Raw genomic sequence first — 57671 nt, forward strand, 5'->3', positions numbered from 1 at the left:
CAATCCCGGAACAAACAGGAATGAATGAAACATGGATATACAATTTGGCAATTAAAATACAATTTTTTACATATGAAATAGCCATGCACGAACCGTTCACAAACGCTAATGAATATAACATGGCTATCCCGATAAATCGGGATGACAATTAAAAAACAAATTATATACATATGAAATAGCCATGCACGAACCGTTCACAAACAGCAATGAATATAACATGGCGTATTCCATATGACATTTAAAAAAACAATTATATACATATGAAATAGCCCTGCACGAACCGTTCACAAACAGCAATGAATATAACATGGCTATCCCGATAAATCGGGATGACATTTAAAAAACAAATGCTTTAGCATTCTTGAGTTCCTTAAAGGAAAAATTAAAAACGAATAAATTATATACATATTAAAAGTGCCATTTCAGCTAAAAATTTCACTGATCCAAAAAATGGCAAGTTCCATCGAGCTTTAATAATAAAATTTTATGAAGATGAAAAGTCCAATCACAGGTAAAGAAATGATATTGACCAGAGAAAGAAAGTCGATGGATTTCAGAAAAGAAACATTTGATGTTGTTTTTCATTATTTCAAATGCACTGATAGTGGAGAACAATTTACCACCACCACATTAGATGAAGTGAACATGAATCAGGGATATAACCAATACCGCGATAAATTCAATATTCCATTTCCTGATGAAATTGTCCGCATTCGTGAAAAATATGGGTTGCCGGCATCCAGGATGTCAAGCATTTTGGGGTTTGGAACCAATAGCTACCGGCAATATGAAGCAGGTGAAATGCCGAGCGTTTCAAATGCCCGATTGATACAAATGGCAGATGACCCAAAGAAGTTTATTGATATGGTAGAATTGTGCATTCTGCTGGATGATAAAACAAAAGCTAAATACATTCACAAAGCACAGTTGTTAGTGGAGGAAAGAACACGTAATCTTTTTAATTTTAATCTGAAAGATTATTTGCTTGGCGATCATTTGGCTGATATTTATTCAGGATACAGAAATCCCAATTTTGAAAAGTTTTCTGAAATGGTGGTTTATTTCTCAGAGCAGGTACAGCCTTTTAAAGCCAAGATGAACAAATTGTTATTCTATGCTGATTTTTTAATGTTTAAACAAAGTTGCTTTTCCATTAGCGGAGTAAGATATAAAGCCATTGATATGGGCCCTGTTCCCAATAATTTTCAAAGCATTTTTGAATATTTAGCCAACAAAGACGAAATTGATATTAATTATATACAGTTTCCCCAGGGGCAAATAGGAGAACAATTTAAAGCAAGAAAAGACAGGCCCTTTAACCCAGGTTTATTTTCTGAATCAGAATTAGAAGTCTTAAGTAAAGTTTCCACCGTATTTAAGCAAACAAGCACCAATGATATTATAGAATTAAGCCATTTGGAAGGAGCCTGGAAGAAAAACGAAAAAGCTAAAAGTGTGATCAGTTACGCGTATGCATTTGAATTAAATCAGATTTAAGCAAAAACTTCCCTATATGTATTGTAAACGAAGGTTTTGTGAAAGCAATTCATACAACTGAAGCATAAGTTTAAAAAAAAATCTACTGAAAGTTTAATTATCTTAAATAGGATTTCTCCTATTTTAAGGAGCCATAAACAACGCTGAGGCTATGCTAATGCAGAATCCGCTTCTCAAGTAGAAGATTAAATTAAGTTCTATGCTTTAACACTTTTGCTTCAATGTAAAAAATAATTTCCTCGGCAATGTTTTTAGATTGATCGCCCATTCTTTCTATTTTTCTAATTACGGATAAAACGGAAAAGTAATGAAGAGGATCTGGGTGATTGTTTTCAATCAAAGCAAGGGTGGTTTTTATTGCAGCCAAATTAATTTCATCAAGAAAATCGACTTTTATAAATACTTTTCTGGCAAGTTCGGTGTCCTCGTTTATCAAAGCATCTAGGCTATCATCAAGCCTAGAAAGAGTTCGATTTATTCCTCCATATCATATCTCCACTCTTTTTTCAGTTTGTCATACTTTAGCCTGTCGTCCGGCCATTCAATGAATTTCGTATTGTTTAAATAAGCGTTAACATTGCCTTTTTCAATCATTTCTTCAAACAATAGTTTTCCTTTGCTCTTTAAATCCTCCACCGGCATTACAGGGGTATTAAAAAGTTCTTCAAAATCAATTATATTTCCATTTTTATCCATGCTGAATTTTCCTCCAACTCCTCGAGTTATGCCTTGTACTGATCTTGCAGGGCGAATCATGTAATAATAATGGATGTTGCCAGGGGCAATAAAATAATAGCATAATTCAAACTTGTTAATATGCCCGGTGTAATAACTGCGGTATTTGGGCTCAAACTTAGAGATGTAGTCCGCAGACTTGGGTTTTACATAAATATATGTTATTAAATTAGCCATTTGCGTATCTAGCTGATGATTCTGGTAATATGCAGCAGGGGCGTATTTGTTTGTTATTTCACTTTCTTTAGGACTACATGAAAATAAGAACAGGAATAAAAAATAATTAGAGAAAAGAAATAAACGAATCATGCCAAATAAGATTTAAAAGTAATTATACATTAAAAAACCAGGAAGTATGATAGCTTCCTGGTTTTTATTAATCAAAAATTAAAGTCAAAGGTCATTTATAAATTAGTTGTATTCAGTAAGTGCACAGTTCCAATCCACCCATCCTGCTGTCCAGTCTGTTGCGCCAAATGCACCTCTAAAAGTAACATTTTCCATTCCTGAAAGGTTTGCGTTAGTAAAATCAGCTCCAGTAAGTAAAATAGAACCAGCGCCAGGTGTTACTGTAGGTTTTCCAGCATCAAACATGTTTAAGTTGATGCCCGCATCCTGCCATTTGTCTAGCAATTGGTTGCCCCATCCGGCAGTATTGTACCAGGCAATAACATCAAAACCCGCTTCAGTTGTTTTTAAGGCAACTCCTCTAGGGTTGGTTGGGTGTTGATCTCCATTTGCAGGAGAGTTGGTAAATAATGTGCCAGCAGAACCATATCCGCTGCCGCCCCAATGTTCAACCCCTGCAAGTACCACATTTCTTAATTGCAGTTCATCGCCAGTTGCGTGAGCCGCAGTGTTTACCCCATCTATAAACAATCCGTTTGGATATCCTGTTAAGAATGAATTGTATATTTTGATTTTGTTGCTTCTTCTCAAGTGCATTGCATTTTGAAACTGAAGACTAATTGCAGTTTCTCTTGTCTTCTTTGGCCCTATCATAGTTACGTTTGAAAACTTAGCAGATGTGTATGGAGCAACCAAAGCACCCGATCCATTGTTGTCAACCTCAAAACCATTTGATCCTGACTGATCAGCCATTGAAACCCCTCTTATTGCAAGAGCATACTGGATATTTCCGCTAAAACCAAAATCAACATCCATATCATCATCTAAACATTTGTAAGCAACAAGATATTTGCAATTTACTGTTCCGCCAAACCATTCAAAAGCATCATCAAGGCCATAAGCACACTGTACGTGCTCTATAACCGTACCTTTTCCAACGCTGCCCATTGTTAAAGAATTTACTTCCTCATTAGGGTTAATCGGAATACCTGCATAATTGATCTGCACATATCTTACAACTCCTGAATTATCGTTGTCATCATTGCCTCCATGGATTCCTCCGTAGCCACCTTCTAGTTCAACATCAGTTCCCTGGTTGTTTTTTGCTCTACCGCAAATAACAAGTCCACCCCAATCGCCTGGTTCTCTTAATCCCGGAGCTCTTTCTGATGTCATAATAATTGGCTCAGAAGCGGTGCCGTTGGCCAATATTTTTCCACCTCTTTGAATAATTAAAACGCCTTTCGTTTCTCTGTCGCCCATAATAACTGTTCCGGCCTCTATGGTAAGTATTTTACCATCCTGAACCCTGCAATAGCCATTTAATTTGTATATGTTACCTTTTGTCCAGGTAGCTGTTTCAATATCTCCCGATATTTCTATAACCTGCTTTGCTGGAACGGCCGTTACAGTTACCACAAAAGTTTTAGCAGCAGATTGTTCTCCTCTTATATCGGTAGCCTGAAAACTGAAATTTATTGTTGACCCAATAGCTAAGTTTTCTACTATATAAGTAAATTCATGGTCTTTAGTGGTACCATTTAATTCTATAACAGGATAATTAGCATCAGCAAGCCCATTTTTTAATATGTTAAGCGATTTTAAACCAGAGGCAGCGGTGAGTTTAACAGTTGTGCTTACCTGATTTCCTGGTGTATTACCAGCAGTTTCGGAACTTAAAGATAACTGAACAGCCCCATACAGGCAGGATCCATCATCTTTTTTTGCTTTTGGATCATAATTTAAAGAAGTAGGATCTATACACCCTTCTCTTTTACAAGAAGAAAACACCATAACAGATGCCAGTGCGATCATTGATAGAAGTTTCAAATTTTTCATATTTTTCATTTTGGTTTTTACTTGTTTTTTATGATACAAACATATAGCTTGAATTTTACCTGTTCATTAAGTCTAAATGATGCTTTTGTTATCAAGTCGTTTTTTTAATGTTAAGAAGTTCGGTTAAAGAATTTATACCCGTTCAAAATTTAAGTTCAACCCCGGCTGAAATTACCGCCCCTGGCTTAAACCCCTGAATTCGCTGATCTGTTTTTCTATCCCATTTTCCATCTCCATTTCCATCCTGTAACAATATTATTTCCTGGTTCAGCAAGTCTGATATGCCTATCTTTATTTGAGTATATTTTCCAATACTTTTGGAAAGGGTTAAATCAATAAGATTTCGAGGCATTTCGTATATGTCGGGATAATCATCTGTTCCGATAATAAATAACCTGCGGCCAATAACATTGTACATTAAAGTTATCTGCAGGTCATGCTTTGCATTGTTATAGAAAAGGCCGGAATTAATCATGTATGGCGACTGCCCCATCAAAGGCCTGTTTTGAGATTGCCTAAGATCTTCTCCTAAATTTACCCTGCTGTTGATCAAAGAGGTATTAAATAAAATACCCAAATCGTCTAGAAATTTAATGGTAGTTAAACCGATAAATGATTTTCTTGCCTCAATTTCTATTCCTAAGCTTCTTGCTTCCACAGCATTTCCGTAAGTAAACGTTTTAATTCCCCCAGATCCTCCACCGGGAACAAAAAATGTTTCAATGGGGTTTATAAATTTTTTATAAAAACCGGCAACAGAAACAACCTCATTGGCGCTTGGATATAGTTCCCACCTTGCGTCAAAATTATGTATTTGAGCTGTTTGAATATTCTCGTTTCCTTTTTTAACCAGATTAAAATTGAAATCATAAAACCCAAATGGGGCGAGCTCTCTAAATTCCGGCCTGTTCACTGTCATTCCATAAGCCCCTCTTAGAAGCATTTTTTCTGTAAGGTTATAAGAAAGATTTGCAGAAGGAAGAACGCTTACAACAGGATTATAAACAACTACAGGAATGTTGGTAAGCGTTGCACTTCTGAGTTCTTGTATGTTATTCTCTATTCTTACCCCTGCCTTAATTTTAAATTTTCCAAAAGGCACGGCAGCGGTAAAATATGGAGCAATTAAATTATTTGAAGCAGTATATGAATCAGAAGGGTTTGATTGTTCATCAATCCGAATTCCGTAAGAGGCATTAATGTTATTGGGATGAAAAAGAGAATCAATTGATACATCAAGCAGGTTGTTGTCAAAACCAAAAGTACTGGATCTTGTATAGCCGATGTTTCTTGCGGTAAAATAACGTTCTTTATTTTCGAAAAACACACCTGCGCTTATAACAGGAACCAATTCAGGAAAGCACTCAAATCTGAGCTTATGATCAGCATTTAAAGAAGCAGACTTACTGGTTTCTTCCATTTTCGAATAAAACCTTCCAAGAAAAAATGCAGCTGCCGCGCCTGCCGGAACATATAATGTTGCATTTCCTGTTGAGGTATCCCTGTCGGAACGGTACCTTCTGTAATCGGGAGTGTTTAAATAAGATTTTCCATAACCACCCACCCAGTCAATGGTTGTGTTTTCATTGTTAAATTCATGCTTTCCGGTTAACTGACCTGAAAAAATTCCCCTGTAAAGCTGTAAAAAAGAATGATTGCTGGGAAAATAATTGAATTCATAGGCTTGTCCTGTGCGGTGTACATATTCACTCATTGAATTTTGATTGAATAGGGTTTTCATTTCAATAATGTGATGCGGATTAAATCTGAAGGCCCAGTTATGTATTAAACCAACACGAATATTTTGTACAAACCTTTGGTCATTAAATTGAAAAATGGGATCGCTTTTGTTATTTATTTCATCATATACATTGTAATCATGTCTTTGTATTTCATTTATTTGTTTGGTGTTGCTATAATTAAGAGCTGTAATGTTCCCGATCTCTATTTTTCCGGCTTTAAATTTTGTTGATTTTGAAAAAGAAAAACGCTGATCAAGGTTTGCAGTTGTAACTTGTGGAACCCAGTTGTTTTGCAATGACCTTCCTACAGCTGTAAGGGGGCCATTTTCTCCATTTTCGTCAGATATAACTCTTAAATCGTTTGGGAACGAAGCAGGCAAATCATATTTTCCGTTATTGAAACCTGTCCAGTGATTTTCTCCATTTTCTGCACTGTAAAAAGGTTTAAAAGTTGTTCCCTGTCTAAAGGAAGTGGTATAACTTCCACTCGTGCTATTTTCATCAGGTATACTTTTAGTAAAAATTTTAACTATGCCACCTGCAAAATCTCCAGGAAGCTCAGCTGAAGGGGTTTTATAAATGAGCATCCTGTCTATTAAAGAACTTGGTATTATGTCAAACGAAAAGGATTTTACATCCGCCTCCATGCTTGGGGCATAGGTGTTGTGGAGCATTACAGTATTGTATCTTTCCTGTAAGCCTCTTATTAAAATAAACCTGTCATTGATTATTGTCACTCCCGGTATTCTTCTCACCACTTGAGAGGCATCCCTATCCTGTGAACGCCCTATTTGTTCACTTGAAACACCGCTTACAATCTGATCGCTTTTTTTAATTTCCATTAAAACTGCGGCATCTGTTTTAGTTACACGTGTTGCTGTGATGTTTACAGATTGCAACTCCTTTATATTTTTACCGATAGTGAAGTCTAGTTTTTTTGATTCACCGGAATTAATACTCACATTTCTTATGGTATCAGACACATACCCAACATAACTTACCACAAGGGAATGAACCCCGGCCTCAATTGAAATACTGTATTTGCCATCAAAATCTGTAGTAACCCCAATTGTAGTGCCTTTTATAATCACATTTGCAAAAGGAACAGGAATTAACTTTCCATTTTCTTTTTCAGTTACTTGCCCGTGAAATGAACCATTTTGAGCAAACAAAGAAAAAGTGAGAAATAGAGTTGCAAGAGTTAACCAAAACTTAATGCTACTCGCTGAATTAAATAAGCCCCAAAATTTTATTCTAACTGCTTTGTTTTCCATTTGTATTGTTATAATTTTTCAATACAAAATAACAAAGCCCAGTTAACCCCAGTTTTAACTAAAAATCAACCTTAAGTTATGGGACTGGGGTGCTTTGTAAATTAAAGGTTAACAAACAGTAGTTATAATTAAAGATGATATAACCTAGGACCAGGATGATTATAATATTTGGAGGTTTTTTTAGCTGTTGTACTTATGGTATGCTACAATGCAATCAAAAGAAATAAAAGAATTCGGGATTACATTTTTCTATTTAAACTTTCTAAGGTTTCTTTCAATAAATTTCTCTGTAGGCAATAAAGATTGCTGTATTCTTTTGGCATAATGAATACTGTCTAAAACTTCTTTTTGTTTTTCTTCTACAAGATGTTTTTGTTCTTCAATTATTGATTTTTGTTTTTTTGTAATTCGAAGTGAACGAAAAACTATGGCAGCGATTACTGCTACCGCAAGAGCAATTGCTGCAAAAAGGATTAAAAACAATTTTTGTCTTTTGCTCTCTTCCTCAGTAATGGCAAGCTGCCTGGCTTGCTCTTCTTTTAAAAGTACTTCTTTTTTATCATACTCGTATTGCATTTGTTGCTGTACGAGTTGTTTGGTGTTTTCTTCATTTATTAAACTATCCCGGTAGCTAATGTATAATTTAAAGTGTATTAATGAAGACAGGTAATTTCCCATTGCACTGTCTACCATAGATAAGCCATGATAAGAGGACTTAATATCTTCCCTGCTATCATTTTCAATGGAAAGCATAAGCGCATCACCTAAATATGTTTTTGCTGATTTAATGTTATTAAGCTTAAGTTCCAGCATTCCTATATCAATAAAGGAAGAAACTATTCCTGATTTATCTGCTGTTTCTTCAAATATTTTTAAAGCAGTAAAATAACTAGCAAGGGCTTTAGAATAATTTCCCTGGTGTTCATGAATTAAACCTAAATTAAGATAAGATGAGGCAATGCCTTGTTTGTCATCAAAATCTTGCCTTATTTTTAACGAAGACAAATGGTTTTTTAAAGCCTGTTCAAAATCCCCAAGTTCCGAATAAATATTTCCAATGTTGTTGTATGATGAACCCATGCCTTTTTTATCACCTAATTCTTCTCTTATTTTTAATGAGGCAAAATAGTTTTCCTGTGCCTTTTCATAATTCTGCTGATAATAATAAATATTTCCTATATTGTTATAAGAGTCTGAAATTCCTACCTTATCCCTTATATATTCTCTTATTTTTAAAGAAGCGGTGTAATTTTTAAGGGCTTCCGGATAGTTGCCTTTATACATATAAATGGCACCAAGAATGTTGTAAGCATCACCTGCAGCACGTTTAAAATTTATTGATTCAGAAAGCTTAAGTGCTTCATTGGCATAATTTAATGCAGAATCAAAATCGGCAATCCAATAGGAAAGCCTGCTAATTTCATATAAAGTCTTTACCCTTGATGTATCGGCTTGTTCTGTTTTTAATATAGTTTTTAAAGAATCTATTTTATGGTTTTTGCCGTTAACAGTATTAGAAAACCAGGCACAAAGAATGCTAAGAATAAAAAATGAAAAAATGTGATATTTCCATTTACCAGGAAATGTTTGGGTGGAGGTAATTGTTTTCATATTTAAAATTTCAATTTTTTCAGATTTCTCCCAATGTAATTTTCAGTAGGCAATAAGGATTGCTGTATTCTTTTAGCATAATGAATACTGTCTAAAATTTCTTTTTGTTTAACTTCCACAAGATGTTTTTGCTTCTCTATAATGGATTTTTGCATTCGGGTAATTCTTAAAGATCGGAAAACAATTCCTGCTATAACTGCCACAGCAATTCCAATTGAGCCTACCAGTATTAAAAACAATCTTTGTCTTTTACTTTCTTCCTCTGCAATGGCTGTCTGGCGGACTTGTTCTTCTTTCAGTAATGCCTCTTTTTTATCAAACTCATATTGCATTTGCTGCTGAATAGTTGCTCTTGTGTTTTCTTCATTTATCAAACTATCTCTATAGAGAATAAACATTTTATAATTTCCTAAAGCTGATTTATAATTTCCAAGCGCGCTATCATTTTTTGTTAAAGCCTCAAAAGTTGTTTTAATTATTTCATTGCTGCCAATTCCTGTACTCAACAACAAGCTTTTTTCTAACCATTGCTTGCCTTCGCGAGGTTTTTGCATACTTGTATAAAGTGATCCTATTCCATTGTAAGAAGAGGCAATACCCGATTGATCACCTATTTCTTCAATATTTTCAGGGAAATAAAATAGTTTTCGAGCGCTTGCTGATAATTTTTCTGTGCATGATAAACCTGCGCAATGCCATTGTAAGAAATTGCTATACCATATTTATCGCCAAGTTCCTGCTTTATTTTTAGAGCTGCAACATAATTTTCCAAGGCTTTTTGATAATCACCCTGGGCGTTATAAATACAGCTAATACCAATGTAAGAATCGGCCATTTCTCCTTTGCTGCCAATTTCCTTAAATATTTTCAGGGCCGAAAAATAGTTTTCCAGGCCAAGGGCATAATTAACCTGGGAAAAATAATTGCTTCCTATATTAACATAAGTAATTGCGATTGGATATTTATCACCAAGTTCTTCTTTGATTTTAAGGGAAGAAAAAAAATATTCCAGTGCTTTGGGATAATTTCCCTGAGATGAATATACATTTCCAATATTGTTCAACGAGGAAGATATTTCCTTTTTGCCCCCCGTTTGTTTATTTATTTTTAAAGCTGCTAAATAATTTTCCAAGGCGAGCTGAAAGTTTCCCTGGTAATAGTGAATATTTCCAATACCATTATACGAAACAGCAGTTCCTTGTTTATCATCAATTGCTTCCCTTAGTTTTAGAGCAATAAAATGATATTCCAAAGCCTCACTGTAATTTCCCTGAAAATGTAAAATAGTGGCTATATTATAATAAGAAGTTCCTATTCCCTTTTTTACTGCAATCGTTTTTGGGTTGATTTTTTCTGCAAGGTCTCTGGCTGATTTGGCATAAAAATATGCGGTATCAAAATCGCGGCTTTTGCATAATTTGTAACTCAAATCATTTAATAAAGTTACCCTGCTTGTATCTGCCTTTTCTGTTTTTAAAAGTGCTCTAAGCGAATCTATCTCTATGGTTTGGGCCGAACAAGAAAAAACAATGCTTACAAAAAACACAAAGAAAAAGCACACCAGCAAAAAGTGATTCGAAGTTTTGGCTTTGTTTAAAAAGAGTTTGTTTTTTGAAGATAAAATAGTCATTCTTTTTGTTTTCTAACTTGTTCTTTTAATTTTTGATTTAGCAATACAACTACAGAATCCAACATTAAAAATAGTGGGATGCAAAGCAAATTTAGTAAATTGTTAAGGAAAATTGATAACTATTGATGTTTTGATTAAAAAAACAAAAGCAACTGAAAAATTAAAAAAAAGCTAAGTTTGTAGGAATAAAACAGGTATAGAAATGAGCTTTATTACAAGAGAAGCAAATGTTAAAGATTTTTCACCAATTACTGAATTGTCCACACAATTAGGATATGATTCAACCAGTGGAAAAATTAAAAACCGATTAAAAGATATTTTAAGAAATAAGGACCACTGTGTTTTTGTTGTTGAAGATGGTGACAAAATAGTTGGTTGGATTCATGCATTTTATTCTTTAAGAATTGAATCAGATTCTTTTTTAGAAATAGGTGGAATGGTTGTAGATGCTAGTCATAGAGGGAAAGGGCTTGGAAAAATGCTGATTAAAAAAGCGGAAGAATTTTGCAGCCTTAAAAAGCTAAAAAAAATCAGAGTTCGCTGTAATACAATTCGAAAACAAACTCACGGGTTTTATGAAAAGCTTGGTTTTTCAGAAATCAAAGAACAAAAAATATTTGACAAGAATCTGGATTTTGACTTGGATCAATTTTGAAAAAATGTTAACTCCATTACCTTTCAAATACCGAAAAATTTAGCTCTAAAGGAGTGATAAAAATCATTTAGAAATTTCAACATTTTTATCTTTTAAAATTTAAGATTACAATATTAGTGGAAATAAAAACCGTTTTTTATTGATACTAAAAGATTAAAGGCTTATACTTGTTACTTTAAACCTTGTCTATTTATGAGAACATACCTCTACAAAACAATATTATTACTTCCCATTGCATCCATAGTTTTTTCATTTTCTGTATCCGCACAAAAAACAGTTAAAAATGTTTTTTCAGAATTAAAACATACTCCTTTTGTTCAGGGAAAGGAACCGCAAATAAATGCATCTTCTTATAAAGTATTTCAGATAGATACTCAGGTCCTAAAAAACGAATTAGCAGGAACAGGTCACAGAAACACCTTCAATGTGGGAGAACAATCCCACTTTAAAATACCTATGCCTGATGGTACTTTCCATACCTACCGTGTATTGGAAAACAACACGATGCATTATGAACTTGCTGCAAAGTTTCCAGAAATAAAATCCTATGATGCTTATGGAATTTCTCATCCCGGAGAATTTGTTAAGTTCGATATAACTCCCCACGGATTTCATGCTATGGTACTTTCACCATACTCAGGAACAGTTTTCATTGACCCACTATTCAAAGGAAATAGTGATTATTACATGGCTTATGCTAAAAAAGATTATATTTCAACACAAAAGGTAGATTGCCAGGTAAATGGTGATTACATTAATTACGATGTAAAAGATTTAGAAAGATCTGCTCAAACTCCTTTTGCCTCCTGCTCATTACGTACCTATCGTTTGGCAGTAGCAGCAACGGCAGAATATACAACCTTTCATGGAGGAACTATACCTTTGGCTCTAGCCGCCCAGGTAACAACAATGAACAGGGTGAATGGTGTGTATGAAAATCAAATGGGTATAACTATGGAAATTGTTGCCAATAATAATTTGATTGTTTATACAAACGCTTCAACCGATCCTTATACAAATGGAAACGCAAGTACAATGCTTGGGCAAAATCAAACAACCTGCGATAATGTTATAGGCACTTCCAATTATGATATAGGGCATGTGTTTGGAACGAATAGTGGCGGTGTTGCTTATTTGGGAAGTGTTTGCAGTACTACAAACAAAGCAAGAGGGGTAACAGGAAGCAGTTCTCCAAAAAACGATACTTTCGATATTGATTATGTAGCTCATGAAATGGGTCATCAATTTGGAGCCAATCACACCCAAAACAATAGTTGCAACAGGAACGCTTCAACAGCAATGGAACCAGGAAGTGCCAGTACTATTATGGGTTATGCAGGTATCTGTTCTCCAAATGTACAAAACAATAGCGATGATCATTTTCATGGAGTGAGCAAAAGAGAGATTGGATTGTTTGTTTCCAGTTCTTCGCATACTTGCCCCGTGGTTACCTCCGTTGGCAATACCCGCCCCTTGATATCTTCAACTACAGGAAATATTACCGTTCCAGCAGGCACTCCCTTTGCACTTACAGCTGTGGCAAGTGATGGCGATGGTGATGTACTTACTTATTGTTGGGAACAAATGAATAACCAGGTTTCCACACAACCACCCCTTGCAACTTCAACAGGAGGGCCTAACTTCAAAAGTTTTTCACCCACAATAAACCCAACTCGTTATTTTCCCAACCTTACTGCCATTGCAAACAACGGCCCTTTTACATGGGAAAGACTTGCTACTGTTTCCAGAACAATGAATTTCAGGGTTTCTGTTCACGATAATCATCCTGTTGCGGCATGCAATGATTTTGCTGATATAAGTGTAGCAATAGATGCCACTTCAGGTCCTTTTGTTGTTGCTTACCCTTCCGTTACAGGAATATCATGGGCAGGAGGTTCTTTACAAACAGTAACCTGGGATATTGCAAACACCAACAATGCTCCTGTTAATTGTGCAAATGTGGATGTTTTTCTTTCTACGGACGGTGGGCAAACTTATCCTAATGTTTTAGCTACGGGCACTCCAAATGACGGTTCTCATGAGATTTCTGTTCCTATGCTTTCATCAACAACCGCAAGAATTATGGTAATGTCTTCCGCAGGAACTTTCTTTGATATTTCAAACAATAATTTCAGCATTGTTACCAACGGTTATACATTGTCTTCTGCCCAACAATCATCAAGTACATGTACACCCGATGATGTAATTTATACAATTGATGTAAATTCCATTGGAGGCTTTAATAGTCCTGTGGCCTTAAGCATATCCACTCTTCCAACAGGTTTAACTTATTCATTTTCACCTGCAAGCGTTACACCTCCAGGATCAAGCCTTCTTACCATTTCAAATACATCAAATGTTGGCACTGGTAATTTTAACTTCATTGTAAATGGTACCAGCGCTACTGTAAATAGCTATTATTCTCTTGATTTAGCAGCAACCAATATAATTACCAATGTTGTTAATACCAATGGAACATTAACCTCTTCTCAATCCAATGCCTCTTACCAATGGGTGGATTGCAGCAATGGGAATCAACCCATAAGCGGACAAACCTCACAATCATTTACTCCCGTTGCTTTAATGGGAAACTATGCTGTAATGATAAATCTAAACAATTGCAGTGCAATTTCTGACTGTTTTCAAATAGATATTACAGGACAAATTGAGATGAATAGGAATCAATTTAAAATATTCCCGAATCCAACAAAAGAAACCGTTTTTATTAGTGGAATTAATATAAATACAAAAGCAATTAGGATTACAGATTTACAGGGCAAAATGCTAAAGGAAATAAACACCTTTAACAGCGAGATTGTTAGTATTAACATTCCAAACTTTCCTTCGGGAATGTATTTTATTCAAATAGAATCCAGCAAGGGCAGCGAATATTACAAACTTATTCTTGAGTAGTTAAATTCAGAGGGATCAAATTCGCATATTGTTGAGGGTTTGAGGGAATTTCTAAATTATATGAACCTGATTTCTGTTCTTCTTTTAATTGGATGTTTTTCAAATCCAACTAAATTTCATGTTCTTTATGAAGTTGGAAGGCCTGCATCCATAGAATATAACAATGCAAAGCGTACAGTAGGGGAAAAGTGGAATATACTTTGGGTATATGCAGATGATAACAGAGTTGAAACAACAGGTTATGAAAAAATTGGCAGCCATAATGATTCTGTAATGGCTGTTATAGCCAAAAAAAAAGGTGAAAACTGGCAGGAAAAATTTTATTCACAGCTTGATGAGGAACTCATAAAGCAAAATAGAATAAGAGAAAAGCTAAAATCGAATAAAGAATACGAATTAGTAAGCGAGAAATTAATAGAGCCTTATATACTCTTTAAAACAAAAAACAAAAAACAATCCAAATATGAAGTGCATATTGTAGGGCAAAAAAAAGAAGATCCAAGTGAGGGTTTCATCACACTTTGTAAATTTGATTTTAAACCCCTTAAAAGTCCACATTCCTTTGATTGTAAAGAACAGTCCTTAACACTCTTTTTTCCGCAGAACGGCATAAAATGATTTTATAGGCTTTGTTAATCATTGTATTGTTGTGGCTTTTACAATAATATCAAACCAAAATCAGCTCTGGTTTTTTTGCAATTTTTCGATTCGCAGAATATTTTATCTTTGCCAGAAATATTACAGATCATGGCAATTCATAAACTTTTCAAATTTTATTACAAGGAAAAATTTCTACAGGAAGCATCTAAAATTAAATCCATAGACTATTACCTGGACCTTTTATATACCAAGTATTATTACTTTATTTCTCCTTGGCAATCAAGGTCTGAGCTTACACGTTTACTGGAGCTTATCCAGGAGCTAAAACCTTCAACTATTGCCGAAATAGGCACAGCTAATGGAGGAAGTTTATTTTTGTTTTCAAGGCTTGCTGCTCCTGATGCGCGCATAGTAAGTGTTGATTTGCCAAACGTAAAATTTGGTGGAGGATACAAGAGTTGGAGAAAGAATTTTTTTAAAAAAATGGTACTTCCAAAACAAGATTTGCATCTTTTAATCGGAGATTCTCACAGTAGTAAAATGCTTGGCAAGGTACAAATCCTTTTACCTGGAAAAAAAGTAGATTTTCTTTTTATTGATGGAGACCATACTTATAATGGAGTAAAAAAAGATTTTGAAATGTATTCACCCTTTGTACGCAAAGGAGGCATGATTGCTTTTCACGATATCGTAAAAGGAGATCCAGAGCTGGTTGGGGAAGTAAGCAAGTTCTGGAATGAAATTAAAATCCAATACCGGCATTTGGAAATAATCGAAAACCCCGATCAGAAAATTTTTGGAATAGGTGTTGTGTTCGCAAATTAAAACTTTTTCCTGATACAATAAATTCCATTTAACCCTCCCGTTTTTAAACTGAAAATATGAGTTACTTTAATCCTTCATTTTTGAACTTCTTTAAGGAACTTTCAAAAAATAATACTACCGATTGGTTTAATGAAAACCGTAAGACCTATGAAAAAGAAGTTAAAAAACCTTTTTCAGATTTTGTCCAATTAATGATTAATCGAATTCAGGAATATGAACCGGATGTTCAAATTAAACCTGCAGAGGCTATAATGAGAATAAACAAAGATATTCGCTTTTCAAAAGACAAAATCCCATACAATGCATCTGTTTCTGCTAATATATCCAGGTTCGGAAAAAAGGACAAATCATTTCCTGGGTTTTATTTTCAATTATCACCAGAAAAGATAATGATTTATGGAGGCGCTTATGCAATTGAAAAGGAAACATTGCAACAAATTCGAAATCATATTGGGGATAATCTAAAAGAGTTTTCAGCAGTATACAACGATAAATTATTCAAAGAAAATTACGGAAAAATACAAGGAGAGCAAAACAAACGAATACCGCCTGAATTCCAATCCATATTAGAAAAGGAGCCCCTTATTGCTAACAAGCAATTTTATTTCAGTGCAAGTTTAAAGCCCCAACTAATTCTAGATAACTCCTTGCCAGAGGTTTTGATGAAGTATTATGTTGCCGGAATAAAATGCAATACTTTTTTAAGAAAAGCTTTTAATTAAATTTCCAAAGAAAAAACAGATCAAACCATAAGAAAAGGCTGCCTCATTTGGAGGTTTCTGAAAAAGCTAATCCCGGAAGGGATGATATAATCTAATATTTTTATTCTCTGGTAACCCATAGAAGGTGAAATTTTGTGCTACTCCTTCGGGCTTAGCATTTTAAGTTGTCTCCCAATTTGTACTTGGCTTTCTTTATATTTATTTGAGTCCTTCATTTTGAAATAAGTTGACAAAAAAAATCCCGATTACCAAAAGGCAATCGGGATTTTTTTGTCAACTTGTTTTAGATACTACAAGTGAAAGAAAATTAATTTGCAACGGCAAATTTTCCGTTTATTTTTTCTGTATTTGTTTTAACAGAATAAAAGTAAATCCCGTTGTTGTAATTTGATGTATTTACCTCAATAGACTGAGTAGAAGAAACATTGGCAACAGAAAGTGTTTCAACAATTCTTCCGTTAATATCCGTTATTTCCAATGTTACATTTGAAGTAGAAGGAAGGCTGAACATAACGGTAATTTTATCCATGGCTGGATTTGGGCGAACGCCATGAGAAGCTAAGCCATTGTTGTTTTTAATGCCAACAGGAAGAAACTCAACAACAGGATAAATTGCCAATGCAACATCTATTCCCCAAGTATTAGCAGTACCATCATTAAAAGGCATCCAGTCACCTGGTAATGGTCCCCATAATTCGAAAGTATTTGTTACGGCATCAGTAAAATCACCATCCGATGAAGTCCAAACACCAGCATAAGTGCCTACAATGTGATTAAAGGTAAATCCTGCCCAGAAAATCTCATCCATAGGAATTAAAGCACCAGTAGGAAATGCAGCAGAAACATTGTAAGCAGCTCTAGTGCCAATAGGTTGTGCAGCCAGCTGGTTTGTATCCATGTCAGCATGAGTAAAAGGGGTGCCAGTGGCTAATACTGCTCCCGGTATTCCATTATTATCAGCCCAAATGGTTGGTGTAAATGATTGAGCTCCAGTACCCTCTTTTCCACCAAACCAGAATAAAAGTTCACTTATTGTTCCAGCACCAGTTACACCATAAGTAGCATCAAATTTTTGAGCTTTTGCTATATCTCCATAAGAGTTTGATCCACCCACAAAGCCACCATCTCCTGCTGTACCTGAACGAATAAGAGTAGGCGTGCTTGAGTTAAAATCAAGGTGAAGGGTTAGGGTATCGGAAGCGTTTCTGCTTACAGCCCCATTTGAACTGCTAATTTCCAAAGGTAAAACATTAACAGCTTGTGAGGTTGAAATTCTTTTTTGCCCTATCGAAAAAGAGGCAAGTCCCATAAGGACTGAGAAAAAGTAAATTTTTTTCATAGTTAGATTTATTTGTTTTTATTGATTGTACTTGCAATATTAAGGATTTTTACTGATATTTCAAAAGCACAAAGGATTAAATAAATTTTATTGGGCTCATTTAGAGTTTATAAAACCAACAAGCTCATCATAAAGTTCGTTTTCTTGATCCTCTAGTTGCATAATCATTTGCATGTGGGTTTTGCCCGGATAAATTTTATGGATAAAATCTTTTCCAAATTTGGATAGCTTGTCAATGAAAAACCGGTTGTCTGATTTTAGCACCTCATTGGTTTTCACCAGTAAAAATCAGGAAAGGAATTTCACTTTCTTCAAGAAATTCAGAGGGAGAGCCTCTGTGCCAGTTTTCCGGGTTGTTGGTGAAAATCAGCTTTATCTGCTCGAAGTAAATATTTTTATGGGCCTCAATAAAGTCCTTTGAATTGAGGCCAAAAGCATCAATGAGAATGCATCCTTTAATAACACCAGGGGCATTTGATGCAATTAAAAATTCAGGATTCAAGGAAACCAATGCAGCAAGATGTCCACCTGCAGAATGACCGGAGATAAATATTTTTTGATTGTTTCCATTAAAATATTGGATACCTTATGTGTGTGGCCTCTACAGGACTAATGACCTAAGCTCATAAAAACAGTATACTCTAAGAGCTTCAAGCCTCTTTATTTAACCTGCTTTATTAACTGTATGTTCATCTAAAACACAAATAATACCTTTTATTCCCTTTCATTAATTATAGTTATGGGCAGTTTGTAAGTAATACCTGCCTACTACAATTATAGGTTGAGCATATCCGGTTTAACAATTTTTACTTTTTATCGCCCCGCTTTCTGATAGGTTTTTTATACTTGGCAGCGGCCTTTTTTTTATGGGCGCCTCTTACATTTACTTTCTTGTTTTTATCAGACTTTTCATGAAAGCTAAGCCCGGAGGTTTTCTTCTTTATTTCGGGAAGATAATTCTTGACGAAAACCTTGGGCTTTTCCTCAGGAATTAACTCATCAGAGATGGCTACTTCAGAAGGAAAATCAGTAATTGGAATTTGATACGACATCAATGATTCGATTGCTTGCTTTGCTTTTTCTTCCTGCTGTGTATAAAACAAAATAGAATTGCCATGTTGTTCGGCTCTGCCAGTTCTGCCAATGCGGTGCATGTAATTTTCAGGAAACTCAGGAACGTCAAAATTGATCACATGTGATATTTTATCAAAATCTATCCCTCTTGCTATTACTTCCGTTGCTATCAATACTCTTTTAGCCCCACTTTCAAATTCTTCAATTGATCTGATCCTGTAATTTTGCGATTTGTTAGAATGTATAATTCCAACCAAAGAAACATTGGATTTCTCCAGGCAATCAAATAATCTGTCCGCAATCTTTTTTCCTGTAACAAAAACCAATACTTTTTGGTATTCCTTACCTTTTAAAAGGTGCTTTAGCAAATTCACTTTTGTAAGAAAGTTTTTTACCGGGTAACATTGCTGGGAAATATTATTCAGGCGGGCTCCACTGGGGACAATGGAAATTTGGAACGGAGCGATAAAAAAATCCTCGATAATCGCTGCTACATCACTAGTCATAGTGGCAGAAAACATAATGTTTTGCCTTTTTGCCGGAAGCAGCTCAAAGATATTGATGAGTTGGGGACGAAATCCATTGTCCAACATAATATCCACCTCGTCAATTACTAATTTTTTTATTGATTTAAAACTAAGTGACCCGCTAAGTACCAAGTCATACAGTCTGCCAGGGGTAGCTACCAATATATCCAGGCCCTGGGCAATGGCTTTCTTTTGAACATTAATGTTTGTTTCGCCAAATATGCCCAATACACGTACACTTTTGTATTTGGCATAACTGTTAATATTCTCAACCACCTGCATTACCAGTTCCCTGGTTGGTAAAAGAATCAGCACCCTTGGGTTAACTTCTTTGGAATATTTCATTTGATGCAAAATAGGCAGCATGTAGGCAAATGTTTTCCCTGTGCCTGTTTGGGCGATGCCAACAATATCCTTGTTGGAAAGTATAACAGGGTAGGCCTGCTCCTGGATTGGAGTTAGGGTATCAAAGCCCAGGTCTTCAATGGCTTGGTGCAGTTCTTTTGACAGGTTTAAATTTTCGAAGGTTTTCATCACTAGTGTATTTGCATCTAAAGGTAGTGCTTTGATTTTTAAGAATTTTATTTGTACATTAAACACTTGTAGAAAAATGGTTAAAACCATTTCTACGCTCAATTCAACATCCATCTATAACCCACGGTTTAAAACCGTGGGTTATAGAGACGATAATTAGATTACAAACCATTTTAATGGTTTAAAAAACGAACAATTATGCCTCACTCATTCAATAAAATATGGATACATGCCATTTGGGCAACCAAAATGAGAGTTCCGATGATACATTTACCCATTGAGCAAAAAATCTATCAATTTATTTCAGAGCAATTACGTGAACAAGGCTGTCCTGTTAGAATCATTAACGGCATGCCGGATCATATTCATTGTTTATTTCTTTTAAACCCTCAAAAATCCATTGCTGAAGTCATTAAACAAATAAAAGGCAGCAGTTCTCACTTTGTAAATCAATGCGATTTGATTCCTGAAAAATTTTCCTGGCAAACCGGATATGCCTCTTATTCGGTTTCTGAATCGGTTGTTGAAAAGGTTTTTCAATACATCAAAAACCAAAAGCAGCACCATCATAAAAAAACCTATGAAAAGGAATACGGTGAATTTTTGAAACTTTATGGGTTAAATAATGAAAGCGCTATTTAATTTAGTAAACCCAGAGGTTACACACATCAAATCATAAATCTTTATATTCCTGAGCTATACTAGATTGCAGGTTGACACTTGTAAACAAAGGTTAATTATTTTCTGTGAGGGAAAATGGTTAAAACCATTTCAAAAAGCAAATCAACATCCATAACCCCCGGTTTAAACCGGGGGTTATGGAGACGATAATTAAGATTACAAACCATTTTAATGGTTTAAAAAAACGAACAATTATGCCTTACACTTCAATAAAATATAAATATATTCCATTTTGGGCAACCAAAAAGAGGAGTTTCGCTGAATAGCAGGTTTACACTTGTAAACAAAGGTTAATTATTTTCTGTTGGGAAAATGGTTAAAACCATTTCAAAAAGCAAATCAACATCCATAACCCCCGGTTTAAATCGTGGGTTATGGAGACGATAATTAGATTACAAACCATTTTAATGGTTTAAAAAACGAACAATTATGCCTCACTCATTCAATAAAATATGGATACACTCCCTTTGGGCAACCAAAATATTGAAACAACATTGAAAAATGTATTAATTCCGATTAATAACAATTAATCTGTTTGGTATAGGTAAAAATATTTGTTTAAATTCAACCTATGAAAATAATCCTAATTGCATTTTTAACTATTATAGTTTCATGCGCTCCTACTGCAAAAAGCCCTATGTTAGGGAGTACTTCAATATATCATTTTAGTTATGAGCATTTTCATGATGCAGATATTGAAGTGTTTCATCAGTACTACCCATTAGATAAATACAAGGAAGTAGAATCCTTTACAGTTAGCTATATTGCTAATATGCATAATCATGATTCTGACAAAACTGTACCCGAAAACTATATTTTAATTAACAGAGGGAATTCTGTTAACACAATAATTGAAAATAAAAAATATTGCAAAAGTAAAATTGATTCAATTTGTATAGATTACCTTAAAGGAATTAAAGCAGATGGGATTTTAAATTTGAAATATTCAGTTCAAGAATCAGAATACGGAAAGTTAACAGCATCAGGGCTTATAAAAAGCACAGAGTATAATTATAGTGGTATTTTATTGAGGAAGAAATAAAACTTTTCTATTTCAGAAGCCCTGATTCTAACTAAAAAATCAAAATAGCCATTATGAAAACAACGAACAGAGGGTGCTACATCCGCCCCAATCAATTTTTTCATATGGTTCTGTTATTTCTTTTCTCAAGTGTCATCTAATTACTATTAATATTGTTGCCTATTTAAAAGTGCCCTAATAATTCTTTTTTCAATCTAAACCGAGCAAGTTTTGGTAATAAAAAAAGGCCTCAAGATTCTTGAAGCCTTCTTTTTTGTCATTGATTTTGTCAATGTCGTCACTTGACTTGCTGATTATCAGCCTTGTTGGTGGCCTCTACAGGAATCGAACCTGTATCGTGGGCTTCGGAAACCCATGTACTATCCGTTGTACTAAGAGGCCAGAGGTTAATGCATCTCTAAAAACGATTAAAACCGGCCAAAGGTACAAATTATCGAAGCTTTTAAAAGAAGGATTTTGCCTAAATCCAAGATAATTTCATTCAGACAATTTTAAGCATGTGGGTTTGATTCCATTAATGTTCGGATATTTTTATTAAAAAAGTGGCGAGAGTAGCAAAAACAAAGCTGATAAAAAATATTATCCGGGTAATATTGGCCATTTTTAGGTTGTGCAACATTGCCCTTCCGTTTTTTGTCTTAAACCACATTAGGCTTAACAGAACAAGAATAAGGCTTGTAAGAACAAAAATTACCAGGCCAATTAAAATATACCTGTCCATTTTTATATTCATTTAAAAATTTTTCACCGCTAAAAGGGCGTTATGAACAGGATAATTGCAAGGAATATTCCATTAATTGCAAGGAATAGATAAAGTGTTTTTTTCCCCGGAAAAGCATTTCAAACAGATAACAAATGCTTGGCTTAAATTGTTTTTGTTTTAATTCTGGTACTTTAATTTTTAGTTTGTTTAAATTTTTTTGAACAATTAAATATGTAACCATTTAGAAGAAAACCCATATAAGAAGTACTGAAATCGCTTAAAAAGCAAACCATCTTCCTTAAATTTTTTACCTGAATCAGAAGTGAAATAGTACTAACGAAAAACTATGCGCCATGAAAACAAAACTACAAACTCTGCCCTTCGTTTTTATTTTCTTCATTTTAATAGGATGTCACAAAACAGGTCCTGTTGGGGATTGCAACTGCCCCATGGAAACTGGAAAAACCAGGCTAATGTACCAATCCACAAATTGCGATGATCCATGGGGTTATGCAAATTCACGTGAAAATACGGCTGCCCTGGTTGTAAAGTATTTCAATCTCCAGGGAATTAATTTTTCAAGTATAGGATTTGATGAAAAAGGAATTACTAAAAACTGTTATAGCTGCAATTGTGTATCTGAAATAAGAATTTGTGTACAAGTTAATGAAAATGATGTACTTGCAATGATGGAAAACGGTTTTGCTCCTTTTTAAAATCGAATAAGTTTTAAAAAAAGAAGCAGCGTGTGAATTTCAGGCTGCTTCTTTTTTTTATATCACAAAAGGATGAATAATATTAAAATAGGGAATTGGAATTTTAATCTAAAGGCTTTGGCCGCCTTGCTTGCCATATTCGTTTTTATAAATACGAACAAGGAGCAGGAACAAACTCACTAATAAAGGACCAAAAATAAGTCCGATAAAGCCAAACAAAGGAACGCCAACTATCACCCCAAAAAGTGTTATTAAGGGGTGCACATTTGCCAGTTTGCGTTGAATAACAAGTCTGAAAAAATTATCAGATGCTCCCACTACAGCAACCCCATAAATGAGCAGTGCAATTGCCTGCCAGTTTTGACCCATCGAAAACAAAAGGATGCATACGGGTAAAACACCCATGGCAGTACCAACAAAAGGAATCATTGAAGAGATGGCAGTTATTGTGAACCAGAAAATGGGATCAGGAACCCCAAGTATTAAATAGCCTATAAGTGCAATAGTTCCCTGTAACAGGGCAACTATGGGAATCCCAATAGCATTTGATTTTACCAGCTCGTTGCTGTCATTTCCAATTGCCAGGATGTTTTCTTCTTTTAAAGGAAGGTATTCAATAGCAAGTTCTTTAAGTTTTTCCGTGTTTACAAACAAATAATAAAGAATAAAATACATTATTCCAATTGCAATAATAATGGTAAAAGTTCCTCCTGCCAGGCTCTCCAGGGTAGTTGCAACATAACTGCTTGCCTGGGAAGTATCAATGTTTTTTGTAATATCAAATCCCAGATAATTTTCCGCAAATTTTGCCTTGTCTTCTATAAATGCAAGTATTTTTTCCGAATGCTTTATTGCCTTGCTAATTTTGTTTGAAATCATTATAACCACTGCTGTTACAGGCAGTAAAAAACACAGAAATGATGCAATCATTAATGTAACTGCTGCTGTGGAAGGTTTCCACCCCCTCAAAAGCAAATTGGACATCAATTTACGCAGTATAATATAGATTGTAAATGCGCCTAAAATTCCTGAAAGATAAGGGCTTAGCTCAAGGAAAATGAGCCCTCCCAGAAGTAGAATTGAAAACAAGGCAAATAACTGCCTGAACACCTCAGGTTTTATTTTGTCCATCTGATTTTTCGGTTAGATTTACTGCGAATATACTCAAACATTAATAATTATGCTTAGACTATTCTTAAAGATCAATAACTCTAACAGTATTTAATCCTGTTAAGCTGTTTTTGTGTAAATAAAACCTTTTGGGATTTTATCTAATTAAGACGGATTTGAAGGGAATTTTTTGATCTCACTTAATTTTTATACCAATGGATAAAAAGCATCTTCTATATGCTGAATTTTTGGTTCTCCTTTTATTGAAAACAGCACAGTGATTATATCAAAACGCACTTCCAAATCAAGCTTTTTTTGTAGAACATAAGCCTCAGCACCTTTTACCAGTTGTTTTTGTTTTATTCTGGTTACCCAGGCTTCTGGTTCACCAAAATAATTCCCACTTCGTGTTTTAACTTCTGCCACTACTAAGGTTTTGTTTTGTTGAGCAATAATATCTATTTCGAACTTCTTGTAAATCCAGTTCTTTTCAATTATACTAAATCCCTTACTAAGTAAATATTCCAGTGCCATTTCTTCTCCTTTTTTCCCCGTAATATTATGTTCTGCCATAGAATTGGTTTAATTGTTATTGTTTTTTCTTGCACCATTCAATAAAATCACTATTTTCGTAGAACATAATTCACGGTGATGAAAAAGCAGAATATGAAGTTACAAATAATTATTTTGCTGGCATATTTTTCAACCCAAATGTCATTCGCTCAATCTTTTGAGGGATTAATTGAATCTAGAAAAATTTCCCCAATTGATACTGTCCATTTCATCTTTTATATTAAAGAGGATAAGATTAGAATAGATCAAATAGGTTACGATAAAAAAATTGAAGAGATAACTCTTGTTAATTTGAGTGATTTCAAATCCAAATCACTTAACCCAATCCGAATGCTGTTAACTGATATAGAATCCGCACCTACTAAAGAATTTGTAAAGATCCAGAATGTCAGTGTTTCTAAAGGAAAAAAAATAAAAACTATTGCTGGTTACCAATGCCAGGAATGGGTTGTTGTAAAAAAAGAACAAAATATTCAAATAACGTATTTCCTTGCAAAGGATAATTTCTTTTTTTTCGAAAAAATGCTGATTAGCTTAAACAGAAAAGATAAGCTTTCTACTTTTTACCAACAATTACCAGAAACAACAAATGCATTTCCTTTTTATGCTATTGAGGCTGATTTAAAAGGCAAGCCAACCAACATTTTCGAGGTTACCGGCATTACAAAAAAAAGCCTTGATCACTCCCTGTTCCACATTCCTGAAGGTTACAAAAGATTTGGTAAATAAAGCTTTTCACACAATGCGATTAAATCCATATTTCCATCTGGATATAATTTAGTAGCTTTTTAATTATTCCTCTAAGTCTTCCCCCGTTTTATGGGCATAGCCATGTTATATTCATTCCTGTTTGTGGATCAGGACATTACATAAAATCTTTCCCAGAAATTGTATTTTCCCGCTTTGGGAATTTTATTTTCAATCCAGAACAAGATCAAAATTCTTAAGTAGAATCTTTTTGATTATTCTCATTTTTTCCCGTATTTATTGGTGGTTTATTTTTTTTCTTAAAAAAAAGCGAATTGGCAGGAAATTTTTAAGTGTTTAACAACGGATCAATAAATATTAGCTATGAAAACTACAATGAGAACCATACTTATGCAAGGAAGTCCTCCACAGGGAATAGCAGGTTCAAGACAAGCGGCATTAACCACTATGCTTTTGATTTATGTATACAATGAATTATTCTCACAGGAGATGGAAATTGTTGGAAAATTATCGGGCAAAAAATTCAATATAACACTGCAAAATAATGAAGATGAATTTCAAAAGATTAATGACATACTGTTTTTTCACGATGCATTTATTTCCAATGAATGTAAACTGTTTTCTCTGGAAAAGAGTGAATATACAGTGAGTGAAATGGAGGACTCAATTATTTTTGAAACAGAAACTATCAATGATGTTGAAGGTGTTAGAATTTGGAAAGGAGCAGTTAAAAACAAAGAAATTGAAGGAATAATGGTTTGGGCGCAAACAGGTAAGGAAGTGGAAAGTTTTTCTTTTTCAGGATTGTTGGAGGAATAAAGAATTAATTATGCCATTAATTTCCACTTTGGTTTGCCTCCCTATAAACTCCACAATAAACCAGCATGGATAATTGTGTTCAAAATACCAGAAGCAAAAGAAAAATCTTTGAATTTTTTTCGAATAAATGAACATAAACCATTTCATTTATCTGCAAAGCTTCTGCTTATATATAATTCAGACTGCTTTTTTCTGCCCCTACATCTAAAACAACCCGCCCTCCTAAAATTATTGCCTTATTTTCTTTTATATGTCCTGAAGGAAAATTAAAACAAACAGGGTAATTATATTCTTTTACAGCATCCACAACAATCTCTTCAGGACTTTTTCCAAAAGGGACAGCATTGTCCTTCATATCATTCATGCCACCTACAATTAAACCGGATAAATTTTCCAGCATTCCTGTTCTTTTCAGGTTTATCATCATCCTGTCCAAATGGTATAGGTATTCATCCAGGTCTTCAAGAAGTAAAATTTTACCATTTGTGATTGCTTGTGAGCATGTTCCGGATAAGCTATATAAAATAGATAAATTGCCTCCAGTAAGCGTACCTTGGCCTGTTCCAGTTCTATTGAGATAATTGTTTTCTATCAGGTAACTTAAGGGTTCACCAAAAAGTGCTTTCCTTATGGTTTCTACAGCATCGCAAAAGGATCCATCGTTTGGAAAATTAACCGGCATTGCACAATGTAATGTTGCAATGGATAAATTCTGCTGAATATGGGAATGTAAAACAGTAACATCACTAAAACCGGCAATCCATTTTGGGTTTTTAGCAAATTCCGAGAAATCAAGGCGATCTATAATTCTTACTGTTCCATAGCCTCCTCTTGCACAAATTATGGCCTTTACCTTAGGTTCATCAAGCATCTTTTGTAAATCAAGCACACGCTGCTCATCAGTACCTGCAAATTGATGGAAAACATTGAACAGATCTTCACCAAATACAACTTTTAGTCCCCATTTTTCGAATTGTTCAACAGCTGGAGCCACTTCTTGTGGACTTATCTTCCTGGCTGTAGAAACTATGCCAATTGTATCCCCTTTTTTCAGATATGCAGGTATTTTCATTTTTTTTTAATAGTTACACCCGCAAGTTACAAGTTTAAATTAATTTTTTTGTTTGATTTGATTAATTGAATCCATGATTTTTCTATTTTCATTTGTTATTTTAGATCTATGAGGGATTGTAAAATCAGGTGTGAATACTTAAGGTTTCTAAATTTCACAAAGTAGGTTAAATGAATTAACTTTATATTTGCGAAAATTATCGAATAATAAATCATCACATTGAAAAGACATACCATTACAGCAGCCCTGCCTTATACTAATGGCCCAGTTCACATTGGCCATCTTGCCGGAGTTTACATTCCTGCAGATATCTATGCACGTTATTTAAGGCTGCTGAAAAAGGATGTGCTCTTTGTTTGTGGTTCAGATGAACATGGTGTTCCTATAACAATTAAAGCAAAGCAGGAGGGAATAAGTCCTCAAAAAGTAGTGGATAAATACCATAAAATTATTGGAGATTCTTTTAGAGATTTTGGAATAAGTTTTGATATTTATTCGCGCACATCCTCGCCAATGCATCATCAGACTTCTTCTGATTTCTTTAAAAAATTATACGATAAAGGCATTTTTGAAGAAAAAGTCACAAGTCAGTATTATGATCATGAGTTTCAGATGTTTCTTACCGACAGGAACATTACGGGTACTTGTCCAAAATGCGGAAATGAAAATGCATATGGTGATCAGTGTGAAAAATGTGGGAGTTCCCTTGATCCAACTGAATTGATTAATCCGGTTTCTAAATTAAGCGGCAAAAAGCCTGTTTTAAAAGAAACAAAACACTGGTATCTGCCCCTTAATAAATACCAGGAAAGACTCAGCAAATGGATACTTGATGAGCATAAACACGATTGGAAAACAAATGTTTACGGACAGTGTAAATCATGGCTGGATCAGGGATTGCAACCTAGAGCAGTAACAAGGGATTTGGATTGGGGAGTACCTGTTCCCATTGAAGGAGCAGAGGGCAAGGTTTTGTATGTTTGGTTTGATGCACCTATTGGATATATTTCTGCTACAAAAGAATATTTTTCAAAAACGGATAACCCCGATAATTGGGAACTTTATTGGAAAGATAAGGAGACAAGCCTGGTGCATTTTATAGGCAAGGACAATATCGTTTTCCATTGCATTATTTTCCCTGCAATGTTAATGGCCGATGGTGATTATATTCTTCCGGCAAATGTACCTGCCAATGAGTTTTTAAATTTAGAGGGAGATAAAATTTCTACTTCAAGGAATTGGGCGGTATGGTTGCATGAATACCTTATTGATTTCCCCAATAAGCAGGACGTATTAAGGTATGTGCTTTGTTCCAATGCTCCGGAAACCAAAGACAATGATTTTACATGGAAGGATTTTCAAGCTAAAAACAACAATGAACTTGTTGCCATTTTCGGAAATTTCATTAACCGTGCCTTGGTTTTAACGCATAAATATTATGAAGGAAAAGTGCCTGAAATTGGTAAATTGTCTGATTATGACAAGGAGGTTTTAGATGCCCTTTCAAAAATACCAGCTAAAATCAGCCACAGTATTGAATTATACCGTTTTAGGGAAGCCCTTGCAGAAACAATGAACCTTGCCAGGCTTGGAAATAAATACCTTGCTGATACCGAACCATGGAAATTAATAAAAACAGATGAGCAAAGGGTAAAAACAATATTAAATATCAGTTTGCAAATAGCAGCAAGTCTTGCCATTGCCACAGAACCATTCATGCCTTTTACCAGTAAAAAACTTGCCTCAATGCTGAATTTTTCTTTTGATGGATGGGAAAAAGCCGGAAAACAGGATAATTTGCAAGCAGGTACCTTAATAAAAGATGCCGAATTGCTTTTTGAAAAGATTGAAGATCCTGCAATAGAAGCGCAGGTTGAAAAATTAAGCGCAACAAAACAACAAAACCTGGTTATTCCCGCATTTAAGGAGGAAACAACTTTTGAGGATTTCAGTAAACTTGATATTCGTGTTGGAACAATCATAGCTGCGGAGCGAGTGCCCAAAACGCAAAAACTACTTAAACTGCAAGTGGATTTAGGTATAGATAAGCGTACGATTGTTTCAGGGATTGCCGAATTTTTTGAACCGGAAAAAATAATCGGAAAAAAAGTAAGTGTTTTGGTAAATCTTGCCCCAAGAAAAATTAAAGGAATTGAATCAAAAGGAATGATTTTAATGGCCGAAGATTTAAATGGCAGCCTTATATTTATTGGGCCCGACCAGGAAATTTCCAATGGAGGTACAATTCGTTAATCCAGGATTTGTTTTTTATGGAAAGGGATAAAGTTAAATCAGCGCTTAAATAAATTATCCAGGAATTTTCCAATCCTTTTTTTCCATCTGTTTTCTTTGTTTTTTTTAGGTCCAATTAAGTCCCCTAAGGGTTGAAGGTAAGGCACTTGATCGAATATTATTTTGGCCATTCCAAATAAAGGGATGAACAAAATCATTCCTGCAATTCCCCATAATATTCCTCCTGTTACAATAGCCATAATAACGGCTAATGGACTTATGTTTATTTGTCCGCCAATAATATAAGGTTCTATAAAATAATCATCAATTAACTGAATAAAAAAAACCACAGCAAGTACGGATAAAGGATTAGTGGTGCCTGACAAAACAGCGGCACTTGCAGGAATTAGGCCGCCTATAAATGTACCAACATAGGGCACTATTGTTAAAAAAGCAGCGATACTTCCTGTTAATACAGCATGTTTAAGTCCCAATGCTGATAAACCAATTATATACAATGCACTTAAAATTAGAATGGAAATTAATCTCCCTATCAGATATTGAGTGCTAACCTTGCTTATCTTGTGCAACGTGCTGCTTATTTTTTCCGGGTTATTGTTTTTACTTATACGGATTATAAATTCTTCATATTTTTCCCTTTTTAAAAGAAAAAAAATTATGTAAACCAGTATCAGAATTACATCTGTAAGAAAACCTAAAAAGCTGCCCAGGAATCCTGAAACTGTTTTTTCACCTTCCTGTATTATTGAGGAGTTTTTAAAAAAAGATTTTTGTTGTTCTATGGAAATATCCAGTTTTTCTGAAATATACTCCTGAGTTTGTTTCTCCTTAGCTAACAACGAGGATTTGAAGCTGGGAAGGTCATTTTTAAAATTGGCAACCTGGGAAGCCATTACTGTTATGAGTGCAGTTCCAGTTAAAATCAAAATGAAAATGCTTATAATTATGGCAATCATCCTATGAATTCCCCATTTTTCGAGTTTCTGACATACAGGAAGTAATAGCATCGAGAGAATAATGCCAAAAGTTAAAGGGATAAAAAAGGAATAGCCAAAATAAAGAGCGGAAAAAAATCCAAAGCCAAAAACAATAATATTGTTTATTTTCCAAAATGAATTCATAACAATAAATTTTAACTTTTTCTTTATTTAAAGTTAATACAATAACCTCCAAAAACCAAGGTTGAGATATAAACAGGTAAATAAGCGTTTGAAGCAATTTGTAAGGAAAACGTTGTTGTTAATTTGGCAGTAATTTATTGGATGAGCCGAACTCAATCCTATTTTAAAATACAGCAACCTAGCTAAAGTTTGCTAAAGTGTTTAATTAGGAAGTTTTTCTCCTTATTATCTTTATATTTGCAACCTTAATTTTTTAAAATTTAACTGTTGTCAAACAAAAAAAACAGCAGTAATTTTTTTATTGGTCTCGTAGTTCAACGGATAGAATAGAAGTTTCCTAAACTTTAGATACAAGTTCGATTCTTGTCGAGATCACAAGCCAGTTTAACAACTGGCTTTTTATTTTTTGTCTTTTTTTTCTTTTTTATTTGGTCCAAATTTTTCAAAGAAACAGCAAACTTTATTTTGAGTATAAATAAAAGTAATTGATAAGCAAATGAAAGGAGTTAAGCTTTTTTTGCATACCATTTTTACTGCATCCCTACTCGAAGGATTTATATAGATTGTGGAGTACGTATTTTTAGCCGTATTCGGGAGGTTCTTTTAACAAATAAGGATATTATTAAAGATGGAGCAGTTTGAAAAGAAAATCCTTAAACAAGAAGGAAAGACCAAAAATCAGGAAGAAGAAACCCAGCTTATTTTTAAAGCTTTGAAAGAACTTTTAAATCCAAACGTAAGAACCCAGAGAATCCATAGGATTTAAGACGAAACAAAAAAAACAACTCCAATCCCCACATTGCAGAATTTACATCTGTTTAGATTATGCGCTATAAAAATCAAAATACAAATTATTAGTTTTTGAATGTACAAAAGTCTGTCATTTTCTGTTCTTATATCAAAAATAACAAAGGGAGTTTACCGATAATTTTAAAATTGAAATTTAGTGAAGCGTAAGCAAGTCGAAATACATTATTCTGGTTTTATCTTCAACACCTGTTGATAAAAGAAATTCAAAACCATTTTTTGCATAAAAGGATAGCTGTTTAGGTTTATTGTAGGCATCCAATAGTAATAACCTACAAGCAGGTTTAGAATCCATTATTGAGTAACCCTTGATAAAATCCATCAACTGATAAGAAATTCCAGTTCCATGATATTTATTATCAACACCTAACCTACCAACTTTTACAGCAGGGTACTGTCTAATTCTTTTTTCATTAGGAAGTTTTATTTTCCTGTGAAGCTTATTAAAAGCGCTATTATCATAAAGATCATTCAAACAATCATTTGAGATACAGAAAAAAGCTACTACCTTCTCTTTTCCTGTTTCACCTTTTGTAAACACATATGTGTTTGCCATCAATTGTCTTTGGTAGTTTAGGGCGTCATCTCTTAAAAATGCATTTATGTCTGCATCTTTACAGTCAAACTCAGAAATATCAATTTCTGTTGAAAATAATTTGAATTTGAAATCAAAAAGCTCCAAGTATTATTTATTTGATAGAACTTTTTTAACTATACTGCTAATTCTTTCTTTTACTTCCTTGGTTGCTTTCTTATTGGATGCAAGAAGGCGGTTAAATCTTTCAGAAGACTTACCTTTTAGTAAAGGAGTGGGTTTAATTGGAGTTGCCATAATCTTTATTGTTTTTCAAATTTAATAATTTACTGGAACTTCCCCTTCTTTTACTTCCTTTTAAACGTAGTTATTACTTTAAATGTTTTAGTTTACATGTATTTACCACTAATTTCCTTCAAAAACGATGCCTTATCTTAAGGGAAAGTAATTGTTCATTAGTTCCCCGTGGATGGGACTGTGGAAGTTACTACTTGTTTTTTTTATATCCAATCTGTGGCTGGGGCTTAGGTTTTTTTTTCTTGTCCAGTAATTCATCAAGATTCTGATTATCCTCCTGCAGCACTGTTCATTGTGCTTATCCTTAATTGGATTAGGGGGTTACTAAACCTTGTAGTAAAAAGCCTGATAATACAGCATTTTTAAAAATTGCAGATAAAAAACATTTGTTTATCGTAATTATAATTTAATTTAGCAGTAAAAATTATAAAATCATGAGAAACAAACTACTTATCATTACTTTTTTTATTGCATACGGATTTATTCAAAATCCTTTATCTGCACAAATTGTATTTCTTGTAAATTCACCTGCAAGTGTGGCTGGGACTTATCCCATTACTTTTGTCGATAACACATGGGGAATTGATATGGCCACAGCACCTATGGTTTGTGGCACATTGGTAGTTGTAAGAGATAATACAACAGGAGATTCCTTAGGATGCAACCCTTTGATTAATTCAGCACAAGTCAACGGAAAAATAGCGGTTGTTTACCGTGGCTCATGCCAATTTGGAAAGAAAGCTTATCAAGCTCAATTAGCTGGTGCAATTGCGGTTATTATTGTAAATAATGTAACTGGAGGACCTATAGGCATGGCAGCTGGAGATGATGGGCCATTTGTAACCATACCTACAATTATGATAGGTATGGAGGATGGAGCCTTGTTAAGGCCTCATATTAATGCAGGAACTGTTAATGCGTGTATTGGAACCCAGTTTGGACTTTATCCAAATGACATTGGTATTTCCAGTAAAGATGTATTAAAAGCCAAGAGTTTTTCCATTCCCAGTTTATTGGCTCAGACTAGTGCCGACTTTTCTATTCCCTTAGGCGCCTGGGTAGTTAATTATGGTACAAATAATCAAACAGGTGTATCCCTATCCTCTTTAGTGAGGTTAGGAGCAAATGTATTATACAACCAAACATCCTCTGCCTATTCAATTAATTCCGGAGACAGTGTTTTTATTCCTTTACCCGCTTTTTCTCAACCTTCTTATAACCCTGGGTACTATACCCATACCTATTCTGTTACCTCCAGTGTGACAGATGATTTTCCCAACAATAATAATGATCTGAAATTTAACTTTTGGATCAACAATTCCATTTATTCAAAAACCAGGATAGATTCTGTTAGTTTACAGCCTATTTCAACAACCCATACTAAGGCTAATTCTTCAAGTAATTGGAGATGGTGCATTTATATGGATGATAATAATTTAAACAGGGTTCAGGTAGATTCAATTTCTTTTAGCAGTACCACTCCTGCTGGTATTTCACTTCTTGGTAAAACTGTAATTACAGAATTATACCAATGGAATCAGTCTTTTAATGATATTTTTTTAGTTGATCAGGAATATTATGATTATACCCAGGATTTACAGGGGCAGTTTGTAACTTCAAATTTTGCCTCCCCTGTAATATTGAACAGTAACACTAAATATATGGCTTGTTTGAATCTATATGATCAGGATATAAATGTAGGTTATGACAATCAGTCAAACTATGCTTTAAATGCTGCAACCAATAATGATTTGAATTCAAATTTTCCTGTATATGCGAATAATACCTGGTATACCGGATTTGCAGGAAATCCGGTTCCCTCAATAATAGTTCATACTTCCTCCTCGTTGCCGAATGCTGATTTTACTGCCAATCAAACCAGTGTTTGTACTGGAAACCAGGTAGCATTTACCAGTACATCAACAGGATCAATTACTTCCTATTCCTGGAATTTTGGTGCCGGAGCCTTCCCTGCCTCAGCAACAGGTGTGGGACCCCATAATGTTAGTTATTCTACAGCAGGAAATAAAACAATAAGCCTTACAATAAATGGGTCCTCTGGTTCAGACGTAGAAACTAAGAACAATTACATTTCGGTATTGCCAACCCCAGCTCAGCCAGGTGCCATTTCCGGAAGTATAAATGTATGCGAAGGGAATACTGAGAGTTATTCCATAGCACCGGTTGCTGGAGCCATTAATTATACCTGGAACCTGCCTTCGGGATGGAATGGTTCTTCTTCTACTTCATCTATTTCTACCACAACAGGTAGTGCAAGCGGCACAATTCAAGTTACTGCTAATAATTCTTGTGGAAGCAGTGCTGCTCAAACTTTAAATGTTTCTTCAAATCCCACAGTAAATGCAGGTATTTCGATTGCTGCCAACAATACAATAATATGTGCAGGGGAAATGGTTACATTTACTGCTACCCCCATTAATGGAGGTACAGCACCTATCTATCAATGGAAGTTAAACGGAGCAAATGCAGGAACAAACAGCAATGTTTTTTCTTCCCCATCCTTTAATAATGGAGATGTTGTAAGTTGTGAAATGACCTCTAATGCACCCTGTGTAATGGGATCGCCAGCAATGTCTGCTGCATTAACCATCAGTGTGGTTTCTTCAATAACTCCAACACTGGGTATATCAACAGATGCAAACCCTGCATGCGTTGGTTCTCTGGTTACTTTCACATCTTCTCAAACAGGTGGAGGAACAACTCCTGCATACCAATGGAAACTTAATGGAAGCAATGTTGGGACAAACAGTAACACTTACTCCAGTTCTGCCCTGAATAATGGTGACGAAATTGAATGTACAATGACTTCTTCTTCAAGCTGTGCCACTGTTTCTACTGTTAATTCAAATACCATCGTTATGAGTATGTTGTCTTCTGCTGCCACAAGTGTAAGTATTAGTGCAAGTGCTAATTCTGCCTGTGCGGGAAGTACTATTATTTTTACTGCTACTCCTGTGAACGGGGGAACAAGCCCAGCTTATCAGTGGAAATTAAATGGAAGTAATGTGGGAGCAAATAGCAATACGTATTCAAATAGTGCTTTGGTTAATAATGATAATGTAACTTGTGAAATCACTTCTTCTCTTAGTTGTGCTTCAAATCCAACAGCTGTTTCAAATACAGTTACTATGAGCATTGACCAGGTTGTTGCAGCAAGTGTTGCTATTGCAGCGGATGTTAACCCGGTTTGTCCGGCAGCACCTGTGGTTTTTACAGCCACTCCTAATAATGGTGGTTCCTCTCCGGCATATCAATGGATGGTAAATGGAAGTAGTGTTGTTGGAAATGGTGCTACTTATTCCAATTCAACCCTGGCAAATGGGAACAATATCACCTGCTCAATGCTGTCCAATGCTAATTGTGTTACAAATTCTCCTGCTATCTCAAACAATGTAAGCATGAGCATTCATCCCAACCCTGCAATACCCGCTATTACCCCAAGCAATAATATTCTTGTTTCATCTACAGGAAATTCTTATCAATGGTCTTGGAACGGAATTGTAATAAGTGGTTCAAACTCACAATTATACACGGCAACCTTAGATGGAGATTATACTGTTACCATTACCGATGCTAATGGTTGTAGTGCAACCTCCGGTATTTACACCCTAAATACAAGTAGCATTGAGAAAATAAACCAGAATAGTAAGGTTGAGATCTATCCAAATCCTAGCAGCGGGCTATTTACTCTTTTATCTGAAGATTTAAATGGCAAAACCGAATTAAAGGTTTATAATTTATTGGGAGAATGTGTTAAGTCCGAACAAATAGAAGTTTCAGGAAAATTAGAATATAGTTTGGATATCTCTGAAATGGCCCCTGGTGTTTATAATCTTACTATTCAAAACAACAACACCCTTATAAACAATAAAATAATTAAGAATTAGTACGTTTTTTTTAAAATACAATGGGTACAAAAATAAAATTTTCATGATTTTATTTTTGTACCCATTTAAATTTATGAAAGATACAGGGGGAGCTTGTTGGAAAATAAATCGGTAAGGAATTGTTTTCCAACAAGCATAGTAATATTAAATAAGTCGAAACAGATTTAAAGAAAACCCCTTGAACATTATGTTTAAAGGCTAGAAATAAAGTAATTTTCTTATTATTTCTTTAAGTTATGCTACTTCCAATATGAATTGAGCATCAATATTTAGTTTTGCATGTAATTTCTTGGCCAGTTCAATTGTAAGTTTTCTTTTGCCAGAAAGTAATTCTGATAGACGTGTTTCACTCACTTCTAAAAGCTTTGCAAGTTGCTTTTGTTTCAGATTCATCTCAAACATTTTATACCTAATCATCTCAATAATATTTGTTGGCTTCTTTATTGGCATCAAAGGAATACTATCTTCATATTCTTCGGCCATTAGGGAAAGTTCCTTTAGGGTCTTCACAGCCTTTGATGGTAATTTATCTATTCCGCCAAGCTGGGTAATTTTCTGAAGTGATTTTTCTATTCTTTTCATCACTTCGTCATATTCTTCCCTATTCTTGATTTGTGAGGTTTTCATAGGTATATAATTTATTCATTTTTAATTATTCCATTAAGGAACTCATGAATGCTAAAGCATTTGTTTTTTAATTGTCACGCGATTTATCGGGAGCCATGTTATATTCGATTAGTGTATGTGACCTTGGTTGTATTCCAATTTCATATTAACGATTTTTAGTTTTACAATTATATGTTTGAGCAATCTATCTTATCATAATCAGCATGTGTGCCAATAAAGCGGATATACATAGTTCTGATATTAAAAAACAACAATATCACTAATCTGTATTTATTTCCTCCGATATTGAATACATACCTGTCATTCCCGACAAAATCAACGCTTTTACTGAATGAAGCTTTAACATCGTTAAGGTTGTTCCAATCAGATTTTTTGCATAATTAATACCACCTGTTCAAAGCAGTTAGACAAAGGCTTTATTTTTTCTCTTTCCAAATCTGATTAAAAGACTTAGGAGCAATTTTAGGCAAGTCCCTTTTTTCTCCCCAGGCTTTTTTGAAGAGGCGTTTTAGCATGAAATTTTTTAAGTTTGCTCCTCCTTTTTCCATGGTGCTTCTCTTTAGCATGGCTGCTTTCCAAAAAAACATGGACCAGTTTTCCGACTTTGTGCTTAAGCTTTGTTTCACAGAATCCTTTCTGTTGTATAAAAGCATTTTATGCAATTCTATTTTAACAGGGCACACTTCAGTGCATTTTCCGCATAATGAGGAGGCAAAGCTAAGGTGCTTATTCTTTTCCATTCCTTCAAGATGAGGCATAATAACCGCACCAATTGGGCCACTGTAAGTAGTTCCATAGGAATGTCCGCCAATGTTTTTATATACAGGGCATGCATTCAGGCAAGCTCCACAACGAATACAAGACAAGGCCCTGCGCTGTTCGGGTTGGGCAAGTAAGTTTGTTCTTCCATTATCAAGTAAAATAACATACATTTCCTCAGGCCCGTCTGTTTCTCCTGCTTGGCGTGGACCATTAATAATGGTATTATAAACGGTGAGATTTTGTCCCGTTCCATGCGTGGCTAAAAGAGGCCAGAAAAGGTCAAGGTCTTTGGTTGAGGGAATTAATTTTTCAATACCGGCAATGGCAATATGAACTTTTGGAAAAGCCATTGACATCAAAGCATTTCCTTCGTTTTCTGTTATGGCTATGGCGCCAGAATCAGCAATTAAAAAATTTGCACCGGTTATGCCTGCTTGGGCAGTTCTGAATTTATCCCTTAGCTTTTCTCTCACATAAGCTGTTATATCAGCCGGGGAACTGTCTAATGGTAAATTGAATTTTTCATGAAACAACTTTGCCACATCCTCCTTTGATTTATGCATGGCAGGGGTAACAATATGATAGGGTGGCTCGCCATCCAATTGTTGAATGTATTCGCCCAAATCTGTTTCCACTGTTTCTATTTGCCTTTTTTCTAAAGCTTTATTCAAACCGATTTCCTCGGTAACCATTGATTTTGACTTAACCACAATCTTTGTGTTGTGTTTCTCCAGTATCTGAAATACTTCTTTTAGTGCCTCCTCTGTATCTTGTGCCCAAATTACTTTTCCGCCCTTTTTGGTAAAATTGGCTTCAAATTCAATAAGGTACTTTTCCAGGTTATCAATTACTTTGTTTTTTAAATGGGCAGCCCTGGTCTTGGCCAGGTCCAGGTTGCTGTATTGTTCTTTTCCAAGAACTACTGAATGATCGTATTTGGAAATGTTGAAATTTAATTTTTTCCTGTGATCCAGGTCAAATGCCTTTTTTGAAGCAATTAAAAACGAATCTAAATGTGGAGCCATAGCTTGATTATTGCAGTATCATTACTGGAAAGACAAATTTAAGTTAAATTATATGCTAATTAATAGGAATTTACAGTTTTAATGAACTTAAAATTGTTAATTGAGGAAAATGATTGTCTAAAAATTATTTTTTGGTCTTTTGGATGGGTAAAATGTAGACTAAACGGGGCCTAAATATTGCATTAATGGTGAAATTTAATCCTGCGGGATCATTTTATATGCAGATTTAATTTTACTATTTTAATAGCCATAAATTTATTTCCCTCCATGATTCCCCTAAAAAGTAAATTTATAATTTCTATCTTTATATAATTAAATGGAAAAGTTCATTTTCCGATGCGCAGTGCTACAAAAAGGTGAATTGCCAAAACCCATTTGAACGGATATCAAATTACAGCAATGAAAAAAAAACACAAATCCAAAGATCCTATAAAGTCTATATTAACAAAAGATATTACTTCTATTCTTGAAAAGAATCCTAAAAAAGCATTTAATTACAAGCAAATTGCCGGAATTCTTCGCATGGATGATCCTGCGACAAGAACACTGATAAATGAAATTTTAGTTGAATTAAAGGATAGGAATGTGTTGGAAGAAGCGCAAAGAGGATGCTTTAAAATGAATGTTTCCAATCCCTACATTACAGGTGTTGTAGATTTAAAGGGAAATGGAGCTGCCTATGTAATTACAGATGATTTGGAAGAAGATGTATATGTAGCCCCAAAATTCGTAAGAACGGCCATGCATGGAGACACTGTAAAGGTGTATATAATCAGTAACAAGAAAACGGGTTCAACAGATGGTGAAATAGTTGAAATTATAAAAAGAGCACGAACTGAATTCGTTGGAAGAGTTCAACTTTCTGCACGTTTTGCTTTCCTTATTCCGGATAGCACAAAAATGAATGTTGATTTGTTTATTCCCCTGGAACATTTAAAAGGCGCAAAGGATGGACAAAAAGCAATTGGAAGAATTACAGAATGGCCCAGAGGAGGTAAAAACCCGGTAGGTGAAATAATTGATGTATTAGGTGAACCGGGCGATAACGATGTAGAAATGCATGCAATTTTAGCAGAATTTGGTTTGCCTTATTCATTTCCCAGAGATGTGGAAATACTGGCGGATAAAATTCCTATAGAAATTTCACAACAAGAAATTGAGAAAAGAAGGGATTTTCGCAAAATCACAACCTTTACCATTGACCCGGTTGATGCTAAAGATTTTGATGATGCTTTATCCATTCGTAAACTTGAAAATGGCAATTGGGAAATAGGAGTACACATTGCCGATGTTTCACATTATGTGAAGGAAGGCTCAGGGATTGACAAAGAAGCTTTTAACAGGGCTACTTCTATTTACCTTGTTGACAGGGTAGTGCCAATGCTCCCGGAGGTTTTGTCTAACAACGTTTGTTCCTTAAGGCCAAACGAAGAAAAGCTTTGCTTTTCTGCAGTTTTTGAAATGGATGATGATGCAAGGCTAATTAAAGAATGGTTCGGAAGAACCATAATAAATTCCGATAGAAGGTTTACATACGAAGAGGCCCAGGAAGTAATTGAAACAGGTAAAGGAGATTTTCAAGATGAAGTGCTGACACTTGACCGACTGGCAAAAATTTTAAGGGCCGATCGTTTTAAAATAGGCTCTATCGATTTCCATACCATTGAAGTTAAGTTCAAAATGGATGAAAAAGGAAACCCAATAGGTGTTTATATTAAGGAGCAAAAGGATTCTAATGAATTAGTGGAGGACTTTATGCTCTTAGCAAACAGAAGAGTTGCCACATTTGTTGGAATGAAGCATACAGATAATTCTGATGGCAAAGAGAAAGAAGAATCAGCAAATGGTAAGCAAGGCAAGCTTAACCATAAAAACATAAAGGATAAAAACAAGGACGAACAGTTAACTGAAATTAAACTTGATCCTTTAAGGCCCTTTGTTTACCGCATTCATCCCACACCTAATGAGGATAAACTGAGAACCTTTGTGCAGTTTGTAAATAAGATAGGATTTAAAATGACGCTAAAATCAAATGCGGATGCATCCTTTGCATTAAATAAGTTGATTAAGGAGGTAGAAGGAAAAAAAGAAGAAAACATGATTAGCCAGCTTGCCATTCGCACTATGGCAAAGGCAATTTATACCACAAAAAACATTGGCCATTATGGATTAGGCTTTAAATACTATTCTCATTTTACCTCACCCATTCGTAGATATCCTGATTTAATGGTTCACCGCTTGCTGGCTCAATACCTGGAAGGAAAAACAGTTAAAGCAGAAGGCCTGGAAGAGCAATGCAAACACTCCTCAGATATGGAAAAACTTGCTTCTGAAGCAGAAAGAGCATCTATAAAATACAAGCAAGCCCAGTATCTTGAAGAAAGAATAGGGGAAGCATTTGATGGCGTTATTTCTGGAGTTACAGAATGGGGCTTGTATGTTGAGATAATTGAAAATAAATGCGAGGGAATGATCCGTATAAAAGACATTGAAGGTGATTTTTATATTTACGATGAGGAGTCATATTGCCTTATCGGGAAAAAACACGGAAAAAAGTATCAAATAGGGGATAAATTAAAAATAGAAGTAAAAAAGGTTGATTTGATGAAAAAACAAATCGATTTTATGCTTGCCGAAGAGGATTGAATTCAATTTAAAACCCACCATTTTCAATTATAAAAAGCGAAACAAAGCACAGAAGAAATGATAAAAGTAGCAATTGTTACAGGAGGCAGTAAGGGCATTGGCAAGGCATTGGTTAAAACATATTCAGAAAATGGATATACAGTTTATTCCATAGCAAGAACAAAAAACACTGAACTGAAAAATAAAAACATAAAGCATATTCTCTTTGATCTTAGCAATACCATTGAATTGGAAGAAATGGTTGCTAAAATGTTTAAAAAAATTAAATTGAAAGAACTTGATTCCATTACACTTATTAACAATGCAGGGAGTCTTGGTAAAATTAAAAGTATTGAAAAAGTGGATGTAGAAACAGTTCAAAAAACCATTGCATTAAATACAACAGCTCCAATGGTTTTAAGTGCCTTATTTATACGAAACACTTCCAAATTATCCTGCATTAAAAAAATTATAAATATTTCTTCCGGGGCAGCTAAAAATCCTTATGCCGGATGGACCATGTACTGCTCAACAAAAGCAGCTTTGGACATGATGACAAAAACAATAGCACTTGAGCAGCAGGAACTTCCATTGGGAGTGAAAATCATATCGCTTTATCCTGGAGTTGTGGAAACAGCAATGCAGGAAAAAATAAGGAAAACTCCGATAAAAGATTTTAAGAGTGTTGGAAAATTCATTGACCTAAAAGAACAAAATCTTTTGGCGGACCCTATTGATGTTGCATCTGCTATTTTTTCACTGGATGAAAAAAATCAATTTGCCAATGGGGAGGTTGTTAGTTTGAAATAAAAAAGGCCTAAAAGAAGAATGAACTAATTATTTAATATTCATTACAACTTTTTGCTTTCCGGCCATTTTTCTTGCTGCAGCAGCTATATTCTCGGCACTGTAACCACATTCTTCATGAAGCTCAGCTTGTTCTCCATGTTCAATAATAACATCGGGAATTCCAAGGCGGATTACTCTTGATGAATAATTGTTATCAGCCATAAACTCAAGAATTGCACTTCCCATTCCACCCATAATACAACCGTCTTCAACAGTAATTACTTTTTCAAACTTTTGAAAAACTTCATGCAATAGCATTTCATCCAGGGGTTTTGCAAAACGCATATCATAATGCGCTACTGATATTCCTTCATTCTCCAAAACATTACAAGCATTTACAGCATAATTCCCAATATGGCCAATAGTTAAAATAGCAATTTCTTCACCTGTTTTTATCCTGCGTCCGGTTCCAGGAATTATTTTTTTGAATTGGGTTTTCCAATCGGTCATTACTCCGTTTCCCCGAGGATAACGGATTACAAAAGGCCCCATGTCTTCCAGTTGGGCAGTATACATAAGGTTGCGTAATTCTTCCTCATTCATTGGAGCAGACACAATTAAATTGGGAATACACCGCATAAAAGCAATATCATAAGCACCATGATGAGTTGAACCATCTGCACCAGCAATGCCTGCCCTGTCAAGACACAAAACTACATTGAGGTTTTGAAGGGCCACATCATGAATAACCTGGTCATAAGCCCTTTGCATAAAGGAGGAATAAATATTGCAAAAAGGAACCATTCCCTGTGAAGCCAAACCTGCTGAAAAAGTTACAGCATGTTGCTCAGCAATGCCTACATCAAATGCCCTGTCTGGCATTGCTTTCATCATAATATTCAAGGAACAGCCCGAGGGCATGGCTGGCGTAATTCCCATTATTCTGGAATTTTTTTCTGCAAGCTCAACAATAGTATGTCCAAATACATCCTGGTATTTTGGGGGCTGGGGTGATTTTGGTGATATTTTTATTATCTCTCCCGTTTCCTTATTGAAAAAGCCGGGGGCATGCCATACAGTTTGATTTCCCTCTTCGGAATATTTGTAACCCTTGCCTTTTTTAGTTACACAATGTAAAATTTTAGGCCCTGGAATATCTTTCAAATCACGCAACACTTTTTCCAGATGCAAAACATCATGCCCATCAATAGGACCAAAATACCTGAAGTTAAGAGACTCAAACATATTGCTTTTATTTAAAACAGCTGTTTTAATAGAGTTCTCGATTTTTTGTGCAATTACCTGAGCATTCGGACCAAATTTGCTGATTTTACCCAGCAAGTTCCATACCTCGTCCTTTACCTTGTTGTATGTATGGGAAGTGGTGATATCAGTTAAATAATGTTTCAATGCCCCTACATTGGGATCAATGGACATGCAATTATCATTTAAAATTACAAGAAGGTTTGTGTTTTCAACACCTCCATGATTTAAACCTTCAAAAGCAAGTCCTGCTGTCATTGCCCCGTCTCCTATTACTGCAATGTGCTGCTTGTCTTTTTCTTTCTTGTAGTGAGATGCTACGGCCATTCCAAGGGCAGCAGAAATGGAAGTGGATGAATGTCCTACTCCAAAGGTATCAAAAGGACTTTCTGATCTTTTTGGAAATCCACTTATACCTTTATAAATTCTGTTTGTTGGAAAAGATTCTCTTCTGCCAGTTAAAATTTTGTGACCATAAGCCTGATGGCCAACATCCCATACCAATTGGTCAAAAGGAGTGTTAAAAACATAATGAAGTGCAACAGTAAGTTCAACCACTCCAAGGCTTGCCCCGAAATGACCTCCTTTTACTGAAACAACATCTATAATATACTGCCTCAACTCCATGCACAATTGAGGGAGTTGTTCGGTTTTTATTTTTCTTAAATCAGCCGGATCTTCTATTTGCTTTAGAAGAGGCCCTGCAGCATTTTTCATGGCTTCAATTTATTTTTTAAAAAAACAAAGATATAAAGAAAATCTTTGAATAGATTTTTGATGTACTAATTACTGTCCGCCACGGGTTATTGGGTAATTTAATACAATTTAAATTATCGATTAGTCTGATTTTAATTTTCTTGTTTTTTCCTAATTATAGATGATTAGGTTCCAATATATAGTAAACGCATTAAATAAAATTAATTGTCCCTAAAACCGACATCCTTGTTTATTAAAAAACGGAAATATTTCTAATTTAATTCAAAAAAAACACACTAAAAGTAAAGCTCTTTTAGTGTGTTTGCCCATTTAGTTTTGTGTTACCAGAATTTACTTTAAATCTTCAGCAAATTCAAATTTAATTTTTTCTGCCATAAACTCTCTCTTTAAGAGCGTTCATCAAGTAATACATTCCTGGAACGATAATCAATGTTAGAAAAGTTGCGAAAAACAAACCAAAAATCACTGTAGATGACATTGGGCCCCAAAAAAGCGCATTGTCTCCGCCAAAATATATTTGTGGATCAAAATCGGACAAAAGGGTGAAAAAATTAATATTCATTCCTAAAGCAAGCGGCAATAATCCCAGTATGGTGGTAATGGCAGTAAGCAACACCGGGCGTAATCTTTTTTGCCCGGCCTCCACGATAATGTTTTTAATTTCATCTATTGGTAACATTTCACCCATGGGCATATCAAGCTCCTGTTTGCGCCGGTCCATAAGTAAGTTGCTGTAATCAATTAGTACAATGGCATTGTTTACTACAATCCCTGCCAATGAAATAATTCCAATCATAGTCATGATTACAATAAAGTCCATTTGGAAAATAACCAATCCTAACAATACTCCAATTAAACTGAATACTACAGAAGCAACAATGATAAAGGGTGTTCCTGAGGAGTTAAATTGTGCTACCAAAATTAAAAAGATAAGAAAAACGGCCATAAGCAAAGCCTTGCTCAAAAAGCTCATTTCTTTTGCTTGTTCCTCCTGCTCTCCGGTAAACTTAACCTGGTATCCCTCCGGAAGATTAAAGTCCTTCATCGCATTTTTAATTTCCTGAACAGTTTCATTGGGATTAACACCTTCCTTTACGTTGGAGGTAATAGTAATAACCCGGTTTTGATTTTTTCGCTTCACAGCACTAAAGGTGGTGCTTTTTACAGGAGTTGCAATGGATGAAATGGGTACTTGTCTCATCTTTCCGCTAACCATATCCCTGAAGGTAATGCGTTGGTTTAACAAGCTTTCGGTATTGTATCTGTACTCGTCTTTAAAGCGAATATTAATTGGATAATCATCCTTTCCCTGTTTAAACCTGGAAATCTCTTTACCAAACAAAGCCGTTCTTATGGCCGAACCAACCTGGCCTGTTGAAATTCCAAACCTTCGGGATTTATCTCTGTCTATTTCTACTAGTAATTCAGGTTTGCCAAGTTCCACATCAGGCTTTAGTTCCTCAATGCCATTTACATTTAAATCATTAATATACGCCCGTATATTCTCTGCATAAATCACCAGTGAATCATAATCTTCGCCACTTATTTCTATGTTTATCGGCTTTCCACGCGGTGGCCCTGCCTGGTTTTTATCTACTGTAACCTGTACACCCGGAATTGCTTTTATATTATTCCTTATTTTCTCCATTACCTCAGCCGTACTAACTCCCCTGCGGTGTTGGAATTCTACAAAATTTACAGTTATTCTCCCTTTATGCGGAGTGTTACCCATAACAGGACCTTGAGAGGGATCACTTGTTCCATCTCCAACTTGTGCAATAACAGATTCCACAAGGAAGTTTTTTCTAGCTAACATGCTTCCTTCTTCTACAGGCTCTTCAAATTCAGCTAAAGTGTTTACAAGAATGTTTTCAACTCTAGAGGTTGCTGCATTCGTAGCCTCTATATCTGTTCCAATAGGTTTTTCAATAAAAATATTTACATAATTCGGTTGGTTTACCGGGAAAAATTCAACCTTTGGAGTAAAAAGAATCAATAAAACGAAAGATAAAATTAGCAGTACAAAGGTTCCAAAAAAGAACACGAGTGGGTTTTTCTTTTTTAATGTAAAGGTTAAAAAACGACTGTATTTTGATTCGATTTTTGGAAGAAATACATTCTGAAATCGTGCCGTTGCCGGCCCTAAAATATACAAGTTCAGCACCAGAAGAAAACCGGCAATAATTAACAGGTTTCCAAAAGTATTAAACTTTAAAAATAAGGAAATAAGCCCCAAAACAGTAACGATTGAAAAGGCAATTAAAACTTTCTTTTTACTAGGGATGGTTTCCCCCGATTTCATAAATGCTGCTGTTAAAACCGGATTAATTACCAAGGCCACAAACAGTGAGGAGCCAAGTACAATAATCAGAGTAATTGGTAAGTATTTCATGAATTCCCCCATCATTCCCGGCCAAAAGGCAAGAGGAAGAAAAGCAGCCAGTGTTGTTGCAGTAGATGTAATAATTGGAATTGCAACCTCACCAACACCTTGTTTTGCAGCCTGTACTGCATTCAGGCCTTCATCCATTAAGCGATAAATGTTTTCAACAACCACAATGCCATTGTCAACCAACATGCCTAATGCTAGAATCAGGGCAAACAACACCATAAGATTTAAAGTAACACCCATAGCACCTAAAATCATAAAGGCCATGAACATGGAAAGAGGAATGGCTACACCAACAAATAATGCGTTGCGAAGCCCAAGGAAAAAAAGAAGTACCAAAACTACTAGGATAATACCTGAAATAATACTGTTTTCAAGATTGTCAACCTGGTTACGGGTCATATTTGATTGATCGTTCGTAACTGAAATTTGCAGGCTTTTCGGAAATTTTTCACTTTTTGCAGAGGCAATAATCTCATTGATTCGTCTGGAAGCCTCCAATAAATTTTGACCAGAGCGTTTTACAACATCAAGCATTACCACAGGTTTTCCAAATTCCCTGGCATAGCTTCTGCTTTCCTCATCCTTAAAGGAAACAGTTGCAATATCCACCAAATGAACAATGTTATATTTCTCATCCTTTACTATAATGCTTTTAATTTCATTCAGGGTAACAAATTCACCTACAATCCTAACAGATCTGCGTAAATCACCATTCAATAAATCTCCGCCAGAAATAGTTACATTTTCCCTTTGAATGGCCTCCTCAATGTTTTGAAAATTAATTTGTAAGGCATCCATTTTATGCATATCCAGAGCTATTTCAACTTCTTTTTGTTGCACACCTCTAATGTCAACCTTTGATATTTCCGTTAGGCTTTCTATACGATCTTCAAGATATTCAGCATAAGCACTTAATTGTTCGATTGAAAAATCCCCGGAAAGATTAATATTCATAATTGGGAATTCAGAAAAATTCATTTCAAATACATTGGGTTCTGCAGGAAGATCTTTTGGAAAGTCGTTGCCGCTTTTTGTCCTGTCAACAGCATCTTTCACTTTACGTAATGCCTCTGAAGGATCGGTTTCAAAATTAAATTCCACCAATACAGTTGAAAATCCCTGGATTGAAGTTGAGGTAACTTTTTCCACCCCGCTAATTGATTTTATTTCTTTCTCCAGTGGCCTGCTTACCATTTTTTCAATATCCAGGGCTGAATTTCCAGGGTAAGCCGTCCCAATAAAAATTTGGGGTATCACCAGTTCTGGAAAATTCTCTTTTGGCATATTGGAATAGGATATTATGCCTGCAAAAAATATAATGATGGTTAAAACAAATATTGTGGTTTTATTATCAACCGCAAAGGAGGAAAGTTTGAACTCCCTGGTAATTTTCATAAGTGAATATTTTGAATTGTTTTTTTTGTGGAAACCCCTCTTAATAATTATTGGCTCACGTTTATTTTATCGTTTTCCTTAAGTCCTCTGGCCCCTTCTATAATTATTTGCTCATTCCCGGAGAGTCCCTCGAAAATAAAGGTCTTATTGTTATAGGATTGTCCGCTTTTAATATCTGATCTTTTGGCAAAGTACCCCAAACCATCTTTCTGCACTACAAAAACAAACTCTTTCCCTTTTGCATCATATTGAATAGCAGCAGAAGAAACTACTGCGGCAGAATCCTTTTCGAATGTTTTTATCAACATAATAGCGAGTAGATTTGGCTTTAATACTTCATTTGATTTATCTAAATTTATCTGAACCTTGAATGTTCTGTTGGCAGGATTAATAAATTGTCCCACGCGGCCTATTTTGCTTGCCATTTCTATGTCAAGAGAAGGAAATTTTATCATTACCTGGTTGCCTTCCTTAATTGTTTTAAGATAGTTTTCAGGTAAATCTGCAGTTATGTACATCTCATCAAGGTTCATTAATCTAATTAGTGGGGCCATTGGGCTTGCCATTTCTCCTTCTTTTGGAAATATCTCATCAACTATTCCACTAAATGGAGCTTTAACAATAGTCATTTCTCGCTGAGACTTTAATGTTTTAAGTTTTTGTTCCATGGATTCTTTCCTGTTTTTTGCCTCCAGGTACTGCATTTCAGAACCTATGTTTTGCTTCCAGAGTTTTTCTTGACGCTGAAAAACAGTGTTTGCATATTCAAAAGCAGTTTCCACTTCATTTATATTCTTTTGAATAATTTCCTGATCAAGTACAACAAGCACTTGTCCCTTTGTTACTTTCTCCCCTTCAAAAACTTTAATGGTTCGTATAACACTGTTGATCTCCGCATTTAGTGTTATGTTTTTCCTTGTTTCCACAATACCATGAACTTCAAGATAATGTTCGAATTTTTCAGGTTTAAGTACAACAGTTGACACAAGCACTGATTTTATTTGAATGGTAGTGTCTTTTAAATTAATTTGTTTCTTTACCTCATTCAATTGTTGGGATACCTTTGAAATCAATTCCTGCATAGAATCCCTTTGGTGTAATAAGTTTCCCAATTCCTTGTCAACTTCTTCTGGTTGGCCACAGGAGGCAATAAAAACAGTTGCCAATGCAACAACAATAATTCTTTTCATATTTCTAATCATTTTATTGATCACTTATTTTATTGGTTTATTTTTTGTTGTAATCATTTTTTTGAAAATCAATTGGTTGATTGGTTGAAATTCATTGCCTTATCAAACCTGGATTTTGCATTAAGCAGGTCAAATACAGTGTTAATGTAATTTCCTTGTGTAGATAAAAGTTGATTTTGTACCTGGTTCAGGTCAAGGCTAGATGCAAGCCCTTCCTGATATTTAATGAGTGTTTTGTTTTGAATTTTTTCAGCAAGTAACAGATTTTGTTTTTCTGTTAAAAGCCTCTCATAGGAACTAATTAAATCTGCTTTTGATGTTTGTGCCTGAAGTTTCAGACTTTGTTCTACCTGGGTCGTAGAAATTATTGTTTTCTCATATTCCATTTTAGCCTGTTTTATTTTTGCATACTTCATACCACTGTCAAAAATTGGAACCTTTATACTCACTCCCCATACTGTTGTTGGATACCAGGGACCATTTTCAAAAAAAGTAAATTCATTGCGCAATGCATTTTCCTGGTGACTTAAAAAGGCTCCAATAGAAGGTAAATAAGCATACTTTTCTTTTTTCAGGTTTAATTGCATCAGGTTTTGCTGGTTGAGCATAAGTTGATAATCAATGTGTTTACTGGATTGAAAATCCGTGTTGTATAGATTTTCTATGTTCAATGAAAGTAAAATTTCATCCAGGTTTTCGGTTAATTCAATTTGATTATCAATATCAAGCCCTATTTGAAATTTAAGCAGTTGCAGGGCTAAATCCGCTTGCCTTTCACTTCGCTTTAAAGAATTTTGCAGGTTTTGCACCAGCAGGTTTAATTGATCAACATCATTTTCCTCAATAAATCCACTTTTGTATACTTCATTGGTTTCAGATAAAAGCTTTTTGCTGTTTTCAATGCTTTGCCCCAGAATACGAATATTTTCTTTTGCTACCAGTGCAGAATAATAGGCCTGTGCTACATTTGCTTTTAAATCATTTTGGGTTTTCCCCAGTTGATTTTTGGAAAGTTTTCCATAGGTTTTAGAAGCCTGTAGTCCAACTATATAAGCTCCGTCAAAAATCAATTGTGTTGCTGTTAGGCCAACAGCAGCGGTATAATTTGTTCCGAATTGTACTGCAACTAGTTCTCCATACTCTGCCATAGGGTTAAACGCTTTTGCAGGAAGAACCTGGGTAGGAATGTTTAGCATGTTCTGGAAATTAATTTCCCCGTTAACCTGGGGTAGTCCTATAGTGGTGGTTTCCAGAATTTTTTTCTTGGCTATTTCTACTTCTAGCCTGGCATTAATTACACTGTAATTATGCGTTAATGCATAATTTGTTGCTTGTTCAAGACTTAACCTTAATGTTTCACTATTTTTTGAACTTGTATTTTGAACACCTCCACTACTTTGTCCATGGACAGCTAGTTTAGAAAGGCAAAGTAAAAAAAAACAAAAAAAGAAAGTTTTTGCGTGGAAATACCTCATATTAAATCAAGATTGGTGTTTTTATATTTTTTGATCATGTATTTTAATCCTTTTTCACTTGCAATTCCACGAATATGATAGCGCATCACTTGATTATGCACATCGGTGAATCTAAATTCAGAAACTGGAAATATATTTGAATCGAAAATTGCTTCAATTCTGGAAATATGGATTTTGGCAATGATGGCTGCATTAAGATTTTCACGATACAATTGCTCTTCTATTCCTTTTTCCAAATTCGCTTTTACACAGGAGAAAATAAAGTTTAATTTATAATTAATAAATATTTGCCAGGCTTGGGGATAATATTTTTCCAGGTCAAAATGTATGGATGGATGGATATCTTTAATTTGTTCACCAACATGTTTAGTAATGGCATACATTTCATCAATTGCATTGTATTTTAATAAACAAATGCTATTCAGCGCTTTTTTATCTTCCTCCAGGTAATTTTCCAGAACCTTGTAAACCAAATCAGCCTTGTCTTTAAATGATTTATAAAGGGTTTTTTTAGAAAGTCCAAGATTTCTGGCAATATCATCCATTGTCATGCTTTTTATGCCGTTACGCATAAGCAATTTGTAAATTGATTCTAATAACTGAATGTTGAGGTTTTCCATTTGGGATGCAAAGTTAATTTTTTTTACACACGGGAAACAAAAAACGTAAAAAATGTTTCCATAGTGTTGTTTTGTTTTTAAATCCCCCCACAAAATCTTTTTATGTAAGTTGCCAAAAGTATTTAATTGGAGAATAATTCAGGGAAGACTTAAAACAACAATTTCAAAAAGAGGCTTTTGCCAGTTTAAATTAAAAGAATAAAATTATTTATGGCATAACACTCACTAAAATACCGTAAAAAATCGTTTTTTTGTATAAAATTTAAGATATTTAAGGTGAAGACAAAAAGTAGAATTAAAATAATTGATTTGTTAAAGGAAGGCAGTTCAGGACTTTTAAACAATGAAGTAACAGTAAAAGGTTGGGTAAGGACCAAAAGGGGCAACAAAAATATTGCTTTTATTGCCTTAAATGACGGTTCAGTTATCCATAATATACAGGTAGTTGCTGATCCTTTGGAATTCAGTGAAGAAATACTTGATAAAATAACTACAGGTTCGTGCCTTAGCGTTACTGGTATTTTGGTGCAATCACAGGGTCAGAGCCAAAGTGTGGAAATACAGGCCAAAACCATAGAAATATATGGAACAGCCGATGCTGAGGTTTTTCCACTCCAGAAAAAGGGACATTCTATGGAATTTTTGCGTGAAATTGCCCATTTGCGTCCTAGAACCAACACTTTTGGGGCCGTTTTAAGAATAAGGCATGCAATGGCTTATGGTATTCATAAGTATTTTAATGATAATGGCTTTTTTTATGTCCATACTCCTATTATTACTGGTTCCGATGCTGAAGGTGCGGGTGCAATGTTTAGAGTTACAACTCTGGATGGCCTAAATCCTCCTAAAAAGGAAGATGGAAGCGTGAATTATAAAGAAGATTTTTTCGGAAAAGAAACTAATTTAACTGTTTCCGGCCAACTGGAAGCCGAATTGGCTGCACTTGCTTTGTCTCAGGTTTATACCTTTGGGCCAACATTTAGAGCAGAAAACTCAAATACAACAAGGCATTTGGCTGAATTCTGGATGATAGAACCTGAGGTTGCATTCAATGATTTGGATGACAACATGGATCTGGCTGAAGATTTTTTGAAATATATGGTGCGCTATGCTCTGGATAATTGTAAAGATGACCTGGAGTTTTTAACCAAGATGTATGATAAAGACTTGTTGGAGCGTTTATATAGTGTTACTCAAAATGATTTTATTCGATTAAGTTATACAGATGCAGTTGAAATTTTGATTCAAAGCAAACAAAAATTTGAGTTTAAAGTAGAATGGGGTACTGATTTACAATCAGAGCACGAGCGGTTTTTAGTAGAGAATCATTTTAAAAAGCCGGTGATAATTATTGATTATCCAAAAGGAATAAAGTCTTTTTACATGCGGCAGAATGAGGATGGAAAAACAGTTAGGGCAATGGATGTTTTATTTCCAGGCATAGGCGAAATAATAGGAGGTTCTCAAAGAGAAGAAAGGTATGAAAAATTAAAAGAAAGAATTAGTGAATGCAATATTGCACAGGATGATATTTGGTGGTACCTTGAAACCAGGAAATTCGGAACTGCTCCACATTCAGGATTTGGCCTTGGTTTTGAACGCTTAATGCTTTTTATTACAGGTATGGCAAATATCAGAGACGTAATACCTTTTCCGCGAACCCCTAAAAATGCAGCATTTTAAGCGTTTGCTTTAGACAATAGATTTGATTAGTTTTATATGTGTTTTCAGAAATCAGGTTAGAAGTTTAAGAAACAACAGAAAATATGTTAAAACAAAGTTTACAACAAAGACTCTTACAAAAATTATCACCTCAGCAGATTCAGTTAATGAAATTGCTGCAGATTCCTACTATATCTCTTGAACAAAGGATTAAGGAAGAGCTCGAATTAAATCCTGCCCTTGAAGAGGGGCGTGAAGAGGAGGAAGCTGGAGAATTTGATGAGGAATTTCAAGCAGATAATACTGCTGAGGAGCCTGTAAAGGAAAATACCCGCGAGGATTTTGATTTCGAACAATATTTTGATGATGACGAAACCCCCGGATATAAACTCTCTGCAAAAAATACGGGTCCGGATGATGAGCGCAAAGAAATACCTTTTTCAGGCGGAACAAGCTTTCAGGATTTCCTATTAGCCCAGCTTGGATTGCGCGTTTTGGATGAACACCAGCACACTGTTGCCGAAAACATTATTGGCAATATTGATGACGATGGTTATTTAAGAAGAGAAATAGAATCTTTGGTAAATGATCTTGCTTTTTCCCAAAATATTATGACCTCCGAGCAGGAAGTACTCTCAATGCTTAAAATAATTCAGGAATTTGATCCATCTGGAATAGGTGCCCGAAGTTTACAGGAATGTCTTGCACTGCAGCTGCAAAGAAAGGACAGTAAAAATCCATATATAAAGATTGCCCTTAGCATTATAATCAAACATTTTGAGGAGTTTACAAAAAAACATTACGATAAAATATCAAGGAAAATTGGGATCAATGATGAAACACTTAAATCTGCAATTAATGAAATATTAAGGCTTAATCCAAAGCCAGGAAGCTCCTCCCAATCAAGTGAATCATCAAAACTCTCCTTGCAAATAGTTCCCGATTTTGTTGTTAACAACAATGAAGGAGGACTTGAGCTTAGTTTAAATTCAAGAAATGCACCTGAACTTAAAATTAGCAGGCCTTATATGGAAATGCTTGAAAATTATCAGAATAATAAAACAAGGGAAACAAAGGATGCATTAATGTTTGTAAAGCAGAAACTTGATGGAGCCAGGTGGTTTATTGATGCCATAAAACAAAGGCAACAAACACTTTCCCTTACCATGCAAGCCATAATGGAATACCAGTATGATTATTTCCTCACAGGAGATGAAACAAGGCTTAAGCCAATGATTTTAAAAGATATTGCCGAAATGGTAAGTCTTGATATTTCCACTATTTCCAGAGTGGCAAACAGCAAATACGTGCAAACTGAATTCGGAACCTTTTCCCTGAAATCGTTTTTTTCAGAATCACTCTCCACAGATACAGGAGAAGAGGTTTCTACCCGAGAGGTTAAAAAAATATTACAGGACTGCATTGATGCAGAAAATAAAAGCAAGCCTTTAACCGATGACAGGCTTACCAAAATTTTAAAGGACAAAGGATACAATATAGCACGCAGGACAATTGCCAAATACCGCGAGCAATTAAATATACCCGTGGCAAGAATGAGGAAAGAACTCTAATGATTCAAACAAGGTTAGCCACAGTTATTTCGTATTTGTTTCATCCCCTTTTAATGCCTACAATAGGCACTTTTCTTATTTTTAACATTGGTGGATATATTGCTTTTACCGTTACTCCAACCGTGAAATATATGGTATATGGAATAGTTTTTTTGAACACTTTTATTTTTCCCTCCATGGCCAGTTATTATCTTTTGAAAAAAGGATACATAAACAGCACAGGAATGGCTACTATTCAGGAAAGGAGAATACCAATGGCACTTACTGCTGTTTTTTATTTCTTTACCTATTATATTTTAAGAAAAGCTACTTTGCCTCCGGTTCTCTTTCTTGTAATATTGGGCGCTACATTATCTGTTCTTTTAACTCTCATTATTACTCTTGTTTGGAAAATAAGTGCGCACATGGTTGGTGTGGGTGGAATAGTTGGAGCAGTAATTGGTTTATCTGTAATGTTTTCAGTGAATCTCCAGTTGTTAATAATGGCATTGATTTTAGTTGCCGGACTAGTTGGTTATTCCCGTTTAAAACTTAATGCCCACTCACATTTACAGGTTTATGTAGGCTTTTTGTTGGGATTGTCCTCCATGCTCCTGCTAATTTTAGGAGTTTAAAACCCCGGATTTTTCGTTTCTTATACTAATTAACCAATCAAGGATGTTTTGAATCGCTAGGAAAACCTGGCTTTCTCTGAAGTTAAAATAGTGCCAGGTAAATTATTTATTGAGTCATTTGAACAACATTCATTCTGCCAATCATTTGTGGATAATGGCCAGGATAGGTGCAAATGAAATGATAAGAACCTGCTTTTGGTGCACTGAAATGCATTTGAATGGTTTCTCCAGGAAGCGCAACTTTAGATCCTGCTATTACTTTTGGATTGTTGGGAATATATTCTTTCTCTGGCCCAATGGCTAAGCCCTCGGCTGAAACTTCTGCCCCGGATCCTAATTCAACAAAAACGATATTGTGATTCATTCCTTCTACAGTACTTTCATTTATTAAAGTAATTTCTATTATCGAATTTACATGCACCTCTATTTCCTTTGGTTCAAAGGCAATAGCAGTCATATTGTTCCCTATGGCTTTAATAGTCAAACTAACAGTTTGTAACTGCCCATTGTTTTGAGAATCCAAAGGTTGGGGCATGTTAAAGGTTTTTTCAGGCGGCACTTTGCCCTCTTCACATGAAGTTAATAATAATGATGTTGATAAAACGAATATTATTTTTTTCATCCTTCCGATTTATTTTGATATGTTTAAAGATAATTATAAAAAAGAATTTTTAACAACGAGAATTAATTTTAAAAAATCAGCCGTAAAACCAGCTGATTTTATTACTTTTGTTATCCTAGATCATTAAATGCCGGACAGGTTTAATTATAAAAATAAATGAATAAAGTATTTCTCCTGATTTTTGTTTTGGTTTTCTTTTCGCTTTTTTCTTGCCATCCTGTTTCTTCTCCCTCGGGAAAAGCAAATAAAAATTATAATTCTGATCCTTCAAGCGGAGGCTTTAGTAAAAGCTCAACTAAAAAAAGCCGCAAAGCTCCTCAAATGGGCTTTTATGAGAAAAAAAACAAAACAAATATTTTTGTAGCTGTTAAACATAAAGTAACTTATGTTTTTGCCGGAAATGATAAAAAACATAAACTCAATAATGATCAACGCTCTTCATCCCAAAGCTACTCAAATAAAAAACAGGGGGAACAAACGGCAAAAATGAATAAAAGCTTTGTTAAGGGCAAGAAAAGCAAAGGCAGAAAAAAGAACAAGTCCTCAGATTCTAATTCCGATTCATTTTCTTCAAGTCCAAAAAAGAAAAAATCGAAAAAATAAAGAGCTAATCAAACCATTTTTCAAACTCATTTGAAGATTCAATCCTGTTTTCAAGTTTATCATCCATTGCTGGAAAAAAATCAATGCCTGTTAAAGCTTCAACAGAATCTATTGTAACAGCAAAATAATTAAGTTCTTTGTTTTGGGCTTTGTTTTCCATAACAAATCCTATGGCTTTTATTTCAGGCTCCTTAAAATCTAAAATCACTTTGTAATAATAAAGAGGTACGGTTATTTTGTTTTTTGTTCCTATTGCTGGCAAATCCTCTGTTAATACTCCTGCCGTTACAACATAAATTTCTCCATTTTCTCTTGCCCACTGCCTTGCCTTTTCTTCTAGTTTTTTCCATATTCCACGGTTAAATGCAGGCATTTGAGGTGAAATATTGCTCATGTAAAAAGATTCGCTCATCGCTTTTTCCGACCACGTGAAATCTCCTGCGGGAGCCAAATGCCCACGGTCATAACCACTCTGTTTATATTCCACCGGGAAAACAGAATTACTTAATATATTGGGGTCAGCATAAAAGTTGTTCTTTCTTTTAAAATCACCAGTATGTGCAGAATCCAGTTTATAAGCTACCCAGTTTGCCTGTTTATGATTTGGATTATAGCTAATCTTAATTTGTGAATGAATTATTAATTGTTCCCCTTTAATTGGCAAAGGATAAAAATTGCTTGCAAAATCAGGTTTTGATTGTGCCTTATTTACTAAATGGCATTGCTGAAGAAAAAAAGTGAAAAAGAAAATAAAAAGCAAAAGGAGGAATACTGTTTTGCCGGAATGTTTTTTTTTGTTTCTCATTGAATTAAAGGTAATGTAAAAATTTCATCCATTACTTTTTGTGCAAATATTTTCCTATATTAACAGCAAAGTTTTCAAAATTAACAAAGTTTGCAAACTTTATTTAAAGATGGATTTATCCTAAACCATAAGTCACCTAAATTCACAATTTCATTAATTTATTAATTCTAAAATATACTAAAACAAAAGTATTAAAGGTTAGAAAACAAATGAAAAAACTTTTTCTCGTACGGCATGCAAAGTCAAGCTGGGAGGATTTCTCCATTAACGACAAAGATCGTCCGTTAAAGGCATCGGGAGTGCAGGACGCCTACCTGATGTCTGCTTTCCTTCAAAGCATTAATGTATCTCCAGAATTAATTATAACCAGCCCAGCGGCAAGGACCTTGAGTACAGCAATAATATTTTCCCAAGGATTATTGGTACCCCTCGAAAACATTAAAATGTTTTCCAATTTGTATGAATCGAGTCCTCAAAAAATACTTGATGTGATTTTAATGACAGACAATGCATTAAGTTCTTTGATGGTTTTCGGGCATGATCCTTCTTTGACTGCTTTGTACACTATTCTTACAGGAATTAATATAGAAAAAATACCTACTTCTGCTGTAGCTTCAATTTCCTTAAACATTAACCATTGGAAGGATTTAGCTCAAGGTACTGGAATTTTAGAATTCTTTCATAAACCAAAAGAAGTAAAATCC

At 34.8% G+C, this 57671-nt stretch carries 46 protein-coding genes, 2 tRNA genes and 1 pseudogene (1 of these 49 running past the window's edge); 21 read left to right on the top strand and 28 right to left on the bottom strand.

Features of this window, described 5'->3' with window-relative positions:
• Positions 1-492: 492 nt before the first annotated feature.
• The gene (locus H0V01_14530; GenBank protein ID MBA2584588.1) at positions 493-1497 is read left to right on the top strand and encodes a DUF4065 domain-containing protein; all 1005 of its coding nucleotides are present in this window, start codon (positions 493-495) and stop codon (positions 1495-1497) included.
• A gap of 190 nt (positions 1498-1687) precedes the next feature.
• Here the strand turns inward: H0V01_14530 and H0V01_14535 are convergent, their stop codons facing one another.
• From H0V01_14535 to H0V01_14565, 7 genes are all read right to left on the bottom strand, one after another.
• Entirely contained in the window at positions 1688-1933 is a 246-nt protein-coding gene (locus H0V01_14535; GenBank protein ID MBA2584589.1) for a hypothetical protein, read from the bottom strand.
• Positions 1934-1971: 38 nt separating this feature from the next.
• Positions 1972-2541: a hypothetical protein gene (locus tag H0V01_14540; GenBank protein ID MBA2584590.1), complete on the bottom strand. Its 570-nt coding sequence runs from the start codon at positions 2539-2541 to the stop codon at positions 1972-1974.
• Positions 2542-2643: 102 nt separating this feature from the next.
• Positions 2644-4419, bottom strand: a complete 1776-nt coding sequence (locus H0V01_14545) for an Ig-like domain repeat protein (GenBank protein ID MBA2584591.1) — start codon at positions 4417-4419, stop codon at positions 2644-2646.
• Between the two features lie 142 nt (positions 4420-4561).
• Complete coding sequence (locus H0V01_14550; GenBank protein ID MBA2584592.1) at positions 4562-7435, bottom strand: carboxypeptidase-like regulatory domain-containing protein; 2874 nt, start codon at positions 7433-7435, stop codon at positions 4562-4564.
• A 249-nt stretch (positions 7436-7684) separates the two neighbouring features.
• Entirely contained in the window at positions 7685-9046 is a 1362-nt protein-coding gene (locus H0V01_14555) for a tetratricopeptide repeat protein (GenBank protein MBA2584593.1), read from the bottom strand.
• Positions 9047-9048: 2 nt separating this feature from the next.
• A complete protein-coding gene (locus H0V01_14560) occupies positions 9049-9600 on the bottom strand; it encodes a hypothetical protein (GenBank protein ID MBA2584594.1) in 552 nt (183 codons plus the stop codon).
• 56 nt (positions 9601-9656) lie between these two features.
• Positions 9657-10676, bottom strand: coding sequence for a tetratricopeptide repeat protein (locus H0V01_14565; protein ID MBA2584595.1), 1020 nt, complete (start codon positions 10674-10676; stop codon positions 9657-9659).
• A gap of 202 nt (positions 10677-10878) precedes the next feature.
• On the opposite strand from H0V01_14565, the gene H0V01_14570 reads away from it, so the two are divergent.
• The 5 genes from H0V01_14570 to H0V01_14590 all read left to right on the top strand — a co-directional run bounded on the left by H0V01_14570 (position 10879) and on the right by H0V01_14590 (position 16391).
• Entirely contained in the window at positions 10879-11331 is a 453-nt protein-coding gene (locus H0V01_14570) for a GNAT family N-acetyltransferase (GenBank protein MBA2584596.1), read from the top strand.
• A gap of 192 nt (positions 11332-11523) precedes the next feature.
• Positions 11524-14244, top strand: coding sequence for a T9SS type A sorting domain-containing protein (locus tag H0V01_14575; GenBank protein MBA2584597.1), 2721 nt, complete (start codon positions 11524-11526; stop codon positions 14242-14244).
• Between the two features lie 60 nt (positions 14245-14304).
• Complete coding sequence (locus H0V01_14580; GenBank protein MBA2584598.1) at positions 14305-14862, top strand: hypothetical protein; 558 nt, start codon at positions 14305-14307, stop codon at positions 14860-14862.
• Positions 14863-14991: 129 nt separating this feature from the next.
• Positions 14992-15669, top strand: coding sequence for a class I SAM-dependent methyltransferase (locus H0V01_14585; protein ID MBA2584599.1), 678 nt, complete (start codon positions 14992-14994; stop codon positions 15667-15669).
• A 56-nt stretch (positions 15670-15725) separates the two neighbouring features.
• Positions 15726-16391 carry a DUF2461 domain-containing protein gene (locus H0V01_14590; GenBank protein ID MBA2584600.1) on the top strand — a complete coding sequence of 222 codons (666 nt, stop codon included), beginning with the start codon at positions 15726-15728 and terminating at the stop codon, positions 16389-16391.
• A gap of 307 nt (positions 16392-16698) precedes the next feature.
• Here the strand turns inward: H0V01_14590 and H0V01_14595 are convergent, their stop codons facing one another.
• The 3 genes from H0V01_14595 to H0V01_14605 form a co-directional block, all read right to left on the bottom strand.
• Positions 16699-17730, bottom strand: a complete 1032-nt coding sequence (locus tag H0V01_14595) for a T9SS type A sorting domain-containing protein (GenBank protein MBA2584601.1) — start codon at positions 17728-17730, stop codon at positions 16699-16701.
• A 265-nt stretch (positions 17731-17995) separates the two neighbouring features.
• The gene (locus tag H0V01_14600) at positions 17996-18232 is read right to left on the bottom strand and encodes a hypothetical protein (protein MBA2584602.1); all 237 of its coding nucleotides are present in this window, start codon (positions 18230-18232) and stop codon (positions 17996-17998) included.
• 304 nt (positions 18233-18536) lie between these two features.
• The gene (locus H0V01_14605) at positions 18537-19865 is read right to left on the bottom strand and encodes a DEAD/DEAH box helicase (GenBank protein MBA2584603.1); all 1329 of its coding nucleotides are present in this window, start codon (positions 19863-19865) and stop codon (positions 18537-18539) included.
• Between the two features lie 198 nt (positions 19866-20063).
• Between H0V01_14605 and tnpA the strand changes: the two genes are divergently transcribed.
• Both tnpA and H0V01_14615 read left to right on the top strand, forming a co-directional pair.
• The gene (gene tnpA / locus H0V01_14610; protein MBA2584604.1) at positions 20064-20507 is read left to right on the top strand and encodes an IS200/IS605 family transposase; all 444 of its coding nucleotides are present in this window, start codon (positions 20064-20066) and stop codon (positions 20505-20507) included.
• Positions 20508-21117: 610 nt separating this feature from the next.
• Positions 21118-21588: a hypothetical protein gene (locus tag H0V01_14615; protein ID MBA2584605.1), complete on the top strand. Its 471-nt coding sequence runs from the start codon at positions 21118-21120 to the stop codon at positions 21586-21588.
• 306 nt (positions 21589-21894) lie between these two features.
• Here H0V01_14615 and H0V01_14620 read toward each other — a convergent pair.
• A tRNA-Arg gene (locus H0V01_14620) sits at positions 21895-21969 on the bottom strand.
• 133 nt (positions 21970-22102) lie between these two features.
• Positions 22103-22309, bottom strand: coding sequence for a hypothetical protein (locus H0V01_14625; protein ID MBA2584606.1), 207 nt, complete (start codon positions 22307-22309; stop codon positions 22103-22105).
• Positions 22310-22644: 335 nt separating this feature from the next.
• Here H0V01_14625 and H0V01_14630 point away from each other — a divergent pair, with 335 nt between their 5' ends.
• Positions 22645-23007, top strand: a complete 363-nt coding sequence (locus H0V01_14630) for a hypothetical protein (GenBank protein ID MBA2584607.1) — start codon at positions 22645-22647, stop codon at positions 23005-23007.
• Positions 23008-23115: 108 nt separating this feature from the next.
• Here the strand turns inward: H0V01_14630 and H0V01_14635 are convergent, their stop codons facing one another.
• Both H0V01_14635 and H0V01_14640 read right to left on the bottom strand, forming a co-directional pair.
• Positions 23116-24138, bottom strand: coding sequence for an AI-2E family transporter (locus H0V01_14635; protein ID MBA2584608.1), 1023 nt, complete (start codon positions 24136-24138; stop codon positions 23116-23118).
• Positions 24139-24324: 186 nt separating this feature from the next.
• On the bottom strand, positions 24325-24690 hold the full coding sequence (locus H0V01_14640) for a YraN family protein (GenBank protein ID MBA2584609.1): 366 nt from the start codon (positions 24688-24690) through the stop codon (positions 24325-24327).
• Between the two features lie 93 nt (positions 24691-24783).
• Between H0V01_14640 and H0V01_14645 the strand changes: the two genes are divergently transcribed.
• Together H0V01_14645 and H0V01_14650 are read left to right on the top strand one after the other, a co-directional pair.
• On the top strand, positions 24784-25419 hold the full coding sequence (locus H0V01_14645; GenBank protein MBA2584610.1) for a DUF4412 domain-containing protein: 636 nt from the start codon (positions 24784-24786) through the stop codon (positions 25417-25419).
• Positions 25420-25761: 342 nt separating this feature from the next.
• Positions 25762-26217 (top strand): hypothetical protein, encoded by a 456-nt coding sequence (locus H0V01_14650; protein MBA2584611.1) that lies wholly within the window; start codon positions 25762-25764, stop codon positions 26215-26217.
• A 166-nt stretch (positions 26218-26383) separates the two neighbouring features.
• On the opposite strand, the gene H0V01_14655 is transcribed toward H0V01_14650, so the two are convergent.
• Positions 26384-27289, bottom strand: coding sequence for an LD-carboxypeptidase (locus tag H0V01_14655; GenBank protein ID MBA2584612.1), 906 nt, complete (start codon positions 27287-27289; stop codon positions 26384-26386).
• A 210-nt stretch (positions 27290-27499) separates the two neighbouring features.
• Here H0V01_14655 and metG point away from each other — a divergent pair, with 210 nt between their 5' ends.
• Positions 27500-29542, top strand: coding sequence for a methionine--tRNA ligase (metG, locus tag H0V01_14660; protein ID MBA2584613.1), 2043 nt, complete (start codon positions 27500-27502; stop codon positions 29540-29542).
• Between the two features lie 38 nt (positions 29543-29580).
• Here the strand turns inward: metG and H0V01_14665 are convergent, their stop codons facing one another.
• A complete protein-coding gene (locus tag H0V01_14665; GenBank protein MBA2584614.1) occupies positions 29581-30663 on the bottom strand; it encodes an AI-2E family transporter in 1083 nt (360 codons plus the stop codon).
• A gap of 303 nt (positions 30664-30966) precedes the next feature.
• On the opposite strand from H0V01_14665, the gene H0V01_14670 reads away from it, so the two are divergent.
• Positions 30967-31038 (top strand) — tRNA-Arg (locus tag H0V01_14670).
• Between the two features lie 568 nt (positions 31039-31606).
• On the opposite strand, the gene H0V01_14675 is transcribed toward H0V01_14670, so the two are convergent.
• Together H0V01_14675 and H0V01_14680 are read right to left on the bottom strand one after the other, a co-directional pair.
• Positions 31607-32152, bottom strand: coding sequence for a GNAT family N-acetyltransferase (locus H0V01_14675; protein MBA2584615.1), 546 nt, complete (start codon positions 32150-32152; stop codon positions 31607-31609).
• Between the two features lie 3 nt (positions 32153-32155).
• Positions 32156-32302, bottom strand: a complete 147-nt coding sequence (locus H0V01_14680; GenBank protein MBA2584616.1) for a hypothetical protein — start codon at positions 32300-32302, stop codon at positions 32156-32158.
• Positions 32303-32736: 434 nt separating this feature from the next.
• Here H0V01_14680 and H0V01_14685 point away from each other — a divergent pair, with 434 nt between their 5' ends.
• Positions 32737-36210, top strand: a complete 3474-nt coding sequence (locus H0V01_14685; GenBank protein MBA2584617.1) for a T9SS type A sorting domain-containing protein — start codon at positions 32737-32739, stop codon at positions 36208-36210.
• Positions 36211-36444: 234 nt separating this feature from the next.
• Here the strand turns inward: H0V01_14685 and H0V01_14690 are convergent, their stop codons facing one another.
• The 3 genes and pseudogenes from H0V01_14690 to H0V01_14700 form a co-directional block, all read right to left on the bottom strand.
• Positions 36445-36837 (bottom strand): helix-turn-helix domain-containing protein, encoded by a 393-nt coding sequence (locus H0V01_14690; GenBank protein ID MBA2584618.1) that lies wholly within the window; start codon positions 36835-36837, stop codon positions 36445-36447.
• A gap of 167 nt (positions 36838-37004) precedes the next feature.
• A pseudogene (locus tag H0V01_14695) lies at positions 37005-37235 on the bottom strand (type II toxin-antitoxin system HigB family toxin).
• Positions 37236-37253: 18 nt separating this feature from the next.
• On the bottom strand, positions 37254-38624 hold the full coding sequence (locus H0V01_14700; protein MBA2584619.1) for an iron-sulfur cluster-binding protein: 1371 nt from the start codon (positions 38622-38624) through the stop codon (positions 37254-37256).
• Between the two features lie 399 nt (positions 38625-39023).
• On the opposite strand from H0V01_14700, the gene rnr reads away from it, so the two are divergent.
• Together rnr and H0V01_14710 are read left to right on the top strand one after the other, a co-directional pair.
• Positions 39024-41270, top strand: coding sequence for a ribonuclease R (rnr, locus tag H0V01_14705; protein ID MBA2584620.1), 2247 nt, complete (start codon positions 39024-39026; stop codon positions 41268-41270).
• Between the two features lie 57 nt (positions 41271-41327).
• On the top strand, positions 41328-42059 hold the full coding sequence (locus H0V01_14710; GenBank protein ID MBA2584621.1) for a (S)-benzoin forming benzil reductase: 732 nt from the start codon (positions 41328-41330) through the stop codon (positions 42057-42059).
• A gap of 27 nt (positions 42060-42086) precedes the next feature.
• On the opposite strand, the gene H0V01_14715 is transcribed toward H0V01_14710, so the two are convergent.
• From H0V01_14715 to H0V01_14735, 5 genes are all read right to left on the bottom strand, one after another.
• On the bottom strand, positions 42087-44018 hold the full coding sequence (locus H0V01_14715; GenBank protein MBA2584622.1) for a 1-deoxy-D-xylulose-5-phosphate synthase: 1932 nt from the start codon (positions 44016-44018) through the stop codon (positions 42087-42089).
• 358 nt (positions 44019-44376) lie between these two features.
• Entirely contained in the window at positions 44377-47805 is a 3429-nt protein-coding gene (locus H0V01_14720) for an efflux RND transporter permease subunit (protein MBA2584623.1), read from the bottom strand.
• 47 nt (positions 47806-47852) lie between these two features.
• Positions 47853-48995: an efflux RND transporter periplasmic adaptor subunit gene (locus tag H0V01_14725; GenBank protein MBA2584624.1), complete on the bottom strand. Its 1143-nt coding sequence runs from the start codon at positions 48993-48995 to the stop codon at positions 47853-47855.
• Positions 48996-49063: 68 nt separating this feature from the next.
• Positions 49064-50470: a TolC family protein gene (locus tag H0V01_14730; GenBank protein ID MBA2584625.1), complete on the bottom strand. Its 1407-nt coding sequence runs from the start codon at positions 50468-50470 to the stop codon at positions 49064-49066.
• A complete protein-coding gene (locus tag H0V01_14735) occupies positions 50467-51042 on the bottom strand; it encodes a TetR/AcrR family transcriptional regulator (GenBank protein MBA2584626.1) in 576 nt (191 codons plus the stop codon). The genes H0V01_14730 and H0V01_14735 overlap by 4 nt, the downstream gene beginning before the upstream one ends.
• Positions 51043-51366: 324 nt before the next feature.
• On the opposite strand from H0V01_14735, the gene asnS reads away from it, so the two are divergent.
• From asnS to H0V01_14750, 3 genes are all read left to right on the top strand, one after another.
• Complete coding sequence (gene asnS, locus H0V01_14740; GenBank protein ID MBA2584627.1) at positions 51367-52773, top strand: asparagine--tRNA ligase; 1407 nt, start codon at positions 51367-51369, stop codon at positions 52771-52773.
• 83 nt (positions 52774-52856) lie between these two features.
• Complete coding sequence (gene rpoN / locus H0V01_14745; protein ID MBA2584628.1) at positions 52857-54323, top strand: RNA polymerase factor sigma-54; 1467 nt, start codon at positions 52857-52859, stop codon at positions 54321-54323.
• The gene (locus H0V01_14750) at positions 54323-54937 is read left to right on the top strand and encodes a hypothetical protein (GenBank protein MBA2584629.1); all 615 of its coding nucleotides are present in this window, start codon (positions 54323-54325) and stop codon (positions 54935-54937) included. The genes rpoN and H0V01_14750 overlap by 1 nt, the downstream gene beginning before the upstream one ends.
• Before the next feature lie 106 nt (positions 54938-55043).
• Here H0V01_14750 and H0V01_14755 read toward each other — a convergent pair whose 3' ends face one another.
• Positions 55044-55559, bottom strand: a complete 516-nt coding sequence (locus H0V01_14755; GenBank protein ID MBA2584630.1) for a hypothetical protein — start codon at positions 55557-55559, stop codon at positions 55044-55046.
• A 156-nt stretch (positions 55560-55715) separates the two neighbouring features.
• On the opposite strand from H0V01_14755, the gene H0V01_14760 reads away from it, so the two are divergent.
• Positions 55716-56162 (top strand): hypothetical protein, encoded by a 447-nt coding sequence (locus H0V01_14760; protein MBA2584631.1) that lies wholly within the window; start codon positions 55716-55718, stop codon positions 56160-56162.
• Between the two features lie 4 nt (positions 56163-56166).
• On the opposite strand, the gene H0V01_14765 is transcribed toward H0V01_14760, so the two are convergent.
• A complete protein-coding gene (locus H0V01_14765; protein ID MBA2584632.1) occupies positions 56167-56967 on the bottom strand; it encodes a DNA/RNA non-specific endonuclease in 801 nt (266 codons plus the stop codon).
• A 209-nt stretch (positions 56968-57176) separates the two neighbouring features.
• On the opposite strand from H0V01_14765, the gene H0V01_14770 reads away from it, so the two are divergent.
• A protein-coding gene (locus H0V01_14770; GenBank protein MBA2584633.1) for a histidine phosphatase family protein crosses the window boundary here: on the top strand, positions 57177-57671 show its 5' portion. The gene runs 12 nt beyond the window's last position; the window shows 495 of its 507 coding nt (coding positions 1-495); it begins with the start codon at positions 57177-57179; its stop codon lies beyond the right edge, outside the window.

It is taken from the genome of Bacteroidota bacterium (assembly GCA_013696965.1).
In the GTDB taxonomy this organism is placed as follows: Bacteria; Bacteroidota; Bacteroidia; order JACCXN01; family JACCXN01; genus JACCXN01.

What these genes read in the sequence shown, in the direction of transcription:
- H0V01_14755 (MBA2584630.1), bottom strand. Translation starts at nt 55,559, where the DNA reads ATGAAAAAAATAATATTCGTTTTATCAACATCATTATTATTAACTTCA.
- H0V01_14560 (MBA2584594.1), bottom strand. Translation starts at nt 9,600, where the DNA reads ATGCAAAAACCTCGCGAAGGCAAGCAATGGTTAGAAAAAAGCTTGTTG.
- H0V01_14550 (MBA2584592.1), bottom strand. Translation starts at nt 7,435, where the DNA reads ATGGAAAACAAAGCAGTTAGAATAAAATTTTGGGGCTTATTTAATTCA.
- H0V01_14540 (MBA2584590.1), bottom strand. Translation starts at nt 2,541, where the DNA reads ATGATTCGTTTATTTCTTTTCTCTAATTATTTTTTATTCCTGTTCTTA.
- H0V01_14650 (MBA2584611.1), top strand. Translation starts at nt 25,762, where the DNA reads ATGAAAACTACAATGAGAACCATACTTATGCAAGGAAGTCCTCCACAG.
- H0V01_14585 (MBA2584599.1), top strand. Translation starts at nt 14,992, where the DNA reads ATGGCAATTCATAAACTTTTCAAATTTTATTACAAGGAAAAATTTCTA.
- H0V01_14575 (MBA2584597.1), top strand. Translation starts at nt 11,524, where the DNA reads ATGAGAACATACCTCTACAAAACAATATTATTACTTCCCATTGCATCC.
- H0V01_14715 (MBA2584622.1), bottom strand. Translation starts at nt 44,018, where the DNA reads ATGAAAAATGCTGCAGGGCCTCTTCTAAAGCAAATAGAAGATCCGGCT.
- H0V01_14680 (MBA2584616.1), bottom strand. Translation starts at nt 32,302, where the DNA reads ATGGCAACTCCAATTAAACCCACTCCTTTACTAAAAGGTAAGTCTTCT.
- tnpA (MBA2584604.1), top strand. Translation starts at nt 20,064, where the DNA reads ATGCCTCACTCATTCAATAAAATATGGATACATGCCATTTGGGCAACC.
- H0V01_14725 (MBA2584624.1), bottom strand. Translation starts at nt 48,995, where the DNA reads ATGAAAAGAATTATTGTTGTTGCATTGGCAACTGTTTTTATTGCCTCC.
- H0V01_14605 (MBA2584603.1), bottom strand. Translation starts at nt 19,865, where the DNA reads ATGAAAACCTTCGAAAATTTAAACCTGTCAAAAGAACTGCACCAAGCC.
- H0V01_14565 (MBA2584595.1), bottom strand. Translation starts at nt 10,676, where the DNA reads ATGACTATTTTATCTTCAAAAAACAAACTCTTTTTAAACAAAGCCAAA.
- H0V01_14615 (MBA2584605.1), top strand. Translation starts at nt 21,118, where the DNA reads ATGAAAATAATCCTAATTGCATTTTTAACTATTATAGTTTCATGCGCT.
- H0V01_14555 (MBA2584593.1), bottom strand. Translation starts at nt 9,046, where the DNA reads ATGAAAACAATTACCTCCACCCAAACATTTCCTGGTAAATGGAAATAT.
- H0V01_14530 (MBA2584588.1), top strand. Translation starts at nt 493, where the DNA reads ATGAAAAGTCCAATCACAGGTAAAGAAATGATATTGACCAGAGAAAGA.
- H0V01_14735 (MBA2584626.1), bottom strand. Translation starts at nt 51,042, where the DNA reads ATGCGTAACGGCATAAAAAGCATGACAATGGATGATATTGCCAGAAAT.
- H0V01_14690 (MBA2584618.1), bottom strand. Translation starts at nt 36,837, where the DNA reads ATGAAAACCTCACAAATCAAGAATAGGGAAGAATATGACGAAGTGATG.
- H0V01_14640 (MBA2584609.1), bottom strand. Translation starts at nt 24,690, where the DNA reads ATGGCAGAACATAATATTACGGGGAAAAAAGGAGAAGAAATGGCACTG.
- H0V01_14720 (MBA2584623.1), bottom strand. Translation starts at nt 47,805, where the DNA reads ATGAAAATTACCAGGGAGTTCAAACTTTCCTCCTTTGCGGTTGATAAT.
- H0V01_14590 (MBA2584600.1), top strand. Translation starts at nt 15,726, where the DNA reads ATGAGTTACTTTAATCCTTCATTTTTGAACTTCTTTAAGGAACTTTCA.
- H0V01_14700 (MBA2584619.1), bottom strand. Translation starts at nt 38,624, where the DNA reads ATGGCTCCACATTTAGATTCGTTTTTAATTGCTTCAAAAAAGGCATTT.
- H0V01_14665 (MBA2584614.1), bottom strand. Translation starts at nt 30,663, where the DNA reads ATGAATTCATTTTGGAAAATAAACAATATTATTGTTTTTGGCTTTGGA.
- H0V01_14580 (MBA2584598.1), top strand. Translation starts at nt 14,305, where the DNA reads ATGAACCTGATTTCTGTTCTTCTTTTAATTGGATGTTTTTCAAATCCA.
- H0V01_14710 (MBA2584621.1), top strand. Translation starts at nt 41,328, where the DNA reads ATGATAAAAGTAGCAATTGTTACAGGAGGCAGTAAGGGCATTGGCAAG.
- H0V01_14765 (MBA2584632.1), bottom strand. Translation starts at nt 56,967, where the DNA reads ATGAGAAACAAAAAAAAACATTCCGGCAAAACAGTATTCCTCCTTTTG.
- rnr (MBA2584620.1), top strand. Translation starts at nt 39,024, where the DNA reads ATGAAAAAAAAACACAAATCCAAAGATCCTATAAAGTCTATATTAACA.
- H0V01_14545 (MBA2584591.1), bottom strand. Translation starts at nt 4,419, where the DNA reads ATGAAAAATTTGAAACTTCTATCAATGATCGCACTGGCATCTGTTATG.
- H0V01_14635 (MBA2584608.1), bottom strand. Translation starts at nt 24,138, where the DNA reads ATGGACAAAATAAAACCTGAGGTGTTCAGGCAGTTATTTGCCTTGTTT.
- H0V01_14730 (MBA2584625.1), bottom strand. Translation starts at nt 50,470, where the DNA reads ATGAGGTATTTCCACGCAAAAACTTTCTTTTTTTGTTTTTTTTTACTT.
- H0V01_14630 (MBA2584607.1), top strand. Translation starts at nt 22,645, where the DNA reads ATGAAAACAAAACTACAAACTCTGCCCTTCGTTTTTATTTTCTTCATT.
- H0V01_14750 (MBA2584629.1), top strand. Translation starts at nt 54,323, where the DNA reads ATGATTCAAACAAGGTTAGCCACAGTTATTTCGTATTTGTTTCATCCC.
- H0V01_14645 (MBA2584610.1), top strand. Translation starts at nt 24,784, where the DNA reads ATGAAGTTACAAATAATTATTTTGCTGGCATATTTTTCAACCCAAATG.
- H0V01_14760 (MBA2584631.1), top strand. Translation starts at nt 55,716, where the DNA reads ATGAATAAAGTATTTCTCCTGATTTTTGTTTTGGTTTTCTTTTCGCTT.
- H0V01_14655 (MBA2584612.1), bottom strand. Translation starts at nt 27,289, where the DNA reads ATGAAAATACCTGCATATCTGAAAAAAGGGGATACAATTGGCATAGTT.
- H0V01_14595 (MBA2584601.1), bottom strand. Translation starts at nt 17,730, where the DNA reads ATGAAAAAAATTTACTTTTTCTCAGTCCTTATGGGACTTGCCTCTTTT.
- H0V01_14625 (MBA2584606.1), bottom strand. Translation starts at nt 22,309, where the DNA reads ATGGACAGGTATATTTTAATTGGCCTGGTAATTTTTGTTCTTACAAGC.
- H0V01_14570 (MBA2584596.1), top strand. Translation starts at nt 10,879, where the DNA reads ATGAGCTTTATTACAAGAGAAGCAAATGTTAAAGATTTTTCACCAATT.
- rpoN (MBA2584628.1), top strand. Translation starts at nt 52,857, where the DNA reads ATGTTAAAACAAAGTTTACAACAAAGACTCTTACAAAAATTATCACCT.
- H0V01_14685 (MBA2584617.1), top strand. Translation starts at nt 32,737, where the DNA reads ATGAGAAACAAACTACTTATCATTACTTTTTTTATTGCATACGGATTT.